This window comes from Pseudomonas sp. GW823-FHT05G12, from assembly GCF_058795575.1.
In genome coordinates this window covers 1,878,249-1,935,919 of record NZ_CM179501.1, presented here as the reverse complement: position 1 = coordinate 1,935,919, position 57,671 = coordinate 1,878,249, and the positions used below count along the sequence as shown (strand labels likewise).

Below are 57,671 nucleotides of genomic sequence, written 5' to 3'. Positions count from 1 at the left end.
CCCGCACGGTGTCAGCGCCGCGCCAGTTTCAGGTTGCGGGCATACCAGGGCCGCTGCGGCACCTTCGGCCGCAAGCTGGCAAACAGGTCGTCATCAGCGAAGATGATACGCAGCGCCAGCTTCATGGTCTCTGGGTCCATCTCCACACTGCGGCCCGGCCGCAGCCCCGGCACAGTCGAACAGCCATGGGTATCCGGCCCCAGCCATGGGTCGGCTACCTCTACCCAACGCCCCGGCGCGAACCACGGTACACCGTTGACCTCGGTGCGCCGCACCTGGCCGGGATGCGCACGCTCATGGGCGCGGAACCAATCTTCGATACGGTCATCGATCCAACCATGGAAGTGCCAGAACACCGGGTTTACATGGGACGAGAACGGGTCGCCGAGAAAGTCGTTTTCCGCTTCGAACCAGCGTGCGGCAAAGTCCTCCGGCTGGCGCGCGAACGGCACCGGCAAGCCGCTGGACGGGTCGCGCGGCACCGAGGCCCAGCGCATGTGCAACCAATCGTGAAGGCCCAACTCCATCTGCGAACCGAACTGCCCTAGGGTGAGGGTGCTCAGGTAATGCGGGTCGGTGTACCTCGACTCCCAGACCTGGAAGTTACCGTGGAAGGTATCCGGCGTCTTGATATCGCGCACCCACTGGGTATAGGCGGCATCGTCCGAAGCCAGCCAGGTGGGTGGCAAGGCCGTACCGTCATGGTTGTCGAAATAGCTGGCGAAGCCGACGCGGTCGCGTTCGAGCTCTGGCTGCGGGAGTGGGAAACGCGCCCATGACGGCAGGTCCTGGATGGCCCGAGCGGCACGCAGCATGTGTCGGTGCATGAAGAAAAAGTCCTCGCCCGAGCCATTGCGATCCTTGTGCCGGCCACGGGCGTCACGCTCCTGGTCGCGCGGCCCAGGCTGCCAACCCAAGCCGCGTAGGGCCGCCTGCTTGTCCTTGTCGAGGTTGTGCCACTTGTCACGCGAGGCATGCCACAACTGGTGGAACAGACGGTGCTCCGGCGCAATCAGCCAAGCCAGCAAGGCCGAGGACAAAGGCGTGCGCTCGCGTGCCTCGGGGAAACTGCGCTTGAGCGCAAGAAATTTGTTGTCCTGCACGGGTAGGGTCAACGAACGCCCCAGCGCCGCGATGCGCCCATTCAGGGTGGCCTGCCCGGCATTACCGAACCCACCCCAGACTTCGTCGAGCACCACCGTGCACTGGTAGCCCGCCTGGTCTTCCCCCGGCCAGGTAGGAAACAGCCGCCAACGCAAGGCCCTGTTCGTATCCACCAGCAGGTCACCAAGCACTCGGTAACGTGGCTCCTCGGAGCCACGCAGGCGCTCAGGCGTGTCCAGGTAACCACGCAGGCCGCGGCCACTTGGGGCAACATCGAGAAACATTTCCAACTCACCCTCAGGCAGGCCGGGCAGCCCGGCATCTTCCCCTTGCAGGGTAAAACGCCAGATACCGCGCAAGGTGTCGCCCAATTGCTGCAGCGCCGCGTCGGCCAGTTCCACCACCGCCTCGCCGGGGGTTTCCGGAAACTGCTCGTCAAACCGCTGGCGTTGCACGTGCTGCGCATACATCGCGCCGGGCACCGCCACGCCTGCCAATGCCACACCGGCGATGAACCCGCGTCGAGAAATCGTCATTGCAACTACCTGAGCATTCATTGCGGCCGTGGAGCACGGCCCGTCCAAGGCTAAAACGTTGCGCCACCGGCGAAATTTAGCGCCAGGCGTGACTCCGCCTGGTTCGAAGCTGGCGATAAATTTGCCCGGCCGTCGCTCGTTCACCTGATACCCAAGCCCTGCCCAAGCAGCACGCTTCATGTCGGCAGGCCGCCCCGATCAATCGTGCAACGAGATGGCAATGACCAAGACCCGTTCCCGCAAGGCCCTGTACATCGGCCTACCCCTGGCCCTGGTGGCCGCCCTGGGGGGTGCCGCCGGCTATTTCTTCTGGCAACAGCAGCACGCCGGCTACCCGCTGAAAATCGTGCAACAGGCCAACGACCTGCACGAGCACATGCTGTCGTTCGACAGCCATGTCACCGTGCCCCTCGAACTGGGCAGCGCCGGCCACGAAATCGACAAGGACGGCCCGGGCCAGTTCGACCTGGTCAAGGCCAACCGTGGTCGCCTGTCCGGTGCGGCGCTGACCATCTTCGGCTGGCCGGAAATCTGGAACGGCCCAAACGCCCCGCACCGCCCTACCCCCGGCTTCGTCGATGCCGCCCGGCAGGAACAGGAAGCTCGCTACAAGATCATCAGCGGGATGGTCCGGGACTTTCCCAACCAGGTCGGCATCGCCTACACCCCCGATGACTTCCGCCGGCTCAATGGCGAAGGCAAGTTCGCCATCTTCATCAGCATGCTCAACGCCTACCCACTGGGCCACGACCTGTCGCAGCTGGACTTGTGGGCTGCGCGCGGCATGCGCATGTTCGGCTTCAGCTACACAGGCAACAACGACTGGGCCGATTCCTCGCGCCCACTGCCGTTCTTCAACGACACCGCCGATGCCCTCGGTGGCCTGTCGCCGCTGGGTGAGCAGGCGGTCAAGCGCCTCAACGATCTGGGCGTGATCATCGACGTATCGCAGATGTCCACCCTGGCGCTTGAAGATGTCGCCCGCCTTACCCGCGCACCAATGGTCGCCTCGCACTCCGCGCCCCGGGCGCTGGTAGACATCCCTCGCAACCTCTCCGACAAGGAGATGCAGTTGATCAAGGACAGCGGCGGTGTCATCCAGGTGGTCGGCTTCGGCCAGTACCTCAAGCCCCTGAGCAAGCCGGTGATGGAAAAACTCGACGCCCTGCGCGCGCGCTTCGACCTGCAACCCCTGCAGGGCCTGGCCAACGCCCTGATGCCGGGCGATGCGGTGATCGCCATCTGGCCCGAAGCGCGTTTCGGCGAATACGCAAGCGCGCTGTACAGCACTCTGGAAGAAGAACCCAAGGCTACTCTCGCGCAGTACGTCGACGCCATCGACTATACGGTGAAGAAAGTCGGCATCGACCATGTCGGCATCAGCTCGGATTTCAACGACGGCGGCGGCCTGGACGGTTGGAACAACGTCGGCGAAATCCGCAACGTCACCGCCGAGCTGCTGACCCGAGGCTACAGCGAAACGGACATCGCGAAACTCTGGGCAGGCAACTTCCTGCGCGTCTGGGAGCAAGTGCAGAAAGCCGCCCACCCCGTCGCCAACCGTTGAGTCGAGCCTGTCTTCCATGAGCAACCGTCGCACCTTTCTCAAGCAGGCTGGCCTGCTGGCCGCCAGCCTGCCGCTGCTGCCCCAGGCCCTGGCCGATAGCCCCGACAAGCCGCTGAGCGGCGCCGACAAATGGCGCAACCTGCGTGAGCTGTTCCCCCTCGCCCCCAACGTGGCGCACTTCGCCAACTTCCTGGTCACCGCCCACCCACGCCCGGTGCAGGCCGCCATCGACCGCCACCGCGCCGACCTCGACCGCAACCCCGCCGCGCTGATGGACTGGGAAAGCCAGTACGAATGGCAGCGCGAGGATGAAGTACGCGAGTGGGCCGCACGCTACCTGGAGGTCGGCCCGCGCCAGATCGCCCTGACCGGCAGCACCACCGAAGGCCTGGCGATGATCTATGGCGGCCTCAAAGTCGGCGCCGGGCAGGAGATCCTGATTACCGAGCACGAACACTATTCCGCGCAGAAGGCGCTGGAGTTCCGCAACCAGCGCCAGGGCACCGCGGTGCGCCAGATCCGCCTGTTCGACGACCCATGGACGGTCTCCACCGACCAGGTGCTGAGCACCCTCGACAAGGCCATCAAGCCCAACACCCGGGTGCTGGGCATGACCTGGGTGCACTCTGGCAGCGGCGTCAAGCTGCCGGTGGGCGAGATCGGTGAACTGGTGCGCCGACACAACCGCGAGCGCAGCGAAGCCGAGCGCATCCTGTATGTGGTCGACGGCGTGCATGGCTTCGGCGTGGAGAACGCCCGCTTCGCCGACTTCAACTGCGACTACTTCATCGCCGGTACCCACAAGTGGATGTTCGGCCCGCGCGGCACCGGGATCATCTGCGCCGCCTCCACCGGCATGCAGCACCTGGTGCCCAGCATCGCCACCTTCTCCCGCGATGAGGACTTCGCCACCATCATGACCCCGGGCGGCTACCACGCCTTCGAGCACCGCTGGGCCGCCGGCGAAGCGTTCAAGCTGCACCTGCAGTTGGGCAAGGCCGAGGTGCAGCAGCGCATCCACCAGCTAAACAGCCTGCTCAAACAGCGCCTGCTCGAGCACCGCCAGATCCAGCTGGTGACCCCGCGCAGCGAACAGTTCTCCGCCGGCTTCACCTTCTTCCGCATCAAGGATCGTGACGCCGACGCCGTCGCCGCGCACCTCACCACCAACAAGGTGATGTGCGACGCCGTATATCGCGACGTCGGCCCGGTGATCCGCCTGGCGCCAAGCCTGCTCAACGACGAGCAGCAGATAGACCGGGCCATGTCCCTCATTACCCAGCAACTTTGAACAAGGCATCTTCCATGAGCGCACCTCTGCACCGCCTCACCCTGGCCGCCGTGCTGGCCGCCTGCAGCCTGCCGGCCCTGGCCGCGCAGCCGTCGGACAAGCCCGGCACGGTGTTCCGCGACTGCGACAAGACCTGCCCGGAAATGGTCGTGCTGCCCGCCGGCACCTTCACCATGGGCACCCCGCCCGACGAGATGGGCCGCCAGGACGACGAAGGTCCGCAGCATCCGGTGACCTTCGCCAAACCGTTCGCCATCAGCCGTTTCCAGATCACCGCCGGTGAATGGGCCGACTACCAGAAGGCCACCGGCATCGTCATCGCCGACGGCGACGATCGTCCCGGACGGCGCTGCACCAACAGCAAGCCCAGCTACCAGCAAGGCCCTCGCCAGCCGGCGGTGTGCATGAGCTACGAAGACATCGAGCACTATGTGGCCTGGCTGTCGAAGAAGACCGGCAAGCACTACGCCATGGTCAGCGAAGCCCAGCGCGAATACGCCGCACGCGGCGGCAGCACCGGCATGTTCCCGTTCGAGCCGGACGCCAATCTCGAGATCAGCAAGAACGCCAACGTCTACGGCCCCAAGGACGGCTTCAGCTACAGCTCACCGGTGGGCAGTTTCCCGGCCAATGCCTTCGGCGTGTACGACATGCACGGCAACGTCTACGAGTGGGTCGCCGACTGTTACCACGACAGCTATGTCGGCGCGCCGGCCGACGGCAGCGCCAGGAAGGAAGCCGACTGCCGGCAGATCTCGATCCGCGGCAACGACTGGGGCGAGGCGCCGATCTTCTCGCGCTCGGGCAACCGCAACACCACAGTGCGCGACGACCGTGGCGACTGGATCGGATTCCGCGTGGTCCGCGAGCTGTAAAGCGCCCGGCGGCGGTAAATTCTCCGCCAGCAGGCTCGTTCCTATCGGTGTACTTGCGCAGGACACGGGGCGCCCTTCAGCGGCGCCCCACTCGACCATCCAAGGAACCGCAACCATGAGCCAGACCTCTTCCCCCGAAAAAATCCACGACCTCATCGGCGTCGGCCTCGGCCCTTCCAACCTGGCCCTGGCCATCGCCCTGGAAGAGCTCGCCGAGACCAACGGCCACGCCCTCGACGCCCTGTTCATCGACAAGCAGACCGACTACCGCTGGCACGGCAACACCCTGGCCACCCAGAGTGAGCTACAGATCTCCTTCCTCAAGGACCTGGTTTCGCTGCGCAACCCTACCAGCCCCTACAGCTTCGTGAACTACCTGCACCAGAAGCAGCGCCTGGCCGACTTCATCAACCTGGGCACCTTCTACCCCTGCCGCCTGGAGTACAACGACTACCTGCGCTGGGCCGCCGAGCACTTCGCCACCCAGGCGGTGTACGGCGAGGAAGTGCTGCGCATCGAACCTGAGCTACGCGAGGGCAAGGTCGACCACCTGCGCATCGTCTCCCGCGACCCGCAGGGCCGTGAAACCCAGCGCCGTGCCCGCTCGGTGGTGGTCGGCAGCGGCGGCACGCCGAAGATCCCCGACGCCTTCCGCGCCTTCAAGAACGACCCGCGGGTATTCCACCACTCCCAGTACCTGAGCGCACTGCAGCAGCTGCCTTGCAACGAAGGCAAGCCGATGCGCATCGCCGTGGTCGGCTCCGGGCAGAGCGCCGCCGAGGCCTTCATCGATCTCAATGACAGCTATCCATCGGTCAAGGTCGACATGATCCTGCGCGCCTCGGCCCTCAAACCGGCCGACGACAGCCCGTTCGTCAACGAGATCTTCGCCCCCGAGTACACCGACCTGGTGTTCAACCAGCCCCACGCCGAGCGCGAGAAGCTGGTCAGCGAATACCACAACACCAACTACTCGGTAGTCGACGTCGACCTGCTCGAGCGCATCTACGGCATCCTTTACCGCCAGAAGGTCGCCCATCAGCACCGCCACGCCGTACTGTGCCGCCGCACCATCGAAGATGTGGTGGAAACTGCCGCAGGCATCGAGCTGACCTTGCGCGACCTGGCCACCGATGTGCGCCAGACCCACCGCTACGACGCGGTGATCCTCGCCACCGGCTACGAACGCCGCTCGCACCGCGAATTGCTGGCGCCACTGCAGCAGCACCTGAAGGACTTCGAGGTGGACCGCGACTACCGCGCGCTGGCCAACCCTGAGTTCGGCGCCAACGTCTACCTGCAAGGGTTCTGCGAAGCCTCCCACGGCCTGAGCGACACGCTGCTGTCGGTATTGCCGGCACGCGCGGCGGAGATCGGCCAGTCGCTCTACCAGCACCTGGGCAAGCAGGCCAGCAACGCGCCGGCCAGCCTGCGCCAGACCTGCGCCTGAGGACGGGAACCAGCCGATGAGCACTTCCAACCGCGGGGCCCTGCGTGAATTGCTGGCCCTGCTCAGGCCATTCTGGCCGATCGTCACCCTGTCCATCTTCCTCGGCATGATCGGGGGCCTGAGCGTGACCACGCTGTTGGCCACCATCAACGGCGCGCTGCACGCCGAGGGCGACCTGGGGCACAGCCTGATCCTGGGCTTTGCCGGGTTGTGCCTGCTGGCACTGGTGAGCACGATCCTGTCGGATATCGGTACCAACTATGTCGGCCAGCACATCATCGCCCGCCTGCGTAAAACACTGGGGGAGAAGGTGCTCGCCGCGCCGATCGAGCAGATCGAGCGCTTTCGCAGCCACCGTCTGATTCCGGTACTGACCCATGATGTCGACACCATCAGCGACTTCGCCTTCGCCTTCGCGCCCCTGGCGATCTCGCTGACGGTGACCTTGGGCTGCCTGGGCTACCTGGCCATGCTGTCATGGCCGATGTTCCTGCTGATGCTGGCGGCCATCGCCGTGGGCACGAGCGCCCAGTACCTGGCGCAATCGGTAGGCGTGCGTGGCTTCATGGCCGCCCGCGACGCCGAGGACGACCTGCAACGCCAGTACAACGCCGTCGCCGGTGGCGCGAAGGAACTGCGCATCCACCGCCCACGTCGCCACCGCATGTTCGTGCATGGCATCCAGGCCACCGCGGATTTCATCTGCAAGACCCAGATCCGCGCGATCAACACCTTCGTGATCGCCAAGACCTTCGGCTCCATGCTGTTCTTCGTGGTCATCGGCGTCGCGCTGCTGATGCACGGTGCCGGCCCTGGACAGGACAAAGCGGTCATCAGTGGCTTCGTCCTGGTGCTGCTGTACATGAAAGGCCCGCTGGAACACCTGATCGGCACGCTGCCCATCGTCGGCCGTGCCGGCATCGCCTTCCAGCGCATCGCCGATCTTTCCCGGCAGTTCTCCTCCCCCGAGCCGCACCTGCTGCTGACCGACGCACCGGCTGCCAAGGCCACGGTGCGCAGCCTGGAACTGGTCGAGGTGAGCTACACCTTCCCAGCGGTGGGCGATGCCGCGCCCTTCCAACTAGGGCCGGTCAACCTGCGGATCGAACAGGGCGAAATTGTCTTCATCGTCGGCGAGAACGGCTGTGGCAAGACCACGCTGATCAAGCTGTTGCTGGGACTCTACGCACCACAACAGGGGCATATCGCACTGGATGACAAGATCATCGATGCCAGCGACAGGGACCAGTATCGCCAGCTGTTCACCACGATCTTCGCCGACTACTACCTGTTCGACGATGTGATCCAGGGTGAACAGAGCATTCCCGAAGATGCCAACCAGTACCTGGAACGCCTGGAAATCTCACACAAGGTGAGCATCCAGGACGGCAAGTTCACCACCACCGACCTGTCCACCGGGCAACGCAAGCGCCTGGCGCTGATCAATGCCTGGCTGGAGCATCGCCCGGTGCTGGTGTTCGACGAGTGGGCGGCCGACCAGGACCCGACCTTCCGCCGGATCTTCTACACCGAGCTGCTGCCCGACCTCAAGCGCCTGGGCAAGACCATCATCGTGATCTCCCACGATGATCGCTACTTCGATATCGCCGACCAGTTGGTACGCATGGAAGCCGGTCGCGTGGTCACCCAGCACGTCCCGGCCTGACCACTCCACGAGCGCGGCGCACGGCCCGGCCTGTCCGGGGCACGGCGCCGCGATCCGCCCGCAAGGAAGCTGGAACAGTCGACGCCATAGCATTACCGCTCGGGGTTTTCATCAGATAAATCGCAAAGGACAGATTGTTGATTCTGTTTTTCCGGTTTTCAATCCGTGATGCGTCTAATTATCAGTTACTGATTATTCCAAAAGAAAAACTGCCCACTTCCTTCAGGAGCCCCTTTCACCCATGCACCGCCCGAATCTGTCCCCGACCCCTCTGGCACGCGCCGTACGTCCATCGCAGTCGAACCGTACGGTACTGCCGGGCGCCCTGCTCGCCCTGATGCTGCTGGGGAGCAGCGCAGCGCACGCCGAGCAGGTCTCCGTCAACATCGCCGCCCAGCCGCTGTCCACCGCCTTGCAGCAACTGGGCCAGCAGACTCAGATGCAGATCCTCTACAGCCCAGAGTTGGTGCAAGGTTTGAAGTCCAGCCCGGTATCCGGCTCGCTGTCGACCGACGAGGTGCTGCAGCGCATGCTCCAGGGCAGCGGCCTGTCCTACCGCGTGGACGGCCACACCATCCTGCTGATGCCGCCACCCAATGCCGGCAAGGCCGCACTGGAGCTGAGCCCGACCTCGATTTCGGGCATGGCGCCGGGCTCGATCACCGAAGGCTCCGGCCTGTACACCACCTACATGTCCAGTAGTTCGACGCGCCTGAACCTGACCCAGAAGGAAACCCCGCAATCGGTCACCGTGGTCACCCGCCAGCGCCTGGACGACCAGAAGCTGACCAACCTGACCGAGGTGCTGGAGGCCACCCCAGGCATCACCGTGCTCCGCACCGGCATCGGCGCCGAGAACGACACCTACTGGTCGCGCGGCTTCCAGATCAACAACTTCGAGATCGACGGTGTTCCCACCTCCCCTCGCCTGGACAACACCACCCAGAGCACGGCGATGTACGACCGTGTCGAGATCGTGCGTGGCGCCACCGGCCTGATCAGCGGCACCGGCACCCCGTCGGCGACCATCAACATGATCCGCAAGCGCCCGACCGCGACCTTCCAGGGCAGCGTGACCGCCGAAGCTGGCAGCTGGGACCGTTACGGCACCGGATTCGACGTCTCCGGCCCACTGACCGACAGCGGCAACGTCCGCGGGCGTCTGGTGGTCGACTACAAGACCCAGAACTCTTTCGTCGACCGCCTCGAGCAGGATACGCAGCTGATCTACGGCATCTCCGAGTTCGACCTCAGCGAAGCAACCATGCTGACCGTCGGTTTCAGTTACCTCAAGACCCAGGTCAACGACCCGCTGCGCACCGGCTTCCAGGTCCGCTACGCCGACGGCAGCAAGACCGACTTCAGCCGCTCGAAGAACAGTTCGCCGACCTGGTCGTACAACGACCGCAAACAGACCAATGTCTTCACCTCCCTCGAGCATCAGTTCGACAACGGCTGGAGCGGAAAGGTCGAGCTCAGCCACAGCGTCATGGACTTCGACGAGCTGATCAACTACATGAACGGCGAGATCAGTTCGGTGGACGGCTCCGGCGCCTACATGTACCCCAACCGCTGGTCGGGCAAGCCTCGCCAGAACAACCTCGACGCCTACCTGACCGGCCCGTTCACCCTGTTCGGTCAGGAGCATGAGCTGATCACCGGCGTCACCCTGTCCCGCTACACCGAAAACACCCCGGATCACGGTGGCTGGTTCGGTCCCTGGACCGGCTATGACGGCACCATCGACAATATCTGGGACTGGAAAGGCCAGGGCCCGCGCCCAGACACCACCACCGTCGGCAAGACCTACATCCAGGAAAACCAGTACGCCGCCTACATGACCGGTCGCTTCCACGTGACCGACGACCTGGCCGTGATTCTCGGCGGTCGCGTCACCGACTGGCGACGCACCAGCGACTACCAGAACTGGAACGATCCGACGCTCGACAACAAGAGCGACGAAAACCGCCACGGCGTGTTCCTGCCCTATGCCGGCGTGGTCTACGACCTCAACGACACCTGGTCGGTCTACGGCAGCTACACCAAGATCTTCAACCCGCAGCCCTATGGCGTGCACGATGAGAAGTTCAAGGCCCTCGACCCACAGGAAGGCACCGGTTACGAGCTGGGCGTGAAAGGCAGCTTCAACGACGAAAAACTCAACGCCAGCCTGGCGCTGTTCCGCATCGAACAGGACAACCTGCCCGTCTATGTGCGTGCGCCGGACATCTACCGCGCCGAGCAGGGCACCACCACCGAGGGCGTGGAGCTGGAGCTCAACGGCGAGCTGGCCGAGGGCTGGCAGGCGTTCGCCGGCTACGCCTACAGCGTCAGCACCGACTCCGACGACAACCGCATCGTCACCAACAACCCCCGTCACAGCGCCAAGACCTTCACCACCTATCGCCTGCCCGGCATTCTGGACAACAAGCTGACCATCGGCGGTGGCGTGAACTGGCAGAGCAAGACCGGCCAGGACCTGCACACCTTCACCCAGGGCAGCTATGCCGTGACCAACCTCATGGCGCGCTACGACATCACCCAGAACCTGAGCGCATCGCTCAACCTCAACAACGTCTTCGACCGCAAGTACTTCTCCTACGTCGACAGCTGGGGCGTGTACGGCGCGCCCCGCAACTTCATGACCAGCGTGCAGTACAAGTTCTGACCGCAACCACGACCCAGGGCGCCAGGCCCTGGGTCGTGGGCCTGGCGCCACACCCCACGCAGCAACGCCCCCCTATTCGCGGGCAAGCCCGCCCCCACAGCCCCCCGTCACTCTCAAGCCATGTGCTCATCTGCACGAGCGGGCTTGCCCGCGGGGCAACGCAAAAGGGCCGCATAGCGGCCCCCGATATCCAGTGCAAAACATCAGTTCAAGGCATCACGCAGCACCTGCGCCAACCTCGCATACACCGTGTCGATCTCGGCCGTGACCAGGCGCATGCGCAGGAAGTCGTGCACCAACCCCTCGAACACTTCGCTGCTGACCGTCACCCCCTGCTCGCGCAGGTGACGCGCATAGGCCTGCCCTTCATCTAGCAGTGGATCGAAGCCTGCCAGGCCGATGTATGCCGGCGCCACGCCCTGCAAGCCGGTGGCCAGCAGCGGCGAGAAACGCCAGTTCGAGCGGTCCTCGGCCTGGCGCGCATAGTGATCGTAGAACCACTCCAGGGTGGCGCTTTCCAGCAGGTAGCCCTCGGCGAACAGCGTACGCGACTCCCAGCTCTTCGAGGCATCGGCCACTGGATAGCAAAGCAATTGCAGCCGCGGCTGGACAGGCCCACCCAGGTGGGCGGCGTCGATCGCCAGCACGCTGGCCAGGGTCGCGCCGACACTGTCGCCGCCCACGGCCACCCGGCTGGCATCCAGCCCCCACTCGCGCGCGTTGTGTGCCAGCCACGCCAAGGCATCGGCGCAGTCGTCCAGCGCCACCGGAAAGCGTTGCTCCGGGGCGCGCCGGTAATCGACGGTCAGCACCGCGCAGGGGGTGCGCGCGCAGAACTCGCGACAGACACCATCGTGCGAGGCGATGCTGCCCACCACGAATCCACCGCCGTGCAGGTACAGCAGCACCGGCAGTGGTTGCTCGGCAGGCGCGCAGGGCCGGTAAAGACGCAGCGTCAGGGTGGCGCCATCGCGAGCCTGGCAATGCAGGTCCTCGCTGTGCACCTGTGGCGCTTCCCAACGCATGCGCACGGAGGCCTGCTCGAAGGCGTCGCGCGCCTGAGCGGGGGTCGAGCGGTGAAAGGCCATGGACTGGCCATCGCCTGGGCTGGCGTCGACCAGGTCGAGGAATTCGGCAATTTCAGGATTCAGTGGCATGGCTCGGTTCCTGGGCCGGACGCACCCGCATCCGGCCTGTCAGAAGAAGGAAAATTCAGTTGGCCTGGACCTGCAGGCAGTGCTCGATCAACAGCACCAACTCGGCCTGGAACTGTTCCATGAAGGCCGTGATGGTGCCCTGGCGGAAGCGTCGGTTGCTGTAGATGCAGCGGAACGACAGCTTGCCGTCGAACACCTGGCCTACCACTTCGAGCCAGTTGGCCAGGCTCGCCTGCTGCGAGAAGCTGTCGCCAACGCTCTCCGGCGCGGGCAGGAACAGCGCCTGCTCGGCATCAAAGCTCTGGTCGAGCTGCCCCAGGTAGTTGAAGGTGACCTGCGCCTGCGGCAGGTCGGCCAGGCGCGCGCGCACCCACGGTTCGTCCATGTGGCGCAGCACGCCGTAGCCGATGCCCTTGTCCGGCACCTGGGCCAACTGCTCGCGAATCGCCACGATCGACGCCCCGGGCTCGGACACCGGGCTCAGGCGTACCGGATACATGCTGGTGAACCAGCCCAGGGTACGGCTCAGGTCCAGTTGCTCGAACAGATCCTCGCGGCCATGGCCTTCCAGCAGCACCAGCGCCGACGCACTGTCGTCCCATTGGCACAGGGCCCGGCTCAGCGCAGTCAGCAGCAGGTCGTTGATCTGCGTCTGGTAGGCCGCGGGCGCCTCCTTGAGCAACTGTGCGGTCCGTTGCGCATCCAGGCTGAACGCGGCCTCTTCGCGGTGGCACATGAGATTGCCGCCACGTGGGTTGTCACAGCGCAGCGGCCCGTCCTGCCGGTCGAGCTGCGCCACCCAGTACTCGAGCTCACGCTCGCGCAGGGTCACCGCATGGCCGGCCAGGCCAGCGGCCCATTCACCGAAGCTGCTGGTGCGCAGCGGCAGCTGCGGCTCCCGTTCGGCGAGGAACGCCTGGTAGGCCTCCTGCAAGTCCTGCAGCAGCACACGCCAGGACACACCGTCGATTACCAGGTGGTGGATCACCAGCAGCAGGCGTACCTGGCCATTGCCCAGGGTCGCCAGCAAGCCGCGCATCAGTGGCCCCTGGGCCAGGTCCAGGCTGCGTTGCAGCTCATTGGCCAGGTCCTCCAGCGCCTCTTCGTCGGCCACCTCGCGCACCCACAGCAGCGGGTCGTCGCCCAGGCGCTGCAGGCACTCCTGCAACGGCTGGTAACGCTGGATCCAGCGCCCCTGCTCGTGGGTGAAACGCAGGCGCAAGGCATCGTGCTGGCCGAGCATGCAGGTCAATGTGCGCTCCAGCGCCCGCGCATCCAGTGGCTGGTTGGCACGCAGGATCAACGCCTGGTTGAAGTGTTCCGGCGCATGGGTCTGCGCGGTGAAGAACCACTCCTGGATCGGGATCAGCGGGAAGGCGCCCTCCACCACCACGGCCTGCTGCTCGCCGCTGACCCGCGACACGCCCTGCTGGTCGAACAGGTTGGCGATGGTCTGGCAACGCATCAGGTCGCGCAGCTTGAGCTCCAGTTTCAGTTGCGCATGGTTGCGCACCCGCGAAATAACCTGCAGGCTGAGGATCGAATCGCCACCCAGCTCGAAGAAGTTATCGGCGATCCCCACCTGCTCGACCTGCAGCACCTCGGCCCAGATCTGCGCCATCCATTGTTCCTCCTCGCAGCGCGGGGGCACATGGCTGGCCAGGTCGAAGGTGGGCTCCGGCAGGGCCTTGCGGTCGAGCTTGCCATTGGGCGAGACCGGCAGGCGCTCCAGGCAGATCACCTGCAACGGCACCATGTAGGCCGGCAGCGTCTCGGCCAGGGCGGCCTTGAGCTGATCGCCGCGAACCTCGGCGGTGGCCGCAACGTAGCCGATCAACTGCTTGCCGGAGACGCCGTCGCGAGCGATCACCACGGCATCGCCGACACCCGGTTGCTGGCGCAGGCTGGCTTCGATCTCGCCCAGCTCGATGCGGAAGCCCCGCACCTTCACCTGGTGATCCAGACGCCCGACGTAGTCCAGTATCCCGCTTTGACGCAGGCGCACCAGGTCCCCGGAACGGTAGAAACGCGCACCAGGCTCACCGAATGGGTCCGGCACGAACCGCTCGGCAGTGATCGATGGTCGCTGGTGATAGCCGCGAGCCACGCCATGGCCACCGATGAACAGCTGCCCGGCGAAACCGACCGGCAATGGGTTGAGGTCATCGTCCAGCACCCGTAGCGAGCGCTGCCCCACGACCCGGCCTATGGGTGCGTAGGCCGCGCCGCAGGGCTCTTCGGCCGAGGCCTTCCAGAGCATCGGCGTGACTACCGTTTCAGTCGGACCATAGCCATTGGTGATGTAGCGTGGCCGCAGCACCTCGCGCACCTCGGCCAAGGTCTGCTCCGGCACCGCGTCGCCGCCCAGGCAATAGATACGCACCGGGGGCGGCTCGACACCGCTGCGCTGCACATATTCGGCCACCTGCTTCAGGTAGGCGGGCGGGAAGCAGGCGATGTCGACCCGGCCCCGACTCAGCGCCTCGCAGGTCTGCTGGGGCGTCCACAGTTCGTTGTCGCGCAGGATCAGCGTACCGCCCACCGCCAGCGTGGTTAGCCAGCGCTCGTGGGCGCCGTCGAAAGCGAACGACATGAAGTGCAGCTCTCGGGTGCCGGCCTCCATCTCGTAGAGCTCGGCGATGGCCTGGCAATGCATGCTCAAAGGTCCATGGCTGACCGCCACGCCCTTGGGCACACCGGTCGAGCCAGAGGTGTAGATCAAGTAGGCCAGGCTGTGCTCGCCCGGCACCGGGAACACGCTGGCCGGCGTACCGGCTTCGCACGCCAGGGTCGCCGGGTCGAGCGGTTCCAGGCCCTCGGGCAGGGCCAGGCGCTGCCCCAGGTCGGCACGACCGATCAGTTGGCGCATGCCGGAGTCCTGGATCATGAAGGCCAGGCGCTCGGCCGGGTAGTCCAGGTCCAGCGGCACATAAGCCCCACCGCTCTTGAACACCGCCAACAGGGCCACCAGCATATCCACCGAGCGTTCCAGGGCTACGCCCACCAGTACCTCCGGGCCGGCACCACGGGCGAGCAGTTGCCGCGCCAGCACGTCGGAACGGGCCTCCAGCGCCGCGTAGCTGAGGCTCTGGCCGGCACACTCGGCGGCGATGGCCTCGGGCCGCGCGGCCGCCTGGCGAGCGATCAGTTGCGCCAGCATCACCCGCTCGCCGGCCTGCGCCGGCACCGCGCCCCAGGCGTCGAGCGCCTGATACTGCGCCGGGCTGAGCCGTTGCAGGTTGCCGATGTATTCGACAGGGCTGTCGATCATCGACTGCAGCAAGGTCTCCATCAGTGCGCGAATGCCCTGCACGGCCTCGGGCGTGAAGTGGCTGCGCAGGAACAGGTACTCGATGGCCAGAGTCTCGCCGAGGGTTACCGCCAGGTCCATGGGGAAGTTGGTGACGTCGTGGCTGCTCGAGGCGCCGAAGCGCAGGCCGCCCTGGGCCTGTTCCAGGCGCTGGTCGATGGGGTAGTTCTCGAACACGATGATGCTGTCGAACAGGGCCTGGCCACCCTGCCCCGACCAACGCTGGATGTCGGCCAGCGGCGCATGGGCGTGCTCGCGCAGGTCCAGGTTGTCGGCCTGCAGTTGCTGCAGCCACTGATCCAGGCGCTGTGTCGGCTCGAGGGTCTGGATCACCGGCAAGGTGTTGATGAACAGGCCAAGCATGTGCTGAGCGTTGGCCAGGCTCTCGGGACGACCGGCCACTGTAGCGCCGAAGGCCACGCTGCGCTGTCCGGTGTAACGCTGCAACAGCAACAGCCAGGCACCCTGGATCAGGGTGTTGGCGGTAATGCCCTGGGCCCGGCAGTGCTGCTGCAAGGCGGCGGTGCGTTGGGCGTCCCAACGGGTGTACAGCGCCTCGTGCCCCGGCAGGTCTGCAGTGTGCCGCGGGTGAATCGACTGGCTCAGTTGGGTCGGCGCATCGAGCAGGCGCAGACGGCCCTGCCAGTAGTCCTGCAGGCGCCCCTGATCCTGCTCCTGCAACCAGGCGATGAAGTCACGGTAGCGGCCGCTGTCGCCGGTCACTTCACCGCTGGCGTAGTGCTGCAGCACCTCGCCGAACAACTGCGAACTGCTCCAGCCGTCCATGAGGATATGGTGGCTGGTCCACACCAGCTGGTGCTCGGCGTCGCCCGTGCGCACCAGCAACAGGCGTTGCAGCGGCACCTGGCCGAGGTCGAAGCCACGCTGCGCGCGGGCGACCGTCTCGAGGTCGGCGGCGGTAAAGGATCGTGCCCGCCAGTCGAGCATGGTCATAGCCACGTCGACGTGACGGTGCACCACCTGCAACGGCGCGCTCTGGCCGCCTTCCCAGTGGAAGGAGGTACGCAGGATCTCGTGACGGCCGATCACATGCTGCCAGGCGGCGCGGAAGCGCTCTTGCTCGAGCCCCTCGACCGGCAGGCTGAGCTGGTTGACGTACAGGTCGTCGCCTTCGTCGGACAGGCTGTGGAACAGCATGCCCTGCTGCATCGGCGACAGTGGGTAGATGTCTTCGACCTCGGCCACCGCCACTGGCAGTGCGTCGAGTTGCGCCTGGCTCAGGCCCGCCAGCGGGAAGTCCGACGGCGTCAACCCTTGCGGCGCCTGGCAGTGCTCGACCAGCGCCGCCAGCTCCGCCTCGTAGGCCCGCGCCAGCCGCTCGATGGTCGCGCGGGCGAACATCTGCCCGCTGAAGCTGAACGCCAGGCTCAGCTCGCCGCCATACACCTGGCCATTGAGCACCAGCCAGTTGCCCAGCGGCGCCAGCGGGCTCTGCTCCTCACCTGCGCTTTCGGCAGCGGGCACGAACAGCGCCCGCTCATCGAACTGGCCATCCAGCTGGCCCAGGTAGTTGAAGGTGATGCGCGGCACCGGCAGCCCGGCCAGGCTCGCGCGCGCAGCCTCGTCGCCCAGGTAGCGCAAAGCGCCGAAACCGATGCCCTTGTGCGGCACGCCGCGCAGCTGTTCCTTGACCTGCTTGATCGAGGCGCCCAGCTCGGCGGCCGGGGTCAGGCGCACCGGGTAGGCGCTGGTGAACCAGCCCACCGTACGGCTCAGGTCGATGTCGTCGAACAGGTCTTCGCGGCCATGGCCTTCCAGCTCCACCAGCGCCGAATCGGCGCCGCTCCAGCGGCACACCACCCGGGCCAAGGCGGTCAGCAGCAGGTCGTTGACCTGGGTGCGGTAGGCCGCCGGGGCCTGTTGCAGCAAGCGTCGGGTCAGCTCGGCATCCAGGCGTGCCTGCACGCTCTGGCGGTGACGGTTCTGCAGGCTGGCGCCCAGCTCGGCCTCGGGCAGGTCCAGCGGCGCACCGGCCAGTTGCCCTTGCCAGTAGGCCAGCTCGCTGTCCAGGCTTGCGGCATGCTGCTGCAGGCGTTCGCCCCAGGTCTTGAAGGCGCTGGTCTTGGCCGGCAGTTTCGGCGTGCTGCCCGCCAGGGCCTGGCGGTAGGCATCGTGCAGGTCTTCCAGCAGCACGCGCCAGGACACGCCATCGACCACCAGGTGGTGGATCACCAGCAGCAGGCGCTGGCCACCGTCGGCCAGGTCGATCAGCACCGCACGCAGCAGCGGGCCCTGGGCCAGGTCCAGGCTACGCTGGGCCTCTTCGCAGGTCGCCTCGATTTCCTCGGCGCTGCGCAGCGCGGCACGCCATAGCAACGGCTGGGCCGGTTGCAGCGGACCGTGTTCGGCGCTGCCGTCGGCAAAGCGCAGGCGCAGGGCGTCGTGCTGGGCGTACAGTGCCAGCAGCGCCTGCTCCAATGCGCTGGCATCCACCGTTTCGGTGCCGCGCAGCAACAGCGACTGGTTCCAGTGCTGCGGCTCGCTCATGCGCTGGTCGAAGAACCATTGCTGGAACGGTAGCAGCGGCGCGCTGCCCGTCACCGGGCCCTGGTCGATACGTGGCACCACCGCCTCCCCGAGCTGGGCCACGGCCGCCAGGCGCTGCACGGTCTGGTGCTGGAACAATGCCTTGGGCGTGATATGGATCCCGGCCTGTCGCGCACGACTGACCACCTGGATCGACATGATCGAGTCGCCGCCCAGGGCGAAGAAATTCTCGGTAACGCCCACCGGGCCTGCGCCCAGCACGGTTTGCCAGATCTCGGCCAGGGCGATTTCGGTCGGTGTGGCCGGCGCCTGATAGTCGCGAGCCTTGACGGTCTGGTCCGGGCGTGGCAAGGCCTTGCGGTCGAGCTTGCCATTGGGCGACAGCGGCAGGCTGTCCAGTGCCAGCCACTGGTTCGGCACCATGTAGTCCGGCAGGCCGCGCCCCAGGTGTTCGGCCAGTTGTGCCTGCCAATCGGCGGCCTCGCCGGTCAGCACCACATAACCGACCAGCTGCTTGCCGTCCGGTACCGTCACCACGGCTTCACGCACCAGGTCGTGTTCCAGCAGGCGCGCCTCGATCTCACCCAGTTCGATGCGCAGGCCACGTAGCTTGACCTGGTGGTCGATACGCCCGGCGTACTCGATCACCCCATCCGCGCGGTAGCGCGCCAGGTCGCCGGTGCGGTAGATGCGCTCGCCATTGCCGTATGGGCTCACGGCGAAACGCTCGGCGGTCAGCCCCGGGCGGCGGTGGTAGCCGCGCGCCAGGCCTGCGCCGGCCAGGTACAGCTCGCCCAGCACGCCCACCGGCACCGGTTGCAGCTCGGCGTCGAGGATGTAGCAGGCCAGGTTGGCAATCGGCTCGCCGATCGGCACGCTGTCGCGCCCTTCCTCGCGGCAGGTCCAGTGGGTCACGTCGATGGCCGCCTCGGTCGGGCCGTACAGGTTGTACAGGCCGGCCTTCGGCAGCTTGGCGAACACCTGCTGCTGGGCATCGGCCGGCAGCGCTTCGCCACTGCAGACGATGCGCGCAAGGCTGGTGCAGCGCGGCACGCCGCTGTCTTGCAGGAACGCCTGGAGCATCGACGGTACGAAGTGCAGCGTGGTGATGTTTTCGCCGGTGATCAGCTCGACCAGACGGGCCGGGTCGCGGTGATCACCCGGCGCGGCAACCACCAGTCGCGCACCGGTCATCAAGGGCCAGAAGAACTCCCACACCGAGACGTCGAAGCTGAACGGCGTTTTCTGCAACACGCTGTCGCGAGCATCCAGTCGATAGGCCTGCTGCATCCAGCACAGTCGGTTGACCAAGGCCGAATGGCGGTTGCCCGCGCCTTTTGGCCGGCCTGTGGAGCCGGAGGTGTAGATCACATAGGCCAGGTTTTCAGGGGCCACCGCCACGTTCGGGTTGCGCGCGTCATCGGCGCCCGGTTCCAGGTCCAGCGCCAGGGTCTGCACGCCTTCGGCCAGCGGCAGTTGCAGGTGGCTCTGGGTCAGCAGCAGTTGCACGCCGCTGTCCTCGATCATGTAGCGCAGGCGCTCTTCGGGGTATTCCGGGTCCAGCGGCACGTAGGCGCCACCGGCCTTGAGGATGGCCAGCAAACCGACCACCATCTCCACCGAACGCTCCACCGCGATGCCCACCAGCACATCCGCGCCGACACCCAGGGCGATCAGGCGATGGGCCAGGCGGTTGGCGCGGGCGTTGAGCTGGGCGTAGCTCAGGCGCGTCTCGCCGAAGGCCAGCGCCGGGGCATCCGGGGTGCGCTGCACCTGGGCCTCGATCAGTTGCTGGATGCTCTGCTCCAGCGGGTAATGTTCAGCGGTGGCGTTCCACGTGACCAGGGTGCGCTCGCGCTCGGCGGCCGCCAGCAATGGCAGTTCGGCCACCGGTTGTTGCGGTTGCTCGACGATGCCTTGCAGCAGATTGATGAAGTGGATCGACAGCCGCTCGATGGTCGAGCGCTCGAACAGGTCGGTGGCATAGATGAACGACGCCTCCAATCCCTCTGGCGATTCGCGGGTCTCCAGGGTCAGGTCCAGTTGAGCCACTTCGGTGACACTGTCCACGCCTTCGATCTGCAGATCGCCCAAGCGCGCGCTGGTCGCCCCGCCACGGCCGGCCGCTTGATGGTTGAACATCACCTGGAACAGCGGATTGAGCCCCAGGGTGCGCTCCGGCGCCAGGGCCTCGACCAGTTGCTCGAACGGCAGCTCCTGATAGGCCTGGGCATCCAACGCGTGCTGGCGCACCTGGCGCAACAATTCGACGAAGGGCTGCTCGCCAGCGACCTGGGCACGAATCACCTGAGTGTTGACGAAATAACCGATCAGCCCTTCGGTCTCGACCCGGTTGCGGTTGGCGCTGGGCACCCCGATGCGGATATCGTCCTGGCCGCTGTAGCGGTGCAACAACGCGTGGAATGCCGCCAGCAGCAGCATGAACAAGGTGCCACCCTCGGCCCGGGCCAGGGCTTGCAGGTCATGACTCAAGGCCGCCGGCAGTTGCAGGTTGCAACGCGCGCCACGGTAGCTGGGCTGCGCCGGCCGCGAGTGATCCAGCGGCAGTTCCAGCACCGGTTGCTGCGCGCCCAGGCGCTCGGTCCAGTAGGCCAGCTGGCGATCACGCTCGCCCGCCTCCATCCAGTGGCGCTGCCACAGGGCATAGTCGGCATACTGGATCGGCAGCGGCGCCAGGGTCGGCGCCTGGCCGAGGCTCAAGCCGGCATACAGGGCGATCAGCTCGCCGACCATCACCTGCATCGACACGCCATCGGAAACGATATGGTGCTGAGTCAGCACCAGCACCTGATCGTCGGGCGCCAGCTCCAGCAGACGCACCCGCAGCAGCGGCCCCGCCTCAAGGTCGAACGGCTGACGGGTTTCTTCGGCCACCCGGGCCTCCAGTTGTGCCAGGTCCAGCGGCCCGACCACCTCATGGGCGATGGCCAACCCGGCCACGGGGTCGATCACCTGCAATGGGCGCGTCTGGTCGAAGACGAAACGAGTGCGCAGCGTCTGATGCCGCTCCACCAAACGCTCGAAGGCACCTTGCAGCGCCTGGCGATCCAGCCGGCCGCGCAGACGCAGGGCCATGGGGATGTGATAGGCACTGCTGTGCGGCTCCAGCTGCCAGAGGAACCACTGGCGCTCCTGGGCGAAGGACAGCGGCAGTTGCTCGAAGGCCGACTGCACCTCGGGGATCGGCAGGTTGGCCGGGGACACGCCCTCGGCCAGCATCTTCTCCAGGTACAGGGCACGCTTGTCCAGTGGCAAGGTGATGAAGCGGCGAGCGATCCGCGCGGCAACGGTGCTGTCCATCACAGCCCCTCCATGTCGTCAAGCAGGTCTTCCAGACGGCTCAGGGTCGAATCCTGCACCTGTGCGCCGGTGGCTTGCAGTTGCGCCACCAGAGCACCAAGCACCGGGTATTGGAACAGCAGTTGCGGGACCAGCTTCAGCCCCAGTTCGAGTTGAATACGCGACACGATATTGATCACCAGCAGGGAATGCCCGCCCAGTTCGAAGAAGTTGTCAGTCAGGCCGACTCGCTCAAGCCCGAGGACCTGCGTCCAGATTGCCGCGACCTGTTGTTCCAGTTCACTCTGCGGCGCCACATAGGCACGCTGCGATTGCGCGGCATCCACGGCAGGCAAGGCCTTGCGGTCGAGCTTGCCATTGGGCGACAGCGGCAGGCTGTCCAGTGCCAGCCACTGGTTCGGCACCATGTAGTCCGGCAGGCCGCGGCGTAGGTGCTCGGCCAGTTGTGCCTGCCAATCGGCGGTTTCGCCGGTCAGCACCACATAACCGACCAGCTGCTTGCCGTCCGGCACCGTCACCACGGCTTCACGTACCAGGTCGTGCTCCAGCAGGCGCGCCTCGATCTCACCCAGTTCGATGCGCAGGCCACGCAGCTTGACCTGGTGGTCGATACGCCCGGCGTACTCGATCACCCCATCCGCGCGGTAGCGCGCCAGGTCGCCGGTGCGGTAGATGCGCTCGCCATTGCCGTATGGGCTCACGGCGAAACGCTCGGCGGTCAGCCCCGGGCGGCGGTGGTAGCCGCGCGCCAGGCCTGCGCCGGCCAGGTACAGCTCGCCCAGCACGCCCACCGGCACCGGTTGCAGCTCGGCGTCGAGGATGTAGCAGGCCAGGTTGGCAATCGGCTCGCCGATCGGCACGCTGTCGCGCCCTTCCTCGCGGCAGGTCCAGTGGGTCACGTCGATGGCCGCCTCGGTCGGGCCGTACAGGTTGTACAGGCCGGCCTTCGGCAGCTTGGCGAACACCTGCTGCTGGGCATCGGCCGGCAGCGCTTCGCCACTGCAGACGATGCGCGCAAGGCTGGTGCAGCGCGGCACGCCGCTGTCTTGCAGGAACGCCTGGAGCATCGACGGTACGAAGTGCAGCGTGGTGATGTTTTCGCCGGTGATCAGCTCGACCAGACGGGCCGGGTCGCGGTGATCACCCGGCGCGGCAACCACCAGTCGCGCACCGGTCATCAAGGGCCAGAAGAACTCCCACACCGAGACGTCGAAGCTGAACGGCGTTTTCTGCAACACGCTGTCGCGAGCATCCAGTCGATAGGCCTGCTGCATCCAGCACAGTCGGTTGACCAAGGCCGAATGGCGGTTGCCCGCGCCTTTTGGCCGGCCTGTGGAGCCGGAGGTGTAGATCACATAGGCCAGGTTTTCAGGGGCCACCGCCACGTTCGGGTTGCGCGCGTCATCGGCGCCCGGTTCCAGGTCCAGCGCCAGGGTCTGCACGCCTTCGGCCAGCGGCAGTTGCAGGTGGCTCTGGGTCAGCAGCAGTTGCACGCCGCTGTCCTCGATCATGTAGCGCAGGCGCTCTTCGGGGTATTCCGGGTCCAGCGGCACGTAGGCGCCACCGGCCTTGAGGATGGCCAGCAAACCGACCACCATCTCCACCGAACGCTCCACCGCGATGCCCACCAGCACATCCGCGCCGACACCCAGGGCGATCAGGCGATGGGCCAGGCGGTTGGCGCGGGCGTTGAGCTGGGCGTAGCTCAGGCGCGTCTCGCCGAAGGCCAGCGCCGGGGCATCCGGGGTGCGCTGCACCTGGGCCTCGATCAGTTGCTGGATGCTCTGCTCCAGCGGGTAGTTTTCAGCGGTGGCGTTCCACGTGACCAGGGTGCGCTCGCGCTCGGCGGCCGCCAGCAATGGCAGTTCGGCCACCGGTTGTTGCGGTTGCTCGACGATGCCTTGCAACAGATTGATGAAGTGGGTCGACAGCCGCTCGATGGTCGAGCGCTCGAACAGGTCGGTGGCATACACCCACGAGGCCAGCACGCCCTCTTCGCTGTCGAACACATCCAAGGTCAGGTCGAACTGGGCGACACCGGTATCCCATTGCAGCCCTTCGACGCTCAAGGCGTGCGCCTGTTGCGCGCCCTGGCCACGGCGCGCGCCGCTCTGGTAGTTGAACAGTGCCTGGAACAGCGGGCTGTGGCTGAGGTTGCGCTCCGGCGCCAGGGCCTCGACCAGTTGCTCGAACGGCAGGTCCTGGTAGGCCTGGGCCTCCAGCGCCGCCTGGCGCACCTGGCCGAGCAGCGCGGCAAAGGTCGCCTGCGGCGCGAACTCGACCTTGAGCACCTGGGTATTGACGAAGAAGCCGATCATGCCTTCGGTGCGAGCATGGTTGCGGTTGGCGATCGGCACACCGACACGGATGTCGGACTGGCCGCTGTAGCGGTGCAGCAACGTCTGGTAAGCCGCCAGCAACAGCATGAACAGCGTCACCCCCTGTTCCCTGGCCAGCGCGCGCAATGCCTGCTGCAGCTCACCGGGCAGGGCCAGCGTCAAACTGGCACCGGCTTGGCTGCGCATCGCCGGACGCGGGTGATCCAGCGGCAGTTCGAGCACAGGCTGCGTGCCGCCCAGGCGTTCGACCCAATAGGTCAGCTGCCGCTCACGCTCACCAGCGTCCATCCACTGGCGCTGCCAGACGGCATAGTCGGCGTACTGGATCGGCAACGGCGCAAGGCTCGGTGCCTGCCCCTGGTCAAAGGCGTCGTACAGGGCCACCAACTCGTCGACCATGACCTGCATCGACACACCATCGCTGACGATGTGATGCATCACCAGCACCAGCACATGTTCATCGCTGCCCTGGCGCAACAGGCAGGCGCGCAGCAGCGGGCCCTGCCCGAGGTCGAACGGACGTGCGACCTCCTGTTCCACCCGCGACAGCAGCGCGGCATCGCTGGCATCGGCCAGCACCTCCAGCGGCAGCTCGAAGGCGTACGGCGCCTGTATCACCTGCTCGGTACGCCCCTGTGCATGAACGAACACCGTGCGCAGGCTCTCGTGCCGCGCCACCAGGTGTTCGAACGCCCGGCGCAGGGCTTCGACACGCAGCGCGCCACGCAGGCGCAGGGCCACCGGAATATGGTAGGCGGCGCTGTCCGGGGCCAGCTGCCAGAGGAACCACTGGCGCTCCTGGGCATAGGACAATGCCAGCGCCCGCGAGCGATCGGCCAGGCCGATGGCGGGCACCGCTGCGTCGGCAGACTCCGATAGCTGGGCGCAGAATGCCTGCAGGGTGCCATGCTCGAACAAGGTGCGCAGCGCCACCTCGACCTGCAGGGCGTGACGCACCCGGGCGACGACCTGGGTGGCCAGCAACGAGTGACCACCCAGCTCGAAGAAGTGATCGTGCAAGCCCACCTGCGGCAGCTTGAGCACATCGGCCCAGATCGCCGCCACCGTCTGCTCCAGCGCGGTACGCGGTGGCTGGTGATCATGTCGGGACTGACCGGCCTCATGCTGCGGCAGCGCCTTGCGGTCAAGCTTGCCGTTGGGGGTCAGCGGCATGCTGGCGAGCGACAGGACATGCGCCGGAACCATGTAGTCCGGCAGCACTTCGCGCAGGCTCGCCCTGAGCGCGTCGCACCACGCGGCATCAGCCTGACCTGGCTGCAACGCCACCACATAGCCGACCAACTGCTGGCCGCTCGGGCCTGGCCGGGCGACCACGGCGGCATCGCGCACGCCAGCCTGGGCCAGCAGGCGGGCCTCGACTTCGCCCAGTTCGACGCGGAAGCCGCGGATTTTCACCTGGTTGTCCACTCGCCCCTGGTAGTCGAACACGCCATCGCGGCGCTCGCGTACCAGGTCGCCACTGCGGTACAGGCGCGCGCCTGGCTCGCCGTGCGGATCGGGAACGAAGCGCTCGGCGGTCATGCCCGGCCGGTCCAGGTAGCCACGGGCCAGGCCGTGGCCACCAAGGTACAGCTCACCCTGCAGGCCGGCTGGCAGGACGCTCAGGTCGGCGGCCAGCACATAGGTGCGACGGTCGCCGATACGCGTGCCGATCGGTGCGTAGGCAGCGCCGCAGTCGGTAGCGCGGTCGGCTTTCCAGATCAGCGGGGTCACCACAGTCTCGGTCGGGCCGTAGCCGTTGATGATGTGCTCCGGCGCCAGGGCGGCATGCACGCGCTGGTAGCTGTCACGGGGCACCGCGTCGCCGCCGAAGCAGTAAATGCGCGCCTTCGGCGCCTGGCCATGCAGCTCGACGTGCTCGGCCATCTGCAACAGGTACGCCGGCGGGAACGCCGCCACCGTCACGCCGTGCTCACACATGCGCGCGCAGGTCTGGCCTGGCTCCCAGAGGCTGTCATCACGCACCAGCAGGCGGCTGCCGTGGGTCAACGCGGTGAGCCAGCGCTCATGAGCACCGTCGAAGGCGAACGACATGAAGTGCAGCTCGCAATCGTCCTCGACCATGGCATAGCGCCGGCCGATGGCTTCGCAGTGCATCGCCAGCGGGCCATGCTCGACGCACACCCCCTTGGGCTTGCCGGTGGAACCGGAGGTGTAGATCACATAGGCCAGGCTCTGCGGCTGCACCACTGTTTGCGGCGCATGGGTCGGCTGTGCGGTCAGGTCGAGCTGGTCGAGATTGAGGGCAGCCAACGCCGCCGGCAGCGGCAGTTGCCCGCGCAAGGTCGAGTCGGTGAGCAACAGGGCGATACCGGAGTCCTGCATCAGGTAGGCCAGGCGCTCGGCCGGATAGCTGGCGTCCAGCGGCACATAGGCGCCACCGGCCTTGAGCACCGCGAGCAAGGCGACGATCACCTGCGGCCCACGGGGCAAGGCCACGCCGACACGGATCTCGGCGCCTACGCCTTCGGCGACCAGGCGATGGGCCAGTTGGTTGGCCTGACGCTCCAGGCTGGCGAAGTCCAGCACCTGGTCGCCGAACAGTACCGCGGGAGCCTGAGGCCGGCGCGCGGCCTGGGCGGCGATGCGTTGGTGCACCAGCAAGCCGTCCTGCCATGGCTGCGGCGCGTTGGCCACGGCCAGGGCCTGCTGGGCCTGGCTATCGAGCAGACTCAGGTTGCCCAACGCCGCGGTGGGCGCCTGGCTGAACTGCTCCATCAGGCCGATCAGTTGCTGGTCCAGGCGGACAATGGCCGCCTCATCGAAATGGGCACGCATGAAGCTATAGTGCAGCTCCAGGGTACCGCCCAGGTTCACGCCCAGGGTCAGCGGGTAGTTGGTCTGCTCGCGACTGTCGACGCTGCCGAAGCGCAGCTCCTGTGGCGCGCCACGCTCCAGGGCCTCGGCCACCGGGTAGTTCTCGAACACCAGCAGGCTGTCGAACAGCGCGTCACCGCCCTGCCCGGCCCAGCGCTGGATATCGAACAAGGGCGTGTGCTCGTGCTCACGCAAGCCAAGGTTGAGCGCCTGCACTGCCTGCAGCCAGTCGGCCACGGACTGGGCCGGCTGTGGCGTGGCGATCACCGGCAGGGTGTTGATGAACAGACCGATCTGCTGCTCGATACCCGGCAGCTCCAGCGGCCGGCCCGCCACGGTGGCGCCGAAGGCCACCGTGGCCTGCCCGCTGTAGCGCTGCAACAGCAGTAGCCAGGCCGCTTGCAGCAGTGTGTTGACAGTGACCTTCTGCTGGCGGGCGAAGGTTTCCAGACGCTGCGTGCGCTCGGCGTCGACCAGCCGCACATGGCTGGCGTACCCGCTGCCAGGCTCGGTCTGCAGGCCCTGGGCCAAACGTGTGGGCGCCTCCAGCTCGGCCAGGCGCTCGCGCCAGAACGCTTCACTGACCGCCGGATCCTGGCGCTGCAACCAGTCGATGTAGTCGCGGTAACGCCCGGCCTGGGCCGGCGCCTGCCCGGCATAACGCTGCAGGACTTCCCCCATCAACTGCGAGTTGCTCCAGCCGTCCATGAGGATGTGATGGTTGGTGTAGATCAGCTCGAAGCGCTGCTCGCCGGTGCGCACCACGGTCATGCGCAGCAACGGCGCCTCACGCAGGTCGAAACCACGAGCGCGCTCGGCCTCGGCCAGGGCGTCCAGGCGTGCGCCAGGCTCGGCCTCGGCATGCCAGTCGAGGTAGTCGAACGGCACCTGGACCTGGCGCTGGACGATCTGCAGCGGCTGGCCGATGTCACCTTCCCAGGCGAAGCGACTGCGCAGGATCGGCTGGGCATCGGCCGACGCCTGCCAGGCCGCGCGGAAACGCTCGACCTGCAAGCCTTCCACGGTCACCCGCATCTGGTTGATATAGTCGCCGTTGCCCTGGCCATACAGGCTATGGAACAGCATGCCCTGCTGCATCGGCGACAACGGATAGACATCCTCGACCGCGCGCGGATCGTCCAGCAACTGGTCGAGGTGCGCCTGATCCAGGCGTGCCAGCGGGAAGTCCGAGGGCGTGACACCGGCATGGCGCAAGTCGCAGCAATGGGCGATGAGCGCCTTCAGCTCGGCGGCATAGTCATCGGCCAAGGCCTGGACCGTGGCCTCATCGAACATCTCGTGGCTGTAGGTCCAACCAATGGCCAGTTCACCACCGTAGACCTGCCCATTGAGCGTCAGCCAGTTGCCCAGCGGCGCCGCCGGGCTCTGCTCCTCGCCGCGCGGCTCGCCGACCGGGACGAACAGCGCACCCTGCTCGGCGTCGAAACTGCCATCGAACTGCCCCAGATAGTTGAAGGTGATACGCGGCACCGGCAAGGCGGCAAGACCGGCCTGCACCGCAGCATCGCCCAGATGGCGGAGCATGCCGTAGCCGATGCCCTTGGAGGGGACGGCACGCAGTTGCTCCTTGACCGCCTTGATCGAGCCCGCCAGGTCCTGCGCAGGCGTGAGGGCCAGCGGGAACAAGGTGGTGAACCAGCCGACGGTGCGAGTCAGGTCGATGTCGTCGAACAGGTCTTCGCGGCCATGCCCTTCAAGTTGGATCAGCACGGTGTGCTGCGCGCTCCAGCGGCCCACCACCCGGGCCAGCGCGGTCAGCAGCAGGTCGTTGACCTGGGTGCGGTAAGCCGCCGGGGCCTGCTGCAGCAACTGCCGGGTGAGCTCGCTGTCCAGCCGCGTATGCAGGCTGCGGGCATGGCGGTTTTGCTGGCCGCCGGCCGGATTGGCGCACGGCAGGTCCTGCGGAGCATCGGCCAGCTGGCCCTGCCACCAGGCCAGCTCGCGCGCCATGGCGTCACTACGGGCGTGCTCCCCCAAACGCTCGGCCCAGGCCTTGTAGGCACTGGTTTTCGCCGGCAGCCGCACAGGCTGCTGCGCATCCAGTTGCGCGCAGGCCTGTTGCAGGTCCTCGAACAGCACGCGCCAGGACACGCCGTCGATGACCAGGTGGTGGATCACCAACAGCAAGCGTTGGCTGCCGTCGCCCATGCCGACCAGCACAGCACGCAGCAGCGGCCCTTCCAGGCTCAGGCTGCGTTGCGCCGCTTCACACAGTGCCAGCAGCGCGTCCTGGTCGGCGGCCTGCCGCTGCCAGAGCAGGTCCTTGGCCTGGCCAGGCTGACCGTGACTGGCCTGCCACTGACCCTGCTCGCGGGTAAAGCGCAGGCGCAACGCATCGTGCTGCACCAGCAGGGCCTGCAAGGCCGCCTCGACGGTCGCCGCCTGCAAGGCCCGAGTGGGACGCAGCAGCACTGACTGGTTCCAGTGGTGCGCCTCGTCGCTCACTTCGCCGAAGAACCACTGCTGTACCGGCAGCAGCGGCATGCCGCCCTGCACCGCCCCCTGGTCGATGCGCTGCGCCGCGCCGCCCTCGCGCGCCACACGGGCCAGGCCCTGCACGGTCTGGTGCTGGAACAGCTCCTTGGGAGTGAAATGTATGCCGGCCTGACGGGCACGGCTGACCACCTGGATGGAAATGATCGAGTCGCCACCCAGCTCGAAGAAGTTGTCGCTCAAACCGACCCGCTCCAGACGCAGCACATCGGCCCAGACAGCGGCAATGCGCTGTTCCATTTCGCTTTGCGGGGCTACATAGGCCTGTTGCAGCAGGCTGGCATCCGCCGCCGGCAAGGCACGGCGGTCGAGCTTGCCGTTGGCGGTCAGCGGCATGCGCTCGAGCAGCAGCAGGTGCGCCGGCACCATGTACTCCGGCAGGTCTTCGCGCAGTGCGGCCTTGACCGCCTCACGCCAGAGCGCCTGGTCCGCCACCGCTTGCCCGGCCACCAGGTAACCGACCAGCTGGGTGCCACTCGCCCCCTCCTGGGCCAGCACCACGGCCTCGCGCACCTGGGGCAGCGCCTGCAGCCGCGCCTGGATCTCGCCCAGCTCGATGCGGAAGCCACGGATCTTCACCTGATGGTCCATCCGCCCGACGTACTCGATCACCCCATCGGCGCGCCAGCGTGCCAGGTCGCCGCTGCGGTACAGCCGCGCCCCGCTCTCGCCGAACGGGTCGGGAATGAAGCGCGTGGCGCTGAGGTCGGCGCGCTTGAGGTAGCCACGGGCCAGGCCCTGGCGACCGACGTACAGCTCGCCGACACAGCCGGCGGCCACCGGGTTGAGGTCGCTGTCGAGCACGTACAGGCTCTGGTCCGGGATCGGCACACCAATCGGGCTCGACGCGCTCTGCGCCAGGTCAGCCCGCGACAATGGACGGTAGGTCACGTGCACCGTGGTTTCGGTGATGCCGTACATGTTGACCAGTTGCGGGGCACGATCGCCGAAGCGCTCGAACCACGGACGCAGGCTGCCGACCTCCAGCGCCTCGCCGCCGAACACCACGTAGCGCAGCTGCTGGTCGCTGCGCTGGCCTTCAGCGCAGGCCACCTGCATCAGCTGGCGGAACGCCGACGGCGTCTGGTTGAGCACGGTCACCCGCTGCTCGCACAGCAGTTGGTAGAAGGCCTCCGGCGAACGGCTGACATCCTGCGGCACGATCACCAGGCGGCCACCATGCAGCAAGGCGCCGAACAGCTCCCATACCGAGAAGTCGAAGGCATAGGAGTGGAACAGCGTCCAGCAGTCCTGCGGGCCGAAGCCGAACCAGCCGTCCGTGGCCTCGAACAGGCGCAGCACGTTGCGGTGCGGCAGCAAGGTGCCCTTCGGCTTGCCGGTGGAGCCGGAGGTGTAGATGACATAGGCCAGGTTATCCAGGTCCACCGCAACGTTCGGGTTGACCTCGGCGAAGTCAGCGTAGTCGGCGTAGTCGGCGGCCAGGTCCAGCACCTGCACGTTCGCCGCCAGGCTCAGCCCGAGGTCGCCCTGGCCGAGCAGCAACTGCAGGCCGCTGTCCTCGATCATGTAGTGCAGGCGATCCAGCGGATAGGCCGGGTCCAGCGGCACGTAGGCACCACCGGCCTTGAGGATGGCCAGCAGGCCGACCACCATCTCCAGCGAACGCGGCGCGGCCAGGCCCACCAGCACGTCCGGGCCGACGCCTCGGGCGATCAGCGCGTGGGCGATCCGGTTGGCCCGGCGGTTCAGCTCGGCGTAGCTCAACTGTTCGCCTTCGCAGACCAGCGCCGGCGCCTGCGGCGCGCGGGCCGCCTGGGCTTCGATCAGGCGATGCAGCGGCTGGCTCGGCGCGAACGTGGCCGGGGCGGTATTCCAGGCAGCCAGCGTTGCGGCACGTTCCGCCGTCGTCAGCATCGGCAACTCGCTGACGCGCGTGCCGGGGGCGCTGACGATACCTTCGAGCAACGCCTGCCAGTGGCCCGCCAGGCGCTCGATGGTGGTTGAGTCGAACAGGTCGGTCGCGTAGGTCAGCGACGCCCACAACTGCCCCTGCTCTTCATGGGTATCGAGCATCAGGTCGAATTGCGCGGTCTGGCTCTCCCAGTTCAGCGATTCGACCCGCAGCCCCGGCAGCTCATGGGCCTGCCGGCCCGCGCCACGGTGCGCCTGGTGATTGAACAGCACCTGGAACAACGGGCTGTGGCTGAGGTTGCGCTCCGGCGCCAAGGCTTCGACCAGTTGCTCGAACGGCAGGTCCTGATGCTCCTGGGCGCCCAGCGCCGCCTCCTTGGCCTGTTGCAGCAATGTGGTGAACGGCGCCTGACCATCGACTTCGGCGCTGAGCACCTGGGTATTGACGAAGAAGCCGATCAGGCGCTCGGTCTCTGCGCGGTTGCGGTTGCCGATCGGCACGCCGACACGGATATCGCGCTGTCGGCTGTAGCGGTGCAACAGCGCCTGGAACGACGCCAGCAGGACCATGTACAGGGTCGCCCCCTGCTGCCGCGCTACCTCTTGCAAACCCCTGCCCAGCTCGGCCGACAGTTCGATATCCAGGCGTGCGCCACGCAAGCTCTGCAGCGCTGGCCGCGGACGATCCAGCGGCAATTCCAGCACCGGCTGCTCGCCGCCCAGGCGGGTGGTCCAGTAGGCCAATTGGCGCTCGCGCTCGCCAGCCTCCATCCATTGGCGCTGCCACAATGCATAGTCGGCATACTGGATCGGCAGCGCCGGCAGCTCGGGCTGCTGGCCACGACTGAACGCGCCATAGCAGTTGATCAGCTCCTCGACCATCAACTGCATCGAGGCGCCGTCGGAAATGATGTGGTGCTGGGTCAACACCAGCACATGGTCGTCTTCGCTCACCTGCAGCAGGCGCGCGCGCAGCAACGGCCCTTCGCCCAGGTCGAAGAGCACGGCGATCTCCCCCGCCACCGCCTGTTCCAGTTGCCCGGCATCGGTCAGTACCTGCACCGGCAGCGGCAGCGCGAACGGCGCGCGAACCTGCTGCAGCAACTGCCCGTCGACCTCGACGAACACGCTGCGCAGTACTTCGTGACGCTCGATGAGCGTCGCGAAGCTGCGCTGCAGCGCGGCCATGTCCAGGGCGCCGCGCAAGCGCAGCGCCGTGGGGATGTGATACGCCGCGCTGTGCGGTTCCAGGTTCCAGAGGAACCACTGACGCTCCTGGGCATAGGACAGCCGAAGGGGCTCGTCGGCATCACGCCGGAAAATCGGCGCGATGCCATAGAGGTTGACCCCCTTCTGACTCAGCAGAATCGCCAAGGCTTTGCGCTTCTCGGAAGAAAGCGCGCTTACCGATTCGATTAGTTGCTGCATGCCGTGTCCTCACTAGGAAATCAGTTTTTCAAGATCATCGGCAGTTAGACGATTGAGGTCCTCCAAGGATTTAGCCAAAACATCGTGCAGTGGATCGAGCGCGGGCTGCAGGGCCTGCAAGGCCTCGCAGAAGTCCGCCAGGTCGCGGGCCAGGAACAGCGTCTTGACCGGCACTTCATGGCCCAGCGCTTCGCGCAGGCGCAGCACTACCTGGGTGGCCAGCAACGAATGGCCGCCAAGCTCGAAGAAGTTGTCGCTCAAGCCTACTTGCTCCAGCTCCAGCACCTGAGCCCAGATGCCTGCCACCTGCTGTTCCAGTTCAGTGACTGGCGCCACATAAGCCTGTTGCAGCAGGCTGGCATCCGCCGCCGGCAAGGCACGGCGGTCGAGCTTGCCGTTGGCGGTCAGCGGCATGCGCTCGAGCAGCAGCAGGTGCGCCGGCACCATGTACTCCGGCAGGTCTTCGCGCAGTGCGGCCTTGACCGCCTCACGCCAGATCGCCTGGTCCGCCACCGCTTGCCCGGCCACCAGGTAACCGACCAGCTGGGTGCCGCTCGCCCCCTCCTGGGCCAGCACCACGGCCTCGCGCACCTGGGGCAGCGCCTGCAGCCGCGCCTGGATCTCGCCCAGCTCGATGCGGAAGCCACGGATCTTCACCTGATGGTCCATCCGCCCGACGTACTCGATCACCCCATCGGCGCGCCAGCGTGCCAGGTCGCCGCTGCGGTACAGCCGTGCCCCGCTCTCGCCGAACGGGTCGGGAATGAAGCGCGTGGCGCTGAGGTCGGCGCGCTTGAGGTAGCCACGGGCCAGGCCCTGGCGACCGACGTACAGCTCGCCGACACAGCCGGCGGCCACCGGGTTGAGGTCGCTGTCGAGCACGTACAGGCTCTGGTCCGGGATCGGCACACCAATCGGGCTCGACGCGCTCTGCGCCAGGTCAGCCCGCGACAATGGACGGTAGGTCACGTGCACCGTGGTTTCGGTGATGCCGTACATGTTGACCAGTTGCGGGGCACGATCGCCGAAGCGCTCGAACCACGGACGCAGGCTGCCGACCTCCAGCGCCTCGCCGCCGAACACCACGTAGCGCAGCTGCTGGTCGCTGCGCTGGCCTTCAGCGCAGGCCACCTGCATCAGCTGGCGGAACGCCGACGGCGTCTGGTTGAGCACGGTCACCCGCTGCTCGCACAGCAGTTGGTAGAAGGCCTCCGGCGAACGGCTGACATCCTGCGGCACGATCACCAGGCGGCCACCATGCAGCAAGGCGCCGAACAGCTCCCATACCGAGAAGTCGAAGGCATAGGAGTGGAACAGCGTCCAGCAGTCCTGCGGGCCGAAGCCGAACCAGCCGTCCGTGGCCTCGAACAGGCGCAGCACGTTGCGGTGCGGCAGCAAGGTGCCCTTCGGCTTGCCGGTGGAGCCGGAGGTGTAGATGACATAGGCCAGGTTATCCAGGTCCACCGCAACGTTCGGGTTGACCTCGGCGAAGTCAGCGTAGTCGGCATAGTCGGCGGCCAGGTCCAGCACCTGCACGTTCGCCGCCAGGCTCAGCCCGAGGTCGCCCTGGCCGAGCAGCAACTGCAGGCCGCTGTCCTCGATCATGTAGTGCAGGCGATCCAGCGGATAGGCCGGGTCCAGCGGCACGTAGGCACCACCGGCCTTGAGGATGGCCAGCAGGCCGACCACCATCTCCAGCGAACGCGGCGCGGCCAGGCCCACCAGCACGTCCGGGCCGACGCCTCGGGCGATCAGCGCGTGGGCGATCCGGTTGGCCCGGCGGTTCAGCTCGGCGTAGCTCAACTGTTCGCCTTCGCAGACCAGCGCCGGCGCCTGCGGCGCGCGAGCCGCCTGGGCTTCGATCAGGCGATGCAGCGGCTGGCTCGGCGCGAACGTGGCCGGGGCGGTATTCCAGGCCTGTACCGCAGCCTGGCGTTGCTCATCATCGAGCAATTGCAAGGTCTCGACAGGCACCTCAGCGCCCTGTTCGAGCATCTGCAGCAGCAAGTGACGCAGTTGCTGGCCGATCTGCTCGATGATCGCCGCGCTGAACGCCTGCCGGTCATAGCTGCAGCGCAGCGACAGGCTGTCCTCCAGGCCGACCGCCAGGGTCAGCGGATAGTTGCTCTGCTCCTGTGTGCGCACCGGGCCAAAGTGCAGCCCCGAGGGCGAACCACGCTCCAGGGCCTCGGCCACCGGGTAGTTTTCGAACACCAGCAGACTGTCGAACAGCGCGTCACCGCCCTGCCCGGCCCAGCGTTGGATGTCGAACAGTGGCGTGTGCTCCTGTTCGCGGATGCGCAGGTTGAGCGCCTGCAGATCGTCCAGCCAGTCGCCAAGCGCCTGCCCGGCGGTGCACGGCACGATCACCGGCAAGGTGTTGATGAACAGGCCGATCTGCTGCTCGATACCGGCCAGCTCGGCCGGTCGCCCGGCCACGGTGGCGCCGAACGACACGCAGTCCTGGCCGACACGACGCTGCAGCAACAAGGCCCAGGCACCCTGCACCAAGGTGTTGACGGTGACCTTGCGCTCACGGGCGAAGCGGCCCAGGCGCGCGGTGGTCTGCGCATCGATCGACAGGCTGTGCTCGTCGTAGCCATCGACACCGACATGTTGACAGGTGCTGGCCAGGCGAGTGGGCTCTTCCAGTGCGGCCAGTTGCTCGCGCCAGAAAGCTTCGCTCTGCGCTCGGTCCTGACGCTGCAGCCAGCTAATGTAGTCGCCGAAGCGGCCCGCCGCCTGCGTGGGCCGCTCGCCACAGTAGCGTTGCAGCACTTCACCCAGCAGTTGCGCATTGCTCCAGCCGTCCATGAGGATGTGATGGCTGGTGTAGATCAGTGCATGGCGGTCATCTTCCAGGCGTACCAGCACCAGGCGCAGCAATGGCGCCTGCAGCACATCGAAGCCGCGCCCACGTTCTTCGGCGGCCAGTGTCGGGAGCGCCAGCGCAAGGTCATCACGACCGCGCCAGTCCAGCTCGCTGAACGGCACACGGGCCTCGCGCAGCACTACCTGAACCGGTTGGGCCTGGTCGGCGGACCAGACGAAGGCACAACGCAGACTGTCATGGGCCTGGAGCACAGCGTTCCAAGCCGCCTCGAAGCGTGCCACATCCAGACCTGCGACCTCGACCTGCATCTGGTTGATGTAGTCGCCGTCGCTCTCGCCGAACGTGGAATGGAACAGCATGCCCTGCTGCATCGGCGACAGTGGGTAGATGTCTTCGACCTCGGCCACCGCCACTGGCAGTGCGTCGAGTTGCGCCTGGCTCAGGCCCGCCAGCGGGAAGTCCGACGGCGTCAACCCTTGCGGCGCCTGGCAGTGCTCGACCAGCGCCGCCAGCTCCGCCTCGTAGGCCCGCGCCAGCCGCTCGATGGTCGCGCGGGCGAACATCTGCCCGCTGAAGCTGAACGCCAGGCTCAGCTCGCCGCCATACACCTGGCCATTGAGCACCAGCCAGTTGCCCAGCGGCGCCAGCGGGCTCTGCTCCTCACCTGCGCTTTCGGCAGCGGGCACGAACAGCGCCCGCTCATCGAACTGGCCATCCAGCTGGCCCAGGTAGTTGAAGGTGATGCGCGGCACCGGCAGCCCGGCCAGGCTCGCGCGCGCAGCCTCGTCGCCCAGGTAGCGCAAAGCGCCGAAACCGATGCCCTTGTGCGGCACGCCGCGCAGCTGTTCCTTGACCTGCTTGATCGAGGCGCCCAGCTCGGCGGCCGGGGTCAGGCGCACCGGGTAGGCGCTGGTGAACCAGCCCACCGTACGGCTCAGGTCGATGTCGTCGAACAGGTCTTCGCGGCCATGGCCTTCCAGCTCCACCAGCGCCGAATCGGCGCCGCTCCAGCGACACACCACCCGGGCCAAGGCGGTCAGCAGCAGGTCGTTGACCTGGGTGCGGTAGGCCGCCGGGGCCTGTTGCAGCAAGCGTCGGGTCAGCTCGGCATCCAGGCGTGCCTGCACGCTCTGGCGGTGACGGTTCTGCAGGCTGGCGCCCAGCTCGGCCTCGGGCAGGTCCAGCGGCGCACCGGCCAGTTGCCCTTGCCAGTAGGCCAGCTCGTTGCCCAGGCTTGCGGCATGCTGCTGCAGGCGTTCGCCCCAGGTCTTGAAGGCGCTGGTCTTGGTCGGCAGTTTCGGCGTGCTGCCCGCCAGGGCCTGGCGGTAGGCATCGTGCAGGTCTTCCAGCAGCACGCGCCAGGACACGCCATCGACCACCAGGTGGTGGATCACCAGCAGCAGGCGCTGGCCACCGTCGGCCAGGTCGATCAGCACCGCACGCAGCAGCGGGCCCTGGGCCAGGTCCAGGCTACGCTGGGCCTCTTCGCAGGTCGCCTCGATTTCCTCGGCGCTGCGCAGCGCGGCACGCCATAGCAACGGCTGGGCCGGCTGCAGCGGACCGTGTTCGGCGCTGCCGTCGGCAAAGCGCAGGCGCAGGGCGTCGTGCTGGGCGTACAGTGCCAGCAGCGCCTGCTCCAATGCGCTGGCATCCACCGTTTCGGTGCCGCGCAGCAACAGCGACTGGTTCCAGTGCTGCGGCTCGCTCATGCGCTGGTCGAAGAACCACTGCTGGAACGGCAGCAATGGCATGCCCCCGAGCAGCGGACCTTGCTCGGCCTTCACCGCTCCCTCGCCTTCGCGCAGCACCGCTGCCAGGCCGCGCACGGTCTGGTGCTGGAACAGCTCCTTGGGCGTGAAGTGCAGGCCCTGCTGGCGCGCACGTCCGACGACCTGAATCGAGACGATGGAATCGCCCCCAAGCTCGAAGAAGTTGTCGTTCACCCCGACCCGCTCAAGGCGCAACACATCGGCCCAGACTGCGGCCAGACGGTGCTCCCGCGCATTGGCCGGTGCCTCATAGACCTTTTGCACAAGGGCAGCATCCACGGCAGGCAAGGCCTTGCGGTCGAGCTTGCCGTTGGGTGACAGCGGCAGGCTGTCCAGTGCCAGCCACTGGTTCGGCACCATGTAGTCCGGCAGGCCACGGCGCAGATGCTCGGCCAGTTGTGCCTGCCAATCGGCGGCCTCGCCGGTCAGCACCACATAACCGACCAGCTGCTTGCCGTCCGGTACCGTCACCACGGCTTCACGCACCAGGTCGTGTTCCAGCAGGCGCGCCTCGATCTCACCCAGTTCGATGCGCAGGCCACGTAGCTTGACCTGGTGGTCGATACGCCCGGCGTACTCGATCACCCCATCCGCGCGGTAGCGCGCCAGGTCGCCGGTGCGGTAGATGCGCTCGCCATTGCCGTATGGGCTCACGGCGAAACGCTCGGCGGTCAGCCCCGGGCGACGGTGGTAGCCGCGCGCCAGGCCTGCGCCGGCCAGGTACAGCTCGCCCAGCACGCCCACCGGCACCGGTTGCAGCTCGGCGTCGAGGATGTAGCAGGCCAGGTTGGCAATCGGCTCGCCGATCGGCACGCTGTCGCGCCCTTCCTCGCGGCAGGTCCAGTGGGTCACGTCGATGGCCGCCTCGGTCGGGCCGTACAGGTTGTACAGGCCGGCCTTCGGCAGCTTGGCGAACACCTGCTGCTGGGCATCGGCCGGCAGCGCTTCGCCACTGCAGACGATGCGCGCAAGGCTGGTGCAGCGCGGCACGCCGCTGTCTTGCAGGAACGCCTGGAGCATCGACGGTACGAAGTGCAGCGTGGTGATGTTTTCGCCGGTGATCAGCTCGACCAGACGGGCCGGGTCGCGGTGATCACCCGGCGCGGCAACCACCAGTCGCGCACCGGTCATCAAGGGCCAGAAGAACTCCCACACCGAGACGTCGAAGCTGAACGGCGTTTTCTGCAACACGCTGTCGCGAGCATCCAGTCGATAGGCCTGCTGCATCCAGCACAGTCGGTTGACCAAGGCCGAATGGCGGTTGCCCGCGCCTTTTGGCCGGCCTGTGGAGCCGGAGGTGTAGATCACATAGGCCAGGTTTTCAGGGGCCACCGCCACGTTCGGGTTGCGCGCGTCATCGGCGCCCGGTTCCAGGTCCAGCGCCAGGGTCTGCACGCCTTCGGCCAGCGGCAGTTGCAGGTGGCTCTGGGTCAGCAGCAGTTGCACGCCGCTGTCCTCGATCATGTAGCGCAGGCGCTCTTCGGGGTATTCCGGGTCCAGCGGCACGTAGGCGCCACCGGCCTTGAGGATGGCCAGCAAACCGACCACCATCTCCACCGAACGCTCCACCGCGATGCCCACCAGCACATCCGCGCCGACACCCAGGGCGATCAGGCGATGGGCCAGGCGGTTGGCGCGGGCGTTGAGCTGGGCGTAGCTCAGGCGCGTCTCGCCGAAGGCCAGCGCCGGGGCATCCGGGGTGCGCTGCACCTGGGCCTCGATCAGTTGCTGGATGCTCTGCTCCAGCGGGTAATGTTCAGCGGTGGCGTTCCACGTGACCAGGGTGCGCTCGCGCTCGGCGGCCGCCAGCAATGGCAGTTCGGCCACCGGTTGTTGCGGTTGCTCGACGATGCCTTGCAGCAGGTTCAGCCAATGCTCACCCAGGCGTACGATGGTGGCCTGGTCGAACAGGTCAGTGGCGTAGATCAGCGAAGCGCTCAGCCCTTCATCGGTCTCGCAGGTGTCCAGGCTCAGGTCGAACTGCGTGGTGTCGTTGTCCCAGGCCATGGCCTGTACCGCCAAGCCTGGCACGGCGCGTACCGGCGCGAGCGCGGCGGCCTGGTGGTTGAACATCACCTGGAACAACGGGCTGTGGCTGAGGCTGCGGGTCGGTGCCAGCGCATCCACCAGTTGCTCGAACGGCAGGTCCTGGTGCGCCTGGGCGCCCAGCGCAGCCTGACGCACCTGTTGCAGCAGCACGCCGAACGGCTGGCGTGGATCGATATCGGCACGCAGTACCTGGGTGTTGACGAAGAAGCCGATCAGCCCTTCGGTCTCGACCCGGTTGCGGTTGGCCACCGGCACGCCGACGCGGATGTCGCGCTGGCCACTGTAGCGATGCAGCAAGGCCTGGAACGACGCCAGCAGCACCATGAACAGGGTCGCGCCCTGGCGGCGGGCCAACGCCTCGAGACCGTCCTTCAACGCCGGCGGCACGGCCAGGTCGAGCTGGGCGCCGCGATAGCTCTGCTCGGCAGGACGCGGGCGGTCCAGCGGCAAGGCCAGCACATCCTGCTCGCTGCCCAGTTGCCCGACCCAGTAGGCCAGTTGCCGCTCACGCTCGCCAGCCTCCATCCATTCACGCTGCCAACGGGCGTAGTCGGCATATTGCAGCGCCAGGGCAGGCAGTGGGGCGGCATCGCCCTCGCGGTGGCGGGCATAGCCATCGATCAGTTCGCCGACCATCAGCTGCATGGACGCCGCATCCGAGACGATATGGTGCTGAGTCAGCACCAGCACCTGGTCGTCGGCCGCCAGCTCCAGCAGACGGACCCGCAGCAGCGGGCCGCGGGCCAGGTCGAACGGCTGGCGGATCTCCTCAGCGACACGCGCCTGAAGGGTCGCCTCGTCCGCCAGTCGTTCATGGGCGATGACCAGCGCAGCAGAGCGCTCGATCACCTGGACGATGCCCTCGTCGCTTTCGACGAAGCGAGTACGCAGGGCCTCATGACGCTCGACCAGCGCATTGAAGCTGTGTTGCAGCGCCGCACGATCGAGGCTGCCTTTCAGGCGCAGGACCATGGGGATGTGGTAGGCGCTGCTGTGTGGCTCCAGCTGCCAGAGGAACCACTGGCGTTGCTGGGCATAGGACACCGGCAGCGCCGCATCGCGCGGCGTCGGCCGGATGGCCGGAGCCCGCGCCGCCAACGACGGTGCTGGCAGGCTGGCGACGAAGCCCTGCAGGCTGGCCTGCTCGAACAGCGTCTTGAGCGGTGCGTCGATGCCTAGCTCGCGCAGACGCGAGAACACCTGGGTAGCCAACAGCGAATGCCCTCCCAGTTCGAAGAAGTTGTCGCCCAGGCCAACCTGCTCCAAGTGCAGCACCTGCGCCCAGATCGCCGCGACCTGTTGTTCCAGTTCACTCTGCGGCGCCACATAGGCACGCTGCGATTGCGCGGCATCCACGGCAGGCAAGGCCTTGCGGTCGAGCTTGCCATTGGGCGACAGCGGCAGGCTGTCCAGTGCCAGCCACTGGTTCGGCACCATGTAGTCCGGCAGGCCACGGCGCAGATGCTCGGCCAGTTGTGCCTGCCAATCGGCGGCCTCGCCGGTCAGCACCACATAACCGACCAGCTGCTTGCCGTCCGGTACCGTCACCACGGCTTCACGCACCAGGTCGTGTTCCAGCAGGCGCGCCTCGATCTCACCCAGTTCGATGCGCAGACCACGCAGCTTGACCTGGTGGTCGATACGCCCGGCATACTCGATCACCCCGTCCGCGCGGTAGCGCGCCAGGTCGCCGGTGCGGTAGATGCGCTCGCCATTGCCGTATGGGCTCACGGCGAAACGCTCGGCGGTCAGCCCCGGGCGGCGGTGGTAGCCGCGCGCCAGGCCTGCGCCGGCCAGGTACAGCTCGCCCAGCACGCCCACCGGCACCGGTTGCAGCTCGGCGTCGAGGATGTAGCAGGCCAGGTTGGCGATCGGCTCGCCGATCGGCACGCTGTCGCGCCCTTCCTCGCGGCAGGTCCAGTGGGTCACGTCGATGGCCGCCTCGGTCGGGCCGTACAGGTTGTACAGGCCGGCCTTCGGCAGCTTGGCGAACACCTGCTGCTGGGCATCGGCCGGCAGCGCTTCGCCACTGCAGACGATGCGCGCAAGGCTGGTGCAGCGCGGCACGCCGCTGTCTTGCAGGAACGCCTGGAGCATCGACGGTACGAAGTGCAGCGTGGTGATGTTTTCGCCGGTGATCAGCTCGACCAGACGGGCCGGGTCGCGGTGATCACCCGGCGCGGCAACCACCAGTCGCGCACCGGTCATCAAGGGCCAGAAGAACTCCCACACCGAGACGTCGAAGCTGAACGGCGTTTTCTGCAACACGCTGTCGCGAGCATCCAGTCGATAGGCCTGCTGCATCCAGCACAGTCGGTTGACCAAGGCCGAATGGCGGTTGCCCGCGCCTTTTGGCCGGCCTGTGGAGCCGGAGGTGTAGATCACATAGGCCAGGTTTTCAGGGGCCACCGCCACGTTCGGGTTGCGCGCGTCATCGGCGCCCGGTTCCAGGTCCAGCGCCAGGGTCTGCACGCCTTCGGCCAGCGGCAGTTGCAGGTGGCTCTGGGTCAGCAGCAGTTGCACGCCGCTGTCCTCGATCATGTAGCGCAGGCGCTCTTCGGGGTATTCCGGGTCCAGCGGCACGTAGGCGCCACCGGCCTTGAGGATGGCCAGCAAACCGACCACCATCTCCACCGAACGCTCCACCGCGATGCCCACCAGCACATCCGCGCCGACACCCAGGGCGATCAGGCGATGGGCCAGGCGGTTGGCGCGGGCGTTGAGCTGGGCGTAGCTCAGGCGCGTCTCGCCGAAGGCCAGCGCCGGGGCATCCGGGGTGCGCTGCACCTGGGCCTCGATCAGTTGCTGGATGCTCTGCTCCAGCGGGTAATGTTCAGCGGTGGCGTTCCACGTGACCAGGGTGCGCTCGCGCTCGGCGGCCGCCAGCAATGGCAGTTCGGCCACCGGTTGTTGCGGTTGCTCGACGATGCCTTGCAACAGATTGATGAAGTGGGTCGACAGCCGCTCGATGGTCGAGCGCTCGAACAGGTCGGTGTCGTACGCCAGGGAAACCATCAGCCCCTGCGCGGTCTCGCTGGTATCCAGCACCAGGTCGAACTGCGCCGTGGCACTGTCCCAATGCAGCGGCTCGACACGCAGGTCACCCCAGTTCCGCTCGGCGCGCGCAGCGTACTGGTGGTTGAACAGCACCTGGAACACGGGGCTGTGGCTAAGATTGCGTTCCGGTGCCAGGGCCTCGACCAGTTGCTCGAACGGCAGGTCCTGGTGGGCCTGGGCCTGCAGCGCCGCCTGCCGGGTCTGGCGCAACAGGACGTCAAAGCCCTGCCCGCCATCGACCTGGGCACGCATCACCTGGGTATTGACGAAGAAACCGATCAGCCGCTCGGTTTCAGCCCGAGTGCGGTTGGCCACCGGTATGCCGACGCGGATGTCGGCCTGGCCGCTGTAGCGGTGCAGCAAGGCCTGGAACGCTGCCAGCAGCAACATGAACAAGGAAGCATCCTGAGTCTTGGCCAACTGTTGCAGGCCATGGCTCAGTTCAGCCTCGAGCGGGAAGTCCAGGCGGGCACCACGCAGGCGCCGTTGAGCCGGGCGTGGCCGGTCGAACGGCAGCTCGAGCACGACCTGCTCACCGCCCAGCTGCGCCATCCAGTAATCGAGCTGGCGCGCACGCTCGCCACCGTCTAGCCACTGGCGCTGCCAGGCCGCGTAGTCGGCGTACTGCACAGGCAACGGCGCACTGTGTTCGCCGTGGTAGCCCTGCAGCAGCTCTTCGACCAACACCTCCAGGGAGGCGCCGTCGGAAACGATATGATGCTGGACGATGACCAGCACATGATCCTGCTCGCCCATGGCCAGCAACCTGACCCGCAGCAACGGCCCTCGCACCAGGTCGAATGGCGCCCGCACCTGGGCATCGACCCAAGCCGCCAGCGCCGCATCGTCCAGCTCGCCTGGGTGCTCGATCACGATTGGCAGCGCCAGGTGCGGATGAATATGCTGTCGCAGTATCCCCGTGGTGTCATCGAAGGTGGTGCGCAATGGTTCGTGACGGGCGATGACCCGGTCGAATGCCGACTGCAACGCCGACAACTCGAGCGGCCCCCGCACACGCAACGCCGCTGGAACGTTGTAGGCGGCGCTCTGTGGGTCCAGCCGCCAGAGGAACCACTGGCGCTCCTGGGCATAGGACACGGCCATCGCAGGCGTGCGCGGCAATACCGCAATCGCCGCTGCCGCCCCCTGGCCCAGCTCGGCGCAACGGTCGGCGAAGGCCCCCAGGGTCGGCTGCTCGAACAACTGCCGCAGGGGCACTTCGAGCCCGAGCCCTTGGCGAATGCGCGCGATGACCTCGGTCGCCAGCAACGAGTGGCCACCAAGGCTGAAGAAACTGTCGGCAAGGCCGACGCGCTCGACCTGCAAGGCCTGCGCCCAGATCGTCGCCAGTTGTGCTTGCAACGGCGTGCGCGGCGCTTCGTAGACCTGCTGGGCGGCACTGAAGTCCGGCGCCGGCAAGGCCGCGCGGTCGAGCTTGCCGTTGTTGTTCAACGGCAGTCGTTCCAGCACCAGCAGGTGGGCGGGGATCATGTAGTCAGGCAGCGCCTGGCCCAAGGCAGCCCGTACGCCCTGTAGCCAGTCAACGGACGGCGTGGCCTGAGCAGCGACCAGGTAGGCCACCAGTTGGGGCCCGGTCGGCCCGGCGAGGGCCAGCACCGCCGCCTCGCGCACCGACGCCAGCCCTTGCAGGCAGGCCTCGATCTCGCCCATCTCGATACGCATGCCGCGAATCTTCACCTGATGATCGATACGCCCTACGTACTCCAGTACCCCGGCCTGGGTATAACGCGCCAGGTCGCCGCTACGGTACAGGCGTGCGCCAGGCTGTTCGGCGAAGGGATCCGGCAGGAAACGCTCGGCGGTCAACCCCGGGCGGTCGAAGTATTGCTGCGCCAGGCAGTTCGGCGCACCGATGCACAGCTCGCCGACGCCATCGCTGGGCAACAGTTGGCCGGCACTGTCCAGCACATACAGCGAGCGGCCGGCGATGGCTTGGCCGATCGGCACGCCATACGCGTCCTGCGCATCTTCGAGGCGGCAGTCATGCACGCTGGAGACCACCGTCGCCTCGGTCGGGCCATAGGTGTTGACCAGGCTGATCCCGCCCAGCCCCGCCGCATGCCACAGGCGCAACCCTTCCACCGACATGGCCTCGCCGCCCACGTGCACCTGACGCAGCTTGCCCAGGCCGTGGCCTGGCCGCGCCGCGCAAGTCTTGGCCAGCATGTGCCAGTAGGCGGCCGGCAGGTCGGCCAGGGTCACGCCCTGCTCGACAATCAACCGCGCCAGCTGATCGGCGTCCCACAGTTCCTCGCCACGCATGATCAGCGCGGCGCCGACGCACAGTGGCGGATAGCACTGCTCGACGAAGCCGTCGAAACTGAAAGTGGCGAACTGCAGCACCCGGTCGTCGCGCTCAAGGCGGGAGTAGCCGGTAGCGCTGTAGCTGAACTCGCGCAGTGCCGCATGACTGATCGCCACCCCCTTCGGGCGCCCGGTGGAACCGGAGGTGTAGATGACATAGGCGAGCTGCTCGGCGGCGACCTGCACATCCGGGTCGTGGTCGCCACACTGCGCGACCTGCTCGCCCAACATCCCCAGCTCCAGGCGGCGCAGCCCCGCCGGCAGCGCCAACTCGACCAGCAGGCCGTCGTCGCACAACAACAGGTCCAGACGGCTGTCCTCGACCATGTAGGCCAGCCGTTCATGCGGATACTGCGGATCTAGCGGCACATAGGTCGCGCCGCTCTTGAGCACGGCAAGCAGGCTGACGATCAGCTGCGGGCCACGGCGCAGGGCCAGGCCGACACGCTGGCCAGGGCGTACACCCTCGGCGATCAGTGCATGCGCCAGGCGATTGGCCTGGCCATCGAGCTGGCCATAGCTCAGGCGCAGCTCGCCACATTGCAAGGCCAAGGCCTGTGGCTGGCGCGCGGCCTGTGCCGCGATACGCTGGTGAACCAGTTCCTGGCTCGGCAACGCCAGTGCGCGGCCTTGGCTGAAGCCAAGCACCTCGGCCTGCCCCTGATCGTCGAGCAGGCCCAGCGCGCCTACCGGCGCCGCCGGCGTGGCGACCATCTGCGCCAGCACCTGACGTAGCCCGGCGCACAGCTGACCCACCTGCTCTGCCGCGAACAGCGCAGGGTCGTAGCCGAACGTCAGGCTAACCCCATCACCGAGCTCGATGCCGATGGTCAGCGGGTAGTGGGTGCGCTCGTGATTGCTCACCGCGCCGAAACGCAGGCCGGCAGGCGCGCCCTGGCGCAGCGCCTCGGCCACCGGGAAGTTCTCGAACACCAGCAGGCTGTCGAACAGCGCCGCGCCCTGCTGGCCAGCCCACCCCTGGATGGCATACAGCGGCACATGCTCGAATTCACGCAGGCCCAGGTTGAAGTCCTGCACGTCGGCCAGGTAACCGGCCACCTGGCGATCAGGCGCGGCATCGATCAGCACCGGCAAGGTATTGATGAACAACCCGAGCTGGTCGTCGATGCCCGGCAATGGCGCCGAGCGTCCGGACACCGTGGCGCCGAAGGCCACGCAGGCTTGCCCGGTCAGGCGCTGTAGCAACAGGCCCCAGGCCGCCTGGAACAGCGTGTTCAAGGTCACCTTGTGCTGACGGGCAAAACGCTCCAGTTCGGCGGTCTGCGCGGCGTCGAGGCGGGCGAGGTACTCACCCTCGCCTTGCGCGTCGGCGGGGCGACGCAGGGCCTGGGCGAGCAGCGTCGGCGCCTGCAAGGCGCCGAGACGGGCTTTCCAGAAACGCTCGCCGGCACTGGCGTCCTGGCGTTGCAGCCACGCCAGGTAATCATGGAAACGGCCGGCCGGCGCTGACGTGCGCTCGCCGACGTAGTGCTGGATCACCTGGGCCAGTAGCTGGGCATTGCTCCAGCCATCCAGGAGGATGTGATGGCAGGTGTAGACCAGGTGCCAGTCGTCGGCCCCGGTACGCACCAGCAGCAGCCTGAACAAGGGTGCGCGGGACAGGTCGAAACCCGCTTCGTGCTCGGCCCGAGCCAGTGCATCGAGGTCTGCCGCAGGTTCGTCGACGATGCGCAGCGGCAGTGGCAACTGACGCTGGACGATCTGGTGGGCACTGTCCAGGCCCTGCCAGTGAATGCTGCTGCGCAGGATCTCGTGACGCGCCAGGGCCGCCTGCCAGGCCTCGCCGAAGCGTTCCAGGTCCAGGCCGCCGATATCCAGGCGCAACTGGTTGATGTAGGCGCCGCCCTGGGTTTCATACAGCGAGTGGAAGAACATGCCCTGCTGCATGGGCGACAACGGGTAGAGGTCTTCGATCTCGTGGCCGGGCACCGGCAATGCATCCAGTTGCGCCTGAGTAATGCGCGCCAACGGGAAGTCCGACGGCGACGGTTGCCCGGCAGGCACGCCCAGGCAGTGCTCGATGAGCGCCTCCAGCTCCTGGTCATAGGCCGTGGCCAGCGCCTGGATCGTGTCGGTGTCGAACATCGCCAGGCTGAAGCCCCATTGCAGCGACAGCTCGCCGTTGTAGACCTGTCCTTCCAGGGTCAGCCAGTTGGCCAGCGGCGCGTCCGGGTCCTGGCCGTCGCCACCGCGCTCGGTGGCCGGCGCCAGCAAGGCCTGGGCATCGAACTGGCTGTCGAACTGGCCCAGATAGTTGAAGGTGATGCGCGGCGCGTCGAGCGTCGCCAGGGCCTCCCGCACCGAGGCGTCACCCAGGTAACGCAGTACGCCGTAGCCCATGCCTTTGTCCGGCACCGCGCGCAGCTGTTCCTTGATGGCCTTGATCGAGTCGCCATGATCGGCGCGTGGGGCCAGGCGCAGTGGATAGAGGCTGGTGAACCAGCCGACGCTGCGGGTCAGGTCGATGCCGTCGAACAGCTCTTCGCGGCCATGCCCCTCCAGCTGCACCAGCGCCGCCTGGCTGCCGCTCCATTGGCAGATGACACGTGCCAGGGCGGTCAGCAGCAGGTCGTTGACCTGGGTGCGATAGGCTGCGGGCGCGACCTGCAGCAACTGACGGGTGCGCTCGCGGGACAGACGCGACGCCAGTTTGGCCCCATGGCGGTTGCTCACCGGCGCGTCCGGCCTGTCGCACGGCAGTGCGCCATCGCCGCGCTGCGCTTGCCAGTAGGGCAATTGTCCGAGGAACGCCGGCACCTGCTCGTGCAGTTGCGCAGACCAGGCCTGGTAGCTGCTGGTGCGCGGCGCCAGCGACAGCGGCTGCCCGGCCAGGCGCTGGGCATAAGCCTGCTCCAGGTCCTCCAGGAGAATACGCCAGGACACGCCGTCGACCACCAGGTGGTGGATGACCAGCAACAGGCGCTGCTCGCCTTGCGGCAAGTCGACCAGCATGGCGCGCAACAGCGGTCCACTGCCCAGGTCGAGGCTGCGCTGGGCATCGTCGCAGAGCGTCGTCAGCGCCTGGGCATCCGCAGCCTGGCGCTGCCACAGCTCGACCTGCGCGACCGGCGCGCCATAGTGCTGCCGCCAGCCTTCGGCGGCGGGCTCGAAGCGCAGCCGCAGGGCGTCATGGTGGTTGACCACATCGCCCAAGGCATCGACCAGCGCCTGGGCCTGCAACGGTTGCCGGGCGCCGAGCAGCAATGATTGATTCCAGTGCTGGCGGACCGCAATGGCCTGTTCGAAGAAATGTCGCTGCACAGGGCTAAGCGCCACCTCGCCGGTGGCCGGCGCCTGCTCAACCGTCAACGATGGCTGGCGTCCGACCGCGCCGGCCAGGCCGCGCACGGTCTGGAACTGGAACAGGTCGCGCGGGCTGAACTGCAGGCCCTGGCGTCGAGCGCGGCCAACCACCTGGATGGCGATGATCGAATCGCCGCCCAGCTCGAAGAAGTTGTCGTCCAGACCGACCTCGGCCACGCCCAGCACCTCGCTCCAGACCTGCGCCAGGGTACGCTGCACATCGGTTTGCGGCGCCACGTAGGCGCCGCGCGGAGCGACATCCGGTTGCGGCAGGGCCTTGCGGTCAAGCTTGCCGTTGGGGGTCAGCGGGAAGTGCTCCAGCGGCATCAGGTGGCTGGGCACCATGAATTCCGGTAGTGCCTGCAGCAGCCAGTCCTTGAGCCCTTGCTGCCAGCCGTCTGGCGTTTCATCGAGCACCAGGTAGGCCACCAGTTGCTTGCCGTCCAGCGCCAACACCACGGCCTCGCGCACCCAGGCATGCTGGGCCAGGCGCGCCTCGATCTCGCCCAGTTCGATGCGCAGGCCACGGATTTTCACTTGATGATCGAAACGCCCCAAGTACTCGATCACGCCATCCACACGCTGGCGAACCCGGTCGCCGGTACGGTACAGACGCTGTCCGACAACGAAGGGGTCGGCAACGAAGCGCTCGGCGGTCAACCCCGGACGCCGGTGGTAACCACGGGCCAGGCCAATGCCACCCAGATAGAGTTCGCCGGCAACGCCCGGCGCCACCGGCTCGAGGCCAGCATCGAGCACATAGGTGCGGATGTTGGCGATGGGCTGGCCGATGGGCACGCTGTCGCGGCCTTCGTCGATGCAGGTCCAGTGCGTGACGTCGATAGCCGCCTCGGTGGGGCCGTAGAGGTTGTACAGCGCCGCCGCCGGCAGCTTGCCGAACACCTGCAGCTGCGCATCCACCGGCAATGCCTCGCCGCTGCAGACGATGCGGCGCAGGCTGTCGCAGGTCTCGACACCGGGCTCGTGGATGAAGGCCTGGAGCATCGAGGGCACGAAATGCAGGGTGCTGACCTGATGGCGACGAATGGTCTCGATCAGGCGCGTCGGATCCCGGTGGTCACCGGGTGCGGCCACGGCCAGCCGAGCACCGGTCATCAGCGGCCAGAAGAACTCCCAGACCGAGACGTCGAAGCTGAACGGGGTCTTCTGCAGCACCGTGTCACCGGCGCCCAGGCCATAGGCTTCCTGCATCCAGTGCAGGCGGTTGGCCAGGGCTTCATGGCTGTTGCCGGCGCCTTTCGGCCGGCCGGTAGAGCCGGAGGTATAGATGACATAGGCCAGCTGCCGTGGGTCGTTCGCCACCTGGGGCGGGCTGTCTGGCTGGTCGTCCAGCGTCAGTTGGTCCAGGGCGATGCACTGCACGTCACCGGGCACCGGCAGGCTGCCCTGCAGCGCCTGCTGGGTCAGCAGCAGGCGAATGCCGCTGTCCTCGATCATGTAGGCCAGGCGCTCCTCGGGGTATTCCGGATCCAGCGGCACGTAAGCCGCACCGGCCTTGAGGATCGCCATCAGCCCGACGACCATTTCTACGCTGCGCAGCACGCTGATACCCACCAGGCTGTCGGCTCCGGCGCCTTGCACACGCAGGAAGTGAGCCAGGCGGTTGGCGCGGGCATCGAGCTGCGCATAGCTGAGCGCGGTATCACCGAACACCAGCGCCGGGGCGTCTGGCGCGTGGCGCACCTGATCCTCGAACAGCTGGTGCACGCCGCGCCCGAGCGGATAATCGCGGGCGGTGGCGTTCCAATCCTCCAGCACTGTGCGACGGCTGGCGTCATCGAGCATCGGCAGCTGCCACAGCGCGCTGTGCGGCTGGCTGACCAGGGCCTGCAGCAGGGCCTGCCAGTGTGTCGCCATGCGTTCGATGGTGGCGGCCTGGAACAGGTCGCTGGCGTAGGTGAAGGCGGCGTGCAGGGTGCCACCCTGCTCGTAGGTGTCCAGGCTCAGGTCGAACTGGGTGGTGCGGCTGCGCCATGCCAGGGGCGACAGTTGCAGCCCCGAGGCCAGGGTCACGGTGGCCAGGTCGGCGACTTGCGGCTGGTGGTTGTACATCACCTGGAACAGCGGCGCATGGCTCAGGCTGCGCTCGACCTTGAGCGCCTCGACCAGGCGTTCGAATGGCAGGTCCTGGTGCGCCTGGGCACCGAGTATGACCTGCTTGATGCCTTGCAGGTAGGCCAGCACATCGAGGTGCGCGTCCGGCCGCACACGCAACACCTGGGTGTTGACGAACAAACCGATCAGCCCTTCGACTTCGGCGCGGTTGCGGTTGGCCACCGGGCTGCCGATACGCAGGTCGGGCTGGCCAGTATAGCGTTGCAGGAGCAAGCCGAACGCGCCAAGCATGACCATGAACGGCGTGAGGTTATGCTGGCGGGCGAAGCCGCGCAGCCGCTCGGCCAAGGCCGCATCGACCGCGAACGAGCGGCGCTCGCCGCTGAAGCTCGGGGTCGCCGGACGGGCATTATCCAAGGGCAGCTCGAGCACGGGCTGCTCATCGCCCAACTGCGCCTGCCAGTACGCCAGCTGCCGTGCCAGTTCGCCGGCTTCCAGCCAGCGGCGCTGCCACAGGGCATAGTCGACGTACTGGATCGGCAGGTCCGGCAGTTGCGGCGCATGGCCAGCGGCGAAGGCGTCGTAGCAGCGGCTGAACTCGTCGATCAGCACGTTCATCGACCAACCGTCGGAAACAATGTGATGCAGGGTCAACAGCAGCACATGTTCCTGCTCGGCCAGGCGCAGCAGACGCACGCGCAGCAGCGGCCCTTGCGCCAGGTCGAATGGACGCAATGACTCGGCCTCGGCTTCTGCACGCACCTGCGCTTCGCACTCGGCCTCATCCCACTGACGCAGGTCGACACGCTCGATCAAGGCCTCGCCGACCGGGCGATGGACCTGGAGCAGACTGTCGTCAGGCTGGACCTCGAATACTGTGGTCAGGCTCTGGTGACGCGCCAGCAGGCTGGCGAACGCCTGCTCCAGCGCGGACTCGTCCAGTTGCCCGGTCAGACGCACCGCGCCTGGCAGGTTGTAGGCGCCGCCCTGGGGGTCCATCTGCCAAAGTACCCACATGCGCTGCTGGGCATAGGACAACCCTTGGCGGTCCGGCGCCTGGACCCCGGCCGGAATGGGGAACTGGGAAAAGTCGATGCCCTCCCTGGCCAGGGTCTCGAGGAACACGCCGCGTTTCTCCTGCGGCAGTTCAATGAAACGGCGGGCCAGTAGCAGGGACTTTTCGGCATTCATCAGATTGCTTCCGTACGAGTGAGGTATCGGGCGGGGCCCGGCTATCCCTACGAAACGGATACAACCTGAAAAAAATTAATGCCACCGCGCCCCTGACGGCAGTTGCAGACACACCACATTCCACGGCCAGCCATTCGATTTATCTCACTCATCGTTGTCGGTGAATTTCTGGGTCAATCTCGGGCGTGGCTGACAAGCCAACAGCGAGGCGTTAATTTGCCGTCGCGGCGGCTCGTTTACCGAGAAAGCCGCCCTGCAAGAGGACCTTCGCATGTCCAGCCCCGCCCGCATCACCCAGGCACTCCAGCAAGGCCTGCGCCGCCTGGTCGGCAGCCACAGCCCGGCTGCCAGCGCCTACCGCCTGTTCGACCTACAGCTCAAGCAACGCATCACCCTTTCCCCATCACTTGCACGCCTGGTGTTCACCGGCCCGGATGTGGCCCAGATGGCCACCCTGGCCCCCGACCAACGGGTCAAGCTGTTCTTTCCCGCCCCAGATGGTTCGCTGCCTGTACTTCCCGCCGATGCCCACTGGAAAACTGCGCACAGCGCCTTGCCGCCAGCACAGCGCCCACCCATGCGTACCTACACCATCCGCGCGCTGCGTCGGGAAGCACTGGAAGTCGATGTAGATTTCGTGCTGCATGGCGTCAACGGCCCTGCTTCGGCTTGGGCCAGCCATGCCCAGGTGGGTGACCGCCTGCAGATGGTCGCGCCCAACCTGGCCTATGCCGGTGACCCCGGCGGTTATGAATGGAAGCCACCCCAGGGGGTGCGCAACGTACTGCTGGTGGGTGACGAAACGGCACTTCCGGCGATTGCCGGCATCCTTGAGCAACTGGCAGAGACCCAGCCCGAGCTTGCGGTGCAGGCGTTCATCGAGGTGCCGTTGGAAGCTGATTGCCTGGATCTGCGCCATGGCGATGCCACCGAACTGCATTGGCTGCCGCGCGAGCTGCTGGGCTGCGCGCATGGCCAGGCCATGCAGCATGCCGTGCGCGAACTGGCCAGCCTGCCACAGGAGCCTGCCGCACCACGGGCGAAGCTGGAAGAAGTGGACATCGACACACGGATCTTGTGGGAACAGGCCAGTAGCTCCAGCAGTGCGTTCCATGCCTGGGTCGCGGGGGAATCGGCGACGGTAATGGATATTCGCCGGTATCTGATCAAGGAGCGCGGGCTGCAACGAGAGTGCCTGACCCTGATGGGTTATTGGCGGGCCGGGCGGACCTTTGATTGACTTGAGTTAGCCTGGGGGCGCTTTGCGCCCCCGGCAATGGTTCAGACTGCCGCGATCAACGCCTCGGCAAACCGCTGCGCCACCTCGTCGATCTGCTCGCCACTGATAATCAACGGGGGCAGGAAACGCACCACCGCCCCATGTCGCCCACCCAACTCCAGGATCAGGCCGCGCTTGAGGCACTCGCGCTGCACCTTAGGCGCCAGGTCGCGGTTAGCCGGCGGGTGGCCCAGCGCATCAGGCTGGCCTTGTGGGTCGACCAGTTCCACCCCGAGCATCAGCCCACGCCCGCGAATGTCACCCAACTGCGGATAGTCCTGCTGCAACTGCAGCAGGTGCTTGCGCAAGCGCAGCCCCATAGCCTCGGCATGGTCGGCCAGGCGATGCTCGACCAAGTAATTGATCACCGCCGAACCCGCGGCCATGGCCATCTGGTTGCCACGGAAAGTGCCAGCATGTGCGCCCGGCTTCCAGGTATCCAGCCAGTCGCGGTACACCACCACCGCCAACGGCAGGCTGCCGCCAATGGCCTTGGACAGCGTGACCACGTCCGGGACGATGCCGGCATGTTCGAAGGCGAACATGCGCCCGGTGCGGGCAAAGCCGCTCTGGATCTCGTCGAGGATCAGCGCCACACCGGCCTGCTCGGTGATACGGCGCACACCCCTGAGCCATTCGATATCGGCCGGGATCACACCACCCTCGCCCTGCACCACCTCAAGGATCACCGCCGCCGGCAGTGGCACGCCGCTTTCCGGGTCGAGCAGCAGGTTTTCCAGGTAATGCAGGTTGGCCTTGACCCCGGCTTCGCCGCCCAAGCCGAACGGGCAGCGGTAGTCGTACGGGTAAGGCATGAACTGCACGCCGTTGCCGAGCAAGGCCCCCAGTGGCTGCTTCGGCCCATGGCTGCCCATCAGGCTCAGCGCGCCTTGGCTCATGCCATGGTAGGCGCCCTGGAAGGCCAGCACGGTGCTGCGGCCGGTGGCGGTGCGCACCAGCTTGAGCGCAGCCTCGACTGCATCAGTGCCGGTCGGGCCACAGAACTGCACCTTGGCCTCGCGGCGCAGCGCCTCGGGCAGGATGCCGAACAGGTCCTGGACGAAGCGGTCCTTGACCGGGGTGGTCAGGTCCAAGGTGTGCAGCGGCAACTCGTCAGCCAGCACCCGCTGGATCGCCTCGACCACCACCGGGTGGTTGTGGCCCAGGGCCAGGGTGCCGGCACCGGCCAGGCAGTCGATGAACTGGCGGCCTTCGACGTCTTCGACGTGGATGCCACGGGCACGCCTGAGCGCCAGCGGGATGCGCCGCGGGTAGCTGCGGGCGTTGGATTCCTGCTGTTGCTGGCGTTGCAGCAAAGGCGAATCGGTGAATTCGTACAAGGGTTGCGGCACGCTGGCCGGTACAACCCGGGCAAGGCTGGAAGCGGTGGACATGGGTAAATCCTCGCGAGCAAGCGGATGGGCGGTTATCGCTTTGGAAACGCTTGAGTGGGGGGAGGATTTAGCGGTTGTTACGCGATTTTATCTTTGTCTGTGCCGGCCCTTTCGCGGGTAAACCCGCTCCTACAACAACCACACCGCCCGCGTAGGAGCGGGTTCACCCGCGAAGAGGCCAGCACAGGCAAACCCGCCCCCAAAGACCGCCACCCGCCCGTAGGAGCGGGTTCACCCGCGAAGAGGCCAGCACAGGCAAACCCACCCCCACAGACCGCACCGCCCGTAGGAGCGGGTTCACCCGCGAAGAGGCCAGCACAGGCGATAAACATCAATGCCCAGGACGCGCCGGTACCTGCAACAAGACCCGCAAGCCGTCACTACGGCTGTCAAAGCGCAGGCTACCGGCACACCGCTGCACGATCGCCTGCACAATCGCCAGCCCCAAACCGCAACCACCACTCTGCCCATTGCGCCAGAAGCGCTCGGTCAGGTGCTCCAGGTCCGCTTCAGCAATGCCTGGCCCATGGTCACGCACCATGAAGCCCACCTGGCCGTCCGCCATCTGCACCTCCAACTCCACGGCTTCATCGCCGCCATGACGCAAGGCGTTGTCCAGCAGGTTGCGCAGCGCTGCCACCGCCAACGGTGCCGGCATCCCCAGGTAGATTTGCGTCGCCTCCTCTGGCAAACGCAACACGATACGCCGGTTGTCGCCGCCGCCGGCATCCTGCACCGCCTGACGGGCCACCTGCTCGGCGCTGCACTGCACGCCATCCTCGAACGACAGGCTGCCTTCCACCCGCGCCAGCATCAGCAACTGCTCAAGCGTACGGTGCATGCGGTCGGTGCCCTGCTCGGCATGCTCCAGCGCCTGCTCGCGCACTGCACCGTCGGTCATGCGCGCCACCTGCAGGTGGGTCTTGATCGCGGTCAGCGGGCTGCGCAGTTCATGCGCGGCATCGTCGGTCAGGCGCCGCTCACGCTCGAGGGTCTGGGCAATGCGCAGGAACAGCTGGTTCTGGGTCTCCAGCAACGGCTGCAACTCGCTGGGCATGCCCGCCACCTGCAGCGGCTCGACACTGTCCGCACGCCTGCGGCGCAACGCATCACGCATGCGGTTGAGCGGCTCCAGGCCCTTGCCAAGGCCGATCCACAACAGCCCCAGGCTGCCGAGCAGGGCCATCAGTACCGGCGCCGATGCCGCCAGCAGAATCGACTGGTTCAGCGCCTCGCGCTCCATGTGCCGGTCGGCCGTGGTGATGCGCACATCGCCGTGGTTGTAGGTAAAGGTGCGCCAAAGCGCATCGTCGATGGTCTGGTCACGAAACCCGCTGCGCTCGTCGTCCATGGCGCCATCGTGCTTGTGGTTGCTGGCGAGGATCTCGCCACGCAGCGAGCTGACCTGGCAGGCCATGCCATCCGGTACGCTGAACTGGTCGGCGGAAAAATGCGCCTCCCCGCCCTTGGCGGTCAGCGGCTGCGGCAGTTGGTCGATCAGCCCGGCGACCATACGCGCCGACGCCACCAGCCGCTGGTCGAGGGAAAACATCATCTGCTGGCGCAGGTCACGCAGCATCCACGCCGCGGCCAGCGCCCAGATGATCACGAAGGCACTGCCGAGGATCAGGCTCAGGCGCACCCGCAGGCTCATGATGCGGCCTCTTGCGGTGCCTGCGCCGGGCCCAGCCGGTAGCCCAGGCCACGCACGGTCTCGACAATGCCGTTACCCAGCTTGCGCCGCAGGTGGTGGATGTGCACGTTCAAGGCGTTGCTCTCGACTTCGTCGCTGAAACCATACACGCAGTCTTTCAGTTGCTCGCTGGACAGCACGCGCCCGGGGTTCTGCAGCAGCGCCTGGAGCAGGGCCTGCTCACGGCGGGACAGGTCGACATGCTGGCCGGCCAAGGTCGCCTCGCAGCTACTCGGGTCATAGCGCAGCGGGCCGTGCTCGATCACGTTCACCGCCCGCCCGGCCACCCGCCGCAGCAAGGTATGCAGGCGTGCGGCCAGCTCGCGCAGATCGAAGGGCTTGAGCAGGTAATCGTCGGCACCGGCCTGCAGGCCATCGACACGATCGGTGACGGCATCGCGGGCAGTGAGCACCAGTACCGGCAGCGTCTCGCCTTTTTCGCGCAGGCGGCGCAGCAGCTTGAGGCCGTCTTCGTCGGGCAGGCCGAGGTCGAGAATCATCACGTCAAACTGCGCGGCCTGCAGCATCGCCCGCGCAGCAGCGGCGTTACCCACCCGGTCCACAGTCAGGCCCTGGGCGGTGAGGCCGGCGCAGATGCCGGCGGCGATCAGGTCGTCGTCCTCGCAGAGCAGAACGTGCATGGTGGGGCTCCCGGAGTGGTGTGGCTGTTATTGCACCTTGGGCGGATTAAGGGGGGATTATGGACCTTTTGTGGGGGGTGGGGGGTTCGGCTTGGGTGTGGTGAGGGGCCGGGTTGTTCGTCGTGACATCTGCGAACACCTGCCACAGGCGCCGCGGACGCTATGGCGAACACCTTGGCCCTACATCAACCCCTGCGGGGTATCCACATCCAGCAACACCCCAGCATCCTCCACCTCAACCACAACACAACAATCCCGCTGCGCCTGCACCACCGCCCGCGCCCCTTCATCGCCGGCCAATAGCCCCAGCGCCGGCCAGAAATCGCGCCCAAAAATCACCGGGTGGCCCTGCTGCCCGGCATGGCGTGGCAACACAATGTTCGAAGCGCTGGAAGCCTCGGCCAAGCGGCGCAAGGTAGCCAACTCGATCCACGGCATATCACCCAACAAGATCGCCACCGCCTGTGCCTGGCTGTCGCCCAACGACCCGACCCCGGCCGCCAGGCTGTGCCCCATGCCCGCTGCCGCATCCGGGCTGACGATCACTCGGTAACCGCCAGGCAAACCGAAATCCCCGCCCTGCTCGCCCGCGCGCAACACCACACGCACATCATCAAACACCGCCCGTGCCCGCTCCGCGCTATGCGCCAGCAAACTGCGGCCATCCGCCAGGGTCGCCCGGCGCTTGTCAGCGCCGAAACGCGTGCCGCGCCCCGCCGCCAGCACCAGCGCAACCACGCTCACAGCGCCGCCCGCTCGATGCCGTTGCGCACACGAAGGATATCGGCCAGTACCGCCAGGGCGATCTCGGCCGGGGTCTTGCTGCCCAGGTTCAGGCCAATCGGCGCATGGATGCGCGCCAGCTCGTCGCAACCCAGGCCACCAATTCGCTGCAAGCGTTCGCGACGCTTGTCGGAGGTGGCCTTGGAGCCCATCACGCCGATGTAGAACGCTTCGGTCCGCACGGCTTCAAGCATGGCCAGGTCATCGATTTTTGGATCATGGGTCAATGCCACCACTGCCGTGTCGGCATGGCAACCGCCATTGGCGATGAATTCCGACGGTAGCTCGCGGCGCACCTCAATGCCATTCAGCACTACGCCGTCGAGTACTTCATCACGCGGCTCGCAAAGGATGACCTCAAACCCCATGCCCCTGCCGAATTCGACGCAAAAATACGCCACGCTGGAATAACCGGCCAGCAGCAGCCGCTGGGCGGCGCCGACACGCAAGCGCACCCGGGCATTTTCCCGTTCCACCCGTGGCCCCTGACTATGGTCATCGAACAGCTGGCGGGTACCCGTAGGCAGGCTCACCTCACGCAGTATCCGGCGCTGGCCCTGCAGCGCACGTTCCAGCTCACGCAGATGCGCCTGCACCTCGCATTCAACCGGCAGGTTCTCCACCAGTACTTCAAGCACACCGCCACACGGCAGGCGAACGCGCGAACGCGGGTCGCTACCGTCGCCATAACGCACGATGGCAACCGGCTCCGGGAATTCCCCCAGGGCCACGCGTTCGAGAAAGTCGTCTTCGACACAGCCACCGGACAGCGAGCCCAGCCACTGGCCGCTGGCGTTCACCGCCAGCAGCGAA

16 protein-coding genes and 1 pseudogene (1 of these 17 only partly in view) are annotated in these 57,671 nt (G+C 66.8%); 7 read left to right on the top strand and 10 right to left on the bottom strand.

The features are described 5' to 3' along the window. Positions 1-11 precede the first annotated feature (11 nt). A complete protein-coding gene (pvdP, locus tag AC3RCM_RS08750) occupies positions 12-1,640 on the bottom strand; it encodes a pyoverdine maturation tyrosinase PvdP (RefSeq protein WP_064493130.1) in 1,629 nt (542 codons plus the stop codon). 220 nt (positions 1,641-1,860) lie between these two features. Here pvdP and pvdM point away from each other — a divergent pair, with 220 nt between their 5' ends. The 6 genes from pvdM (at position 1,861) to AC3RCM_RS08720 (ending at position 11,157) form a co-directional block, all read left to right on the top strand. After that, a complete protein-coding gene (gene pvdM / locus AC3RCM_RS08745) occupies positions 1,861-3,207 on the top strand; it encodes a pyoverdine-tailoring dipeptidase-like protein PvdM (protein ID WP_064493129.1) in 1,347 nt (448 codons plus the stop codon). A 16-nt stretch (positions 3,208-3,223) separates the two neighbouring features. Beyond that, positions 3,224-4,498, top strand: a complete 1,275-nt coding sequence (gene pvdN / locus AC3RCM_RS08740; RefSeq protein ID WP_064493128.1) for a pyoverdine-tailoring periplasmic protein PvdN — start codon at positions 3,224-3,226, stop codon at positions 4,496-4,498. A 14-nt stretch (positions 4,499-4,512) separates the two neighbouring features. After that, the gene (gene pvdO, locus AC3RCM_RS08735; RefSeq protein ID WP_051101450.1) at positions 4,513-5,373 is read left to right on the top strand and encodes a dihydropyoverdine dehydrogenase; all 861 of its coding nucleotides are present in this window, start codon (positions 4,513-4,515) and stop codon (positions 5,371-5,373) included. A 115-nt stretch (positions 5,374-5,488) separates the two neighbouring features. Then, positions 5,489-6,823, top strand: a complete 1,335-nt coding sequence (locus AC3RCM_RS08730) for a lysine N(6)-hydroxylase/L-ornithine N(5)-oxygenase family protein (protein WP_064493127.1) — start codon at positions 5,489-5,491, stop codon at positions 6,821-6,823. A gap of 16 nt (positions 6,824-6,839) precedes the next feature. After that, positions 6,840-8,489, top strand: a complete 1,650-nt coding sequence (locus AC3RCM_RS08725; RefSeq protein WP_064493126.1) for a cyclic peptide export ABC transporter — start codon at positions 6,840-6,842, stop codon at positions 8,487-8,489. A 241-nt stretch (positions 8,490-8,730) separates the two neighbouring features. After that, on the top strand, positions 8,731-11,157 hold the full coding sequence (locus AC3RCM_RS08720) for a TonB-dependent siderophore receptor (protein WP_064493125.1): 2,427 nt from the start codon (positions 8,731-8,733) through the stop codon (positions 11,155-11,157). Between the two features lie 203 nt (positions 11,158-11,360). Here the strand turns inward: AC3RCM_RS08720 and AC3RCM_RS08715 are convergent, their stop codons facing one another. From AC3RCM_RS08715 to AC3RCM_RS08700, 4 genes and pseudogenes are all read right to left on the bottom strand, one after another. Next, positions 11,361-12,314: an alpha/beta hydrolase gene (locus AC3RCM_RS08715; RefSeq protein ID WP_051101446.1), complete on the bottom strand. Its 954-nt coding sequence runs from the start codon at positions 12,312-12,314 to the stop codon at positions 11,361-11,363. Positions 12,315-12,369: 55 nt separating this feature from the next. Then, positions 12,370-21,306: pseudogene (locus AC3RCM_RS08710) on the bottom strand (amino acid adenylation domain-containing protein); the annotation flags it as partial. A 146-nt stretch (positions 21,307-21,452) separates the two neighbouring features. After that, positions 21,453-32,444, bottom strand: coding sequence for an amino acid adenylation domain-containing protein (locus tag AC3RCM_RS08705; RefSeq protein ID WP_492629524.1), 10,992 nt, complete (start codon positions 32,442-32,444; stop codon positions 21,453-21,455). Positions 32,445-32,456: 12 nt separating this feature from the next. Beyond that, positions 32,457-51,068: a non-ribosomal peptide synthase/polyketide synthase gene (locus tag AC3RCM_RS08700; RefSeq protein WP_492629523.1), complete on the bottom strand. Its 18,612-nt coding sequence runs from the start codon at positions 51,066-51,068 to the stop codon at positions 32,457-32,459. A 271-nt stretch (positions 51,069-51,339) separates the two neighbouring features. Between AC3RCM_RS08700 and AC3RCM_RS08695 the strand changes: the two genes are divergently transcribed. After that, entirely contained in the window at positions 51,340-52,308 is a 969-nt protein-coding gene (locus AC3RCM_RS08695) for a siderophore-interacting protein (protein ID WP_064491659.1), read from the top strand. Positions 52,309-52,349: 41 nt separating this feature from the next. Here AC3RCM_RS08695 and AC3RCM_RS08690 read toward each other — a convergent pair whose 3' ends face one another. The 5 genes from AC3RCM_RS08690 to AC3RCM_RS08670 all read right to left on the bottom strand — a co-directional run. Next, entirely contained in the window at positions 52,350-53,741 is a 1,392-nt protein-coding gene (locus tag AC3RCM_RS08690; RefSeq protein ID WP_104886414.1) for an aspartate aminotransferase family protein, read from the bottom strand. A gap of 331 nt (positions 53,742-54,072) precedes the next feature. Beyond that, positions 54,073-55,395, bottom strand: a complete 1,323-nt coding sequence (locus tag AC3RCM_RS08685) for an ATP-binding protein (RefSeq protein ID WP_014590245.1) — start codon at positions 55,393-55,395, stop codon at positions 54,073-54,075. Then, on the bottom strand, positions 55,392-56,075 hold the full coding sequence (locus AC3RCM_RS08680; RefSeq protein WP_004576176.1) for a response regulator: 684 nt from the start codon (positions 56,073-56,075) through the stop codon (positions 55,392-55,394). Before AC3RCM_RS08680 ends, AC3RCM_RS08685 begins: the two co-directional genes overlap by 4 nt. Positions 56,076-56,255: 180 nt before the next feature. Next, positions 56,256-56,819 carry a nucleotidyltransferase family protein gene (locus tag AC3RCM_RS08675; protein ID WP_014590244.1) on the bottom strand — a complete coding sequence of 188 codons (564 nt, stop codon included), beginning with the start codon at positions 56,817-56,819 and terminating at the stop codon, positions 56,256-56,258. Beyond that, positions 56,816-57,671 carry the 3' portion of an XdhC family protein gene (locus AC3RCM_RS08670; RefSeq protein ID WP_064493222.1) on the bottom strand. Its footprint extends 116 nt past the window's final position, so 856 of the gene's 972 nt are visible here — the last part of the coding sequence; the start codon falls outside the window, past its right edge — the gene reads right to left on this strand; it ends in the stop codon at positions 56,816-56,818. The genes AC3RCM_RS08675 and AC3RCM_RS08670 overlap by 4 nt, the downstream gene beginning before the upstream one ends.

Coding starts and splice junctions, on each gene's coding strand:
- AC3RCM_RS08705 (WP_492629524.1), bottom strand. CDS start 32,444: ATGCAGCAACTAATCGAATCGGTAAGCGCGCTTTCTTCCGAGAAGCGC.
- AC3RCM_RS08690 (WP_104886414.1), bottom strand. CDS start 53,741: ATGTCCACCGCTTCCAGCCTTGCCCGGGTTGTACCGGCCAGCGTGCCG.
- pvdP (WP_064493130.1), bottom strand. CDS start 1,640: ATGACGATTTCTCGACGCGGGTTCATCGCCGGTGTGGCATTGGCAGGC.
- AC3RCM_RS08680 (WP_004576176.1), bottom strand. CDS start 56,075: ATGCACGTTCTGCTCTGCGAGGACGACGACCTGATCGCCGCCGGCATC.
- AC3RCM_RS08700 (WP_492629523.1), bottom strand. CDS start 51,068: ATGAATGCCGAAAAGTCCCTGCTACTGGCCCGCCGTTTCATTGAACTG.
- AC3RCM_RS08695 (WP_064491659.1), top strand. CDS start 51,340: ATGTCCAGCCCCGCCCGCATCACCCAGGCACTCCAGCAAGGCCTGCGC.
- pvdN (WP_064493128.1), top strand. CDS start 3,224: ATGAGCAACCGTCGCACCTTTCTCAAGCAGGCTGGCCTGCTGGCCGCC.
- AC3RCM_RS08720 (WP_064493125.1), top strand. CDS start 8,731: ATGCACCGCCCGAATCTGTCCCCGACCCCTCTGGCACGCGCCGTACGT.
- AC3RCM_RS08725 (WP_064493126.1), top strand. CDS start 6,840: ATGAGCACTTCCAACCGCGGGGCCCTGCGTGAATTGCTGGCCCTGCTC.
- pvdM (WP_064493129.1), top strand. CDS start 1,861: ATGACCAAGACCCGTTCCCGCAAGGCCCTGTACATCGGCCTACCCCTG.
- AC3RCM_RS08685 (WP_014590245.1), bottom strand. CDS start 55,395: ATGAGCCTGCGGGTGCGCCTGAGCCTGATCCTCGGCAGTGCCTTCGTG.
- pvdO (WP_051101450.1), top strand. CDS start 4,513: ATGAGCGCACCTCTGCACCGCCTCACCCTGGCCGCCGTGCTGGCCGCC.
- AC3RCM_RS08730 (WP_064493127.1), top strand. CDS start 5,489: ATGAGCCAGACCTCTTCCCCCGAAAAAATCCACGACCTCATCGGCGTC.
- AC3RCM_RS08715 (WP_051101446.1), bottom strand. CDS start 12,314: ATGCCACTGAATCCTGAAATTGCCGAATTCCTCGACCTGGTCGACGCC.